At 58.5% G+C, this 56,623-nt stretch carries 53 protein-coding genes (2 of these 53 cut by a window edge); 27 read left to right on the plus strand and 26 right to left on the minus strand.

The genetic code is table 11. The features are described 5' to 3' along the window. From ARC85_RS05475 to slmA, 9 genes are all read left to right on the plus strand, one after another. Window positions 1-1,420, plus strand: the 3' portion of a protein-coding gene (locus tag ARC85_RS05475) for an LPS-assembly protein LptD (protein ID WP_286714521.1). The gene continues 914 nt to the left of window position 1, outside the view; 1,420 of the gene's 2,334 nt are visible here — the last part of the coding sequence; its start codon lies beyond the left edge, outside the window; the stop codon is at window positions 1,418-1,420. A 62-nt stretch (window positions 1,421-1,482) separates the two neighbouring features. Then, window positions 1,483-2,826: a peptidylprolyl isomerase gene (locus tag ARC85_RS05480; protein WP_153740209.1), complete on the plus strand. Its 1,344-nt coding sequence runs from the start codon at window positions 1,483-1,485 to the stop codon at window positions 2,824-2,826. Next, a complete protein-coding gene (gene pdxA, locus ARC85_RS05485; RefSeq protein ID WP_153740208.1) occupies window positions 2,823-3,833 on the plus strand; it encodes a 4-hydroxythreonine-4-phosphate dehydrogenase PdxA in 1,011 nt (336 codons plus the stop codon). Before ARC85_RS05480 ends, pdxA begins: the two co-directional genes overlap by 4 nt. Then, a complete protein-coding gene (gene rsmA, locus ARC85_RS05490; protein WP_153740207.1) occupies window positions 3,830-4,660 on the plus strand; it encodes a 16S rRNA (adenine(1518)-N(6)/adenine(1519)-N(6))-dimethyltransferase RsmA in 831 nt (276 codons plus the stop codon). The genes pdxA and rsmA overlap by 4 nt, the downstream gene beginning before the upstream one ends. After that, complete coding sequence (locus tag ARC85_RS05495) at window positions 4,653-5,456, plus strand: symmetrical bis(5'-nucleosyl)-tetraphosphatase (RefSeq protein ID WP_153740206.1); 804 nt, start codon at window positions 4,653-4,655, stop codon at window positions 5,454-5,456. Before rsmA ends, ARC85_RS05495 begins: the two co-directional genes overlap by 8 nt. Then, window positions 5,443-5,841, plus strand: coding sequence for a DUF423 domain-containing protein (locus ARC85_RS05500; protein WP_153740205.1), 399 nt, complete (start codon window positions 5,443-5,445; stop codon window positions 5,839-5,841). The genes ARC85_RS05495 and ARC85_RS05500 overlap by 14 nt, the downstream gene beginning before the upstream one ends. 17 nt (window positions 5,842-5,858) lie before the next feature. Continuing rightward, window positions 5,859-6,059, plus strand: a complete 201-nt coding sequence (thiS, locus tag ARC85_RS05505; protein WP_153740204.1) for a sulfur carrier protein ThiS — start codon at window positions 5,859-5,861, stop codon at window positions 6,057-6,059. A 59-nt stretch (window positions 6,060-6,118) separates the two neighbouring features. Beyond that, a complete protein-coding gene (locus ARC85_RS05510) occupies window positions 6,119-6,928 on the plus strand; it encodes a thiazole synthase (protein WP_011786914.1) in 810 nt (269 codons plus the stop codon). Window positions 6,929-6,997: 69 nt separating this feature from the next. Next, entirely contained in the window at window positions 6,998-7,585 is a 588-nt protein-coding gene (gene slmA / locus ARC85_RS05515) for a nucleoid occlusion factor SlmA (RefSeq protein ID WP_014422780.1), read from the plus strand. 411 nt (window positions 7,586-7,996) lie between these two features. Here slmA and ARC85_RS05520 read toward each other — a convergent pair whose 3' ends face one another. The 3 genes from ARC85_RS05520 to ARC85_RS05530 form a co-directional block, all read right to left on the minus strand. Beyond that, window positions 7,997-8,821, minus strand: a complete 825-nt coding sequence (locus ARC85_RS05520; protein ID WP_153740203.1) for an inositol monophosphatase family protein — start codon at window positions 8,819-8,821, stop codon at window positions 7,997-7,999. A 52-nt stretch (window positions 8,822-8,873) separates the two neighbouring features. Further along, on the minus strand, window positions 8,874-10,169 hold the full coding sequence (locus ARC85_RS05525) for a pyridoxal phosphate-dependent aminotransferase (protein ID WP_114433752.1): 1,296 nt from the start codon (window positions 10,167-10,169) through the stop codon (window positions 8,874-8,876). Window positions 10,170-10,293: 124 nt separating this feature from the next. Then, window positions 10,294-11,613, minus strand: coding sequence for a substrate-binding domain-containing protein (locus ARC85_RS05530; protein WP_286714479.1), 1,320 nt, complete (start codon window positions 11,611-11,613; stop codon window positions 10,294-10,296). A 206-nt stretch (window positions 11,614-11,819) separates the two neighbouring features. Between ARC85_RS05530 and ARC85_RS05535 the strand changes: the two genes are divergently transcribed. After that, entirely contained in the window at window positions 11,820-12,476 is a 657-nt protein-coding gene (locus tag ARC85_RS05535) for a response regulator transcription factor (RefSeq protein WP_286714480.1), read from the plus strand. Here ARC85_RS05535 and ARC85_RS05540 read toward each other — a convergent pair. From ARC85_RS05540 to ARC85_RS05555, 4 genes are all read right to left on the minus strand, one after another. Continuing rightward, window positions 12,409-13,791: a sensor histidine kinase gene (locus ARC85_RS05540; protein ID WP_206769444.1), complete on the minus strand. Its 1,383-nt coding sequence runs from the start codon at window positions 13,789-13,791 to the stop codon at window positions 12,409-12,411. The two genes, ARC85_RS05535 and ARC85_RS05540, sit on opposite strands and share 68 nt — an antisense overlap. Before the next feature lie 79 nt (window positions 13,792-13,870). Beyond that, window positions 13,871-14,953, minus strand: a complete 1,083-nt coding sequence (locus ARC85_RS05545; RefSeq protein ID WP_153740199.1) for a lipase secretion chaperone — start codon at window positions 14,951-14,953, stop codon at window positions 13,871-13,873. Between the two features lie 7 nt (window positions 14,954-14,960). Next, on the minus strand, window positions 14,961-15,887 hold the full coding sequence (locus ARC85_RS05550) for an esterase/lipase family protein (RefSeq protein WP_153740198.1): 927 nt from the start codon (window positions 15,885-15,887) through the stop codon (window positions 14,961-14,963). A gap of 111 nt (window positions 15,888-15,998) precedes the next feature. After that, the gene (locus ARC85_RS05555) at window positions 15,999-16,310 is read right to left on the minus strand and encodes a DUF3301 domain-containing protein (RefSeq protein ID WP_023009553.1); all 312 of its coding nucleotides are present in this window, start codon (window positions 16,308-16,310) and stop codon (window positions 15,999-16,001) included. Window positions 16,311-16,563: 253 nt separating this feature from the next. Between ARC85_RS05555 and ARC85_RS05560 the strand changes: the two genes are divergently transcribed. Continuing rightward, window positions 16,564-18,222: a putative bifunctional diguanylate cyclase/phosphodiesterase gene (locus ARC85_RS05560; protein ID WP_153740197.1), complete on the plus strand. Its 1,659-nt coding sequence runs from the start codon at window positions 16,564-16,566 to the stop codon at window positions 18,220-18,222. Between the two features lie 118 nt (window positions 18,223-18,340). After that, the gene (locus ARC85_RS05565; RefSeq protein WP_153740196.1) at window positions 18,341-19,306 is read left to right on the plus strand and encodes a helix-turn-helix domain-containing protein; all 966 of its coding nucleotides are present in this window, start codon (window positions 18,341-18,343) and stop codon (window positions 19,304-19,306) included. A 54-nt stretch (window positions 19,307-19,360) separates the two neighbouring features. On the opposite strand, the gene ARC85_RS05570 is transcribed toward ARC85_RS05565, so the two are convergent. Both ARC85_RS05570 and ARC85_RS05575 read right to left on the minus strand, forming a co-directional pair. Further along, window positions 19,361-22,450, minus strand: coding sequence for an efflux RND transporter permease subunit (locus ARC85_RS05570; protein WP_014422768.1), 3,090 nt, complete (start codon window positions 22,448-22,450; stop codon window positions 19,361-19,363). Further along, on the minus strand, window positions 22,450-23,547 hold the full coding sequence (locus ARC85_RS05575) for an efflux RND transporter periplasmic adaptor subunit (protein ID WP_022993128.1): 1,098 nt from the start codon (window positions 23,545-23,547) through the stop codon (window positions 22,450-22,452). The genes ARC85_RS05570 and ARC85_RS05575 overlap by 1 nt, the downstream gene beginning before the upstream one ends. A 285-nt stretch (window positions 23,548-23,832) precedes the next feature. Between ARC85_RS05575 and ARC85_RS05580 the strand changes: the two genes are divergently transcribed. After that, window positions 23,833-24,339 (plus strand): DnaJ domain-containing protein, encoded by a 507-nt coding sequence (locus ARC85_RS05580; protein WP_183577329.1) that lies wholly within the window; start codon window positions 23,833-23,835, stop codon window positions 24,337-24,339. On the opposite strand, the gene ARC85_RS05585 is transcribed toward ARC85_RS05580, so the two are convergent. Continuing rightward, window positions 24,340-25,134: a secretin N-terminal domain-containing protein gene (locus ARC85_RS05585; protein WP_286714481.1), complete on the minus strand. Its 795-nt coding sequence runs from the start codon at window positions 25,132-25,134 to the stop codon at window positions 24,340-24,342. Window positions 25,135-25,499: 365 nt separating this feature from the next. On the opposite strand from ARC85_RS05585, the gene ARC85_RS05590 reads away from it, so the two are divergent. Next, window positions 25,500-26,552 carry a 3-deoxy-7-phosphoheptulonate synthase gene (locus tag ARC85_RS05590; RefSeq protein WP_286714482.1) on the plus strand — a complete coding sequence of 351 codons (1,053 nt, stop codon included), beginning with the start codon at window positions 25,500-25,502 and terminating at the stop codon, window positions 26,550-26,552. Here ARC85_RS05590 and ARC85_RS05595 read toward each other — a convergent pair. Beyond that, a complete protein-coding gene (locus tag ARC85_RS05595; RefSeq protein WP_011786900.1) occupies window positions 26,497-27,168 on the minus strand; it encodes a LysE family translocator in 672 nt (223 codons plus the stop codon). The genes ARC85_RS05590 and ARC85_RS05595 overlap by 56 nt on opposite strands. Window positions 27,169-27,349: 181 nt before the next feature. On the opposite strand from ARC85_RS05595, the gene ARC85_RS05600 reads away from it, so the two are divergent. Then, window positions 27,350-28,789 carry a dihydrolipoyl dehydrogenase gene (locus ARC85_RS05600; protein ID WP_153740193.1) on the plus strand — a complete coding sequence of 480 codons (1,440 nt, stop codon included), beginning with the start codon at window positions 27,350-27,352 and terminating at the stop codon, window positions 28,787-28,789. 33 nt (window positions 28,790-28,822) lie between these two features. On the opposite strand, the gene ARC85_RS05605 is transcribed toward ARC85_RS05600, so the two are convergent. Continuing rightward, window positions 28,823-29,089, minus strand: coding sequence for a DUF2061 domain-containing protein (locus ARC85_RS05605; protein ID WP_153740192.1), 267 nt, complete (start codon window positions 29,087-29,089; stop codon window positions 28,823-28,825). A 227-nt stretch (window positions 29,090-29,316) separates the two neighbouring features. Between ARC85_RS05605 and ARC85_RS05610 the strand changes: the two genes are divergently transcribed. The 4 genes from ARC85_RS05610 (at window position 29,317) to ARC85_RS05625 (ending at window position 33,584) form a co-directional block, all read left to right on the plus strand. Then, window positions 29,317-29,790, plus strand: coding sequence for a Dps family protein (locus ARC85_RS05610; protein ID WP_014422762.1), 474 nt, complete (start codon window positions 29,317-29,319; stop codon window positions 29,788-29,790). A gap of 157 nt (window positions 29,791-29,947) precedes the next feature. Further along, window positions 29,948-31,816 (plus strand): choice-of-anchor I family protein, encoded by a 1,869-nt coding sequence (locus ARC85_RS05615; protein WP_153740191.1) that lies wholly within the window; start codon window positions 29,948-29,950, stop codon window positions 31,814-31,816. A 177-nt stretch (window positions 31,817-31,993) separates the two neighbouring features. Next, on the plus strand, window positions 31,994-32,620 hold the full coding sequence (locus ARC85_RS05620) for a YccT family protein (RefSeq protein ID WP_226374353.1): 627 nt from the start codon (window positions 31,994-31,996) through the stop codon (window positions 32,618-32,620). An 85-nt stretch (window positions 32,621-32,705) separates the two neighbouring features. After that, window positions 32,706-33,584 carry a porin gene (locus tag ARC85_RS05625; protein ID WP_286714483.1) on the plus strand — a complete coding sequence of 293 codons (879 nt, stop codon included), beginning with the start codon at window positions 32,706-32,708 and terminating at the stop codon, window positions 33,582-33,584. A gap of 93 nt (window positions 33,585-33,677) precedes the next feature. Here the strand turns inward: ARC85_RS05625 and ARC85_RS05630 are convergent, their stop codons facing one another. The 7 genes from ARC85_RS05630 to ARC85_RS05660 form a co-directional block, all read right to left on the minus strand. Then, on the minus strand, window positions 33,678-34,802 hold the full coding sequence (locus ARC85_RS05630; protein ID WP_153740492.1) for an NAD(P)/FAD-dependent oxidoreductase: 1,125 nt from the start codon (window positions 34,800-34,802) through the stop codon (window positions 33,678-33,680). Further along, complete coding sequence (locus tag ARC85_RS05635; protein ID WP_023009563.1) at window positions 34,802-36,118, minus strand: SAM-dependent methyltransferase; 1,317 nt, start codon at window positions 36,116-36,118, stop codon at window positions 34,802-34,804. The genes ARC85_RS05630 and ARC85_RS05635 overlap by 1 nt, the downstream gene beginning before the upstream one ends. A 194-nt stretch (window positions 36,119-36,312) precedes the next feature. Continuing rightward, entirely contained in the window at window positions 36,313-37,611 is a 1,299-nt protein-coding gene (locus ARC85_RS05640; RefSeq protein ID WP_011786891.1) for a TRAP transporter large permease, read from the minus strand. Next, entirely contained in the window at window positions 37,608-38,153 is a 546-nt protein-coding gene (locus tag ARC85_RS05645) for a TRAP transporter small permease subunit (protein WP_011786890.1), read from the minus strand. The genes ARC85_RS05640 and ARC85_RS05645 overlap by 4 nt, the downstream gene beginning before the upstream one ends. Before the next feature lie 104 nt (window positions 38,154-38,257). Then, entirely contained in the window at window positions 38,258-39,334 is a 1,077-nt protein-coding gene (locus ARC85_RS05650) for a TRAP transporter substrate-binding protein (RefSeq protein ID WP_011786889.1), read from the minus strand. A 139-nt stretch (window positions 39,335-39,473) separates the two neighbouring features. Continuing rightward, window positions 39,474-39,932: an ATPase gene (locus tag ARC85_RS05655; protein WP_153740493.1), complete on the minus strand. Its 459-nt coding sequence runs from the start codon at window positions 39,930-39,932 to the stop codon at window positions 39,474-39,476. Between the two features lie 52 nt (window positions 39,933-39,984). Beyond that, window positions 39,985-41,055, minus strand: coding sequence for an acyltransferase family protein (locus tag ARC85_RS05660; protein WP_286714484.1), 1,071 nt, complete (start codon window positions 41,053-41,055; stop codon window positions 39,985-39,987). 178 nt (window positions 41,056-41,233) lie between these two features. Here ARC85_RS05660 and ARC85_RS05665 point away from each other — a divergent pair, with 178 nt between their 5' ends. Then, window positions 41,234-42,301: a beta-N-acetylglucosaminidase domain-containing protein gene (locus ARC85_RS05665; protein ID WP_222179544.1), complete on the plus strand. Its 1,068-nt coding sequence runs from the start codon at window positions 41,234-41,236 to the stop codon at window positions 42,299-42,301. A 14-nt stretch (window positions 42,302-42,315) separates the two neighbouring features. Here ARC85_RS05665 and ARC85_RS05670 read toward each other — a convergent pair whose 3' ends face one another. From ARC85_RS05670 to ARC85_RS05680, 3 genes are all read right to left on the minus strand, one after another. Beyond that, window positions 42,316-43,026 (minus strand): SIMPL domain-containing protein, encoded by a 711-nt coding sequence (locus tag ARC85_RS05670; protein WP_153740495.1) that lies wholly within the window; start codon window positions 43,024-43,026, stop codon window positions 42,316-42,318. A 95-nt stretch (window positions 43,027-43,121) separates the two neighbouring features. Then, on the minus strand, window positions 43,122-44,054 hold the full coding sequence (locus ARC85_RS05675) for a ChaN family lipoprotein (RefSeq protein ID WP_153740496.1): 933 nt from the start codon (window positions 44,052-44,054) through the stop codon (window positions 43,122-43,124). 91 nt (window positions 44,055-44,145) lie between these two features. Next, window positions 44,146-44,328 (minus strand): ribbon-helix-helix protein, encoded by a 183-nt coding sequence (locus ARC85_RS05680; RefSeq protein ID WP_022993113.1) that lies wholly within the window; start codon window positions 44,326-44,328, stop codon window positions 44,146-44,148. 126 nt (window positions 44,329-44,454) lie between these two features. Between ARC85_RS05680 and dauA the strand changes: the two genes are divergently transcribed. Together dauA and ARC85_RS05690 are read left to right on the plus strand one after the other, a co-directional pair. Continuing rightward, complete coding sequence (gene dauA / locus ARC85_RS05685; protein WP_286714485.1) at window positions 44,455-46,191, plus strand: C4-dicarboxylic acid transporter DauA; 1,737 nt, start codon at window positions 44,455-44,457, stop codon at window positions 46,189-46,191. Between the two features lie 163 nt (window positions 46,192-46,354). After that, window positions 46,355-48,313: a CASTOR/POLLUX-related putative ion channel gene (locus ARC85_RS05690; protein WP_286714486.1), complete on the plus strand. Its 1,959-nt coding sequence runs from the start codon at window positions 46,355-46,357 to the stop codon at window positions 48,311-48,313. A 24-nt stretch (window positions 48,314-48,337) separates the two neighbouring features. Here ARC85_RS05690 and ARC85_RS05695 read toward each other — a convergent pair whose 3' ends face one another. Genes ARC85_RS05695 through ARC85_RS05705 form a run of 3 tightly spaced genes read right to left on the minus strand, consistent with a single transcriptional unit; the run spans window position 48,338 to window position 50,576 of the window. Continuing rightward, window positions 48,338-48,727, minus strand: coding sequence for a CBS domain-containing protein (locus ARC85_RS05695; RefSeq protein WP_011786880.1), 390 nt, complete (start codon window positions 48,725-48,727; stop codon window positions 48,338-48,340). Between the two features lie 14 nt (window positions 48,728-48,741). After that, a complete protein-coding gene (locus tag ARC85_RS05700) occupies window positions 48,742-49,092 on the minus strand; it encodes a P-II family nitrogen regulator (protein WP_286714487.1) in 351 nt (116 codons plus the stop codon). Then, complete coding sequence (locus ARC85_RS05705) at window positions 49,089-50,576, minus strand: DUF1538 domain-containing protein (protein ID WP_113879192.1); 1,488 nt, start codon at window positions 50,574-50,576, stop codon at window positions 49,089-49,091. Before ARC85_RS05705 ends, ARC85_RS05700 begins: the two co-directional genes overlap by 4 nt. Before the next feature lie 311 nt (window positions 50,577-50,887). Here ARC85_RS05705 and ARC85_RS05710 point away from each other — a divergent pair, with 311 nt between their 5' ends. The 5 genes from ARC85_RS05710 (at window position 50,888) to ARC85_RS05730 (ending at window position 55,575) form a co-directional block, all read left to right on the plus strand. Next, the gene (locus tag ARC85_RS05710; protein ID WP_286714488.1) at window positions 50,888-52,480 is read left to right on the plus strand and encodes an isocitrate lyase; all 1,593 of its coding nucleotides are present in this window, start codon (window positions 50,888-50,890) and stop codon (window positions 52,478-52,480) included. Window positions 52,481-52,864: 384 nt separating this feature from the next. Continuing rightward, a complete protein-coding gene (locus tag ARC85_RS05715) occupies window positions 52,865-53,914 on the plus strand; it encodes a hypothetical protein (protein WP_286714489.1) in 1,050 nt (349 codons plus the stop codon). A gap of 52 nt (window positions 53,915-53,966) precedes the next feature. Next, window positions 53,967-54,305, plus strand: coding sequence for a hypothetical protein (locus tag ARC85_RS05720; protein WP_011786875.1), 339 nt, complete (start codon window positions 53,967-53,969; stop codon window positions 54,303-54,305). 15 nt (window positions 54,306-54,320) lie between these two features. Next, a complete protein-coding gene (locus tag ARC85_RS05725) occupies window positions 54,321-55,106 on the plus strand; it encodes a C39 family peptidase (RefSeq protein ID WP_286714490.1) in 786 nt (261 codons plus the stop codon). Between the two features lie 4 nt (window positions 55,107-55,110). Next, complete coding sequence (locus tag ARC85_RS05730) at window positions 55,111-55,575, plus strand: hypothetical protein (protein ID WP_199454020.1); 465 nt, start codon at window positions 55,111-55,113, stop codon at window positions 55,573-55,575. 6 nt (window positions 55,576-55,581) lie between these two features. Here ARC85_RS05730 and ARC85_RS05735 read toward each other — a convergent pair whose 3' ends face one another. After that, window positions 55,582-56,623, minus strand: partial view of a transporter gene (locus ARC85_RS05735; protein ID WP_286714491.1) — the 3' portion only. 20 nt of this gene lie beyond the right edge of the window; the window shows 1,042 of its 1,062 coding nt (coding positions 21-1,062); the start codon falls outside the window, past its right edge; its stop codon occupies window positions 55,582-55,584.

A 56,623-nucleotide genomic window follows, 5' to 3' on the forward strand; every position in this document is an offset into this window, starting at 1 on the left:
CAATGATTCTGCTTTTCGGGATGAAAGTCCGGGTGAAAATGGCGAGCGCTGGGCCCTGGATTTCACCACCCGGGCGGCGTTTGGCGGAGGCTGGAGCGGCTACGGCGATTACTCGGTTATATCAGATGAGGACTACCTGAGCGATCTGAACCGCAGTCTCGAGATTGATCAGGCGACGCATCTTCAGCGACGGGGTGGCGTCCGTTACTACGGCGCCAATCAGTACTTTGAGGCCTACCTGAACGGCTACCAGACCATCCGCGACCGCATTGCCGATGTCAACAAACCCTATGCTCAGTTGCCGGAAGTGATCTACGGCGGCTCGCTGGAAGCCGGCTGGGTGGAGGCAAACCTGGAAAGCCAGTACACCTGGTTTTACCGGGACAATGAGACCCTTACCGGCCTGGACAAGGCCAACGGCCAGCGGTTACGGGCGATTCCCGAACTGGCGTTGCCCATGCGCGCGCTCTGGGGCTTCAGTCGTCCTTCGGTCAGCCTCGACTACACCCGCTATGAACTGGACGACTACACCCAGGGCGAGGCCAGTTTCGACCGCACCGTGCCGGTGTTCGAGTGGGACAATGGTCTGTATTTTGATCGTCGATCCAGCCTGTTTGACGTACCTTACAACCAGACCCTGGAGCCCCGGCTGTATTACGCCTGGGCCGATGCGGAGGCCGATCAGAACCACATCCCGGATTTTGATACCGGCATCCGCAGTTTCCGCTTTGATCAGCTGTTCCGGCGGGACCGGTTCACCGGCGGGGATCGGGTCGGTGACGCCAACCAGTTGACGGTGGCGCTCACCAGTCGTTTCAATGACCTCCTGACCGGGGCGGAGCGGGCCAGGGTGAGTGTTGGCCAGGTGCGCTATTTTCAAGATCGTGAAGTGGATCTGTTTGGCGAGGGCGCATCCGACCGGAGCCGCTCACCGCTGGCGGGCGAGTTGGTGCTGAACCCCATCGACAATCTGGAGCTTCGTTCTTCCCTGCTGTGGGATCACGAAACCCGGAAAACCGAAGAGGGCCGCAGCCAGCTGATTTTCCACTCCGAGGATTATCGTTACCTGGCGACACTCGGACATACCTACAGCCGGCCGGATGAGCTGGAACAAACCGACATAGGAACGGTCTTTCCGGTAACGGACCAGGTCAGTGCCATTGGTCGCTGGGTCTGGGATTCTCAGCTCGACCGAACCGTGGGCACCCTTGCCGGTCTGGAATATAACAACTGCTGCTGGAGTTTTCAGGTGGTGCACCAGAACTACCTGACTGATGACGAAGAACTGGACACCCGCTTGCTGTTCCGGATTGAACTGAAAGGTCTGGGCGGCAGTGGCGGTGCATCCGACAACATCGCGGACGCCATCTACGGCTACGACGAGCGCGAGCGCCGGAGGTTCGGAAACCCGCGCCGTTGAACGAACCTGAATCTGCAGGCCGACCCGGCTGCGATCACGATTTTACAAACCAAGAGGTGATTATGAAGGCGACTGTCCGCCACGGACTGACAATTCTGCTGACACTGGCCATGGTGGTGCTGTCAGTGACTGCTCAGGCCGAACGAAAACTGCTGGACCGTGTGGTTGCGATCGTGGATGACGAGGTGATCCTCCAGAGTGAGCTGGACGCCCGTATCAATACCATTGTCGGTCGCCTGAGTGCGCAGGGCACTGGTCTGCCGCCCCGGGAACTGCTTGAGCAGCGGGTACTGGACCAACTGATTCAGGAATCCCTGCAGCTGCAGATGGCCGACCAGATGGGCATGCGCATCAGCGACAACGAGCTGAACGAGACCCTGGCCAATATTGCCCGCAGCAACGGCATGACCCTGGCCGAATTCGAAGGCCAGCTGGCGGAAGAAGGGGTGACCTATCAGCAGGCCCGGGAGCAGATCCGCAATGAAATGCTGACCAGCCGGGTGCAGCAGCGTCGCGTAGGTAACCGGGTACGCGTTACCGACCGGGAAGTGGAAAACTATCTCCAGGCCCAGCAAGCCAACGGCAGTACCGATGCCGAATACCGTCTGGCCTATATCTTTATCGAAGTTGACGACCCGGCCAGCGAAGCGTCGGTGGATGAGGCCCGGGAGACAGCACAGGCCTTGCGCCAGCAGATTGCCAACGGTCGGGACTTCCGGGAAGTAGCAGTTGCCGAATCCGATGCCAGCAACGCCCTGGAAGGGGGCGACATGGGCTGGCGATCTGAAAGCCAGTTGCCCTCACTGGTCGCACCGGTGGTACCGGATCTGAAAGTTGGTGAGCCTTCGCAGGTGCTGGAAAACAACAGTGGTTTTCATCTGGTGATGGTGATGGACAAGCGCGGCGGTGAGCAGCAGCAATTCATCCAGCAGCACCGGGTCCGGCATATCCTGGTGCGGCCTTCCGAAGCGGTGACCGATGTGCAGGCGGAGCAGCGCATTCGCGAGATCTACCAGCAGTTGCAGGATGGCGCCGACTTTGCCGACCTGGCCCGTGAACGCTCGGACGATCCGGTCTCCGGCTCAGACGGCGGCAACCTGGGCTGGGTAAGCCCTGGCCAGATGGTGCCCGCTTTTGAAGAAGCCATGAACCAGGCGCAGGTGGGCGAATATTTCGGTCCTTTCCGTTCCCAGTTCGGCTGGCACATCCTGCAGGTGGAGGAGCGCCGGCGCCAGGACGTGACCGAGCAGAATCGCGAGTCCCAGGCTCGTCAGGCCATCTACATGCGGAAATTCGAGCTGGAATTGCAGAACTGGCTGCGTGAGATTCGGGACGAAGCCTTTGTTGAGTTCAAGGGTGAATATGCCGATATGAACCCGGAGAGCGAGGAAGCAAACCCGTCATGAGCACACCGGTGATCCTGGCACTCACTGCCGGCGAACCGGCCGGCATCGGCCCGGAACTGTGCCTGCAACTGGCAACCGGGAGCCGGGACGCCGGCCTGGTGGTGATTGCCAGCCGCGAACTGCTACGGGACAGGGCCAGCCAGCTTGGACTTCTGGTTGAGCTGCATGACTGGCAGCCGGGTGTAGTGGCAGATACCCGGGAGGGTCATTTATCGGTATGGCATGTCGAAGGTTGTGGCTCCACGATGGCCGGCCAGCTTGATAAGGGCAACAGTCAGTACGTACTGGACACCCTGACCATCGCCGCCCGGGGTTGCCTGAGTGGCGATTTCGACGGCATGGTGACTGCACCTGTGCACAAGGGCGTTATCAACGAAGCCGGCATTGCTTTCAGTGGCCACACCGAATTCCTGCAGGCGCTTTGTGGCGTAGAACGGGTGGTGATGATGCTGGCCACGGAAGAACTCCGGGTGGCATTGGTAACCACCCACTTACCCCTGAAAGACGTTTCTGCGGCTATTACACCGGACCGGCTGACTCAGGTGACGCGCATTCTGAATGCGGACCTGAAAGCCTTTTTTGGTATTGATCAGCCGCGCATTCTGGTGGCTGGCCTGAATCCCCACGCCGGTGAAGGGGGCCATCTGGGCCGGGAAGAAATCGAGGTGATTGAGCCGACCCTCGAACAGCTGCGGGCCGAGGGAATTCAACTGACCGGGCCGTTGCCGGCAGACACCCTGTTCACCCCGCACTGGCTCGACAATGCTGATGCGGTATTGGCCATGTATCACGACCAGGGCCTGCCGGTACTGAAATTCCAGGGCTTTGGCCGGGCCGTCAACATCACGCTGGGCTTGCCCATTGTCCGTACCTCGGTTGACCACGGCACTGCCCTGGATCTGGCTGGTACCGGCAAGGCCGATGCCGGCAGCCTGCATACCGCTATCCGTGTGGGCGAGCAGATGGCCCGCTGCCGTAAGGCCGCGCGGGCCGGAGAACTCTCATGAGCAATAAACACGGGCATCAGGCCCGTAAACGTTTTGGCCAGAACTTTCTGCATGATCCGGGCGTGATTGAACGCATCGTGCGTGCGATCAATCCCAAGCCGGAAGACTCGATTGTTGAAATCGGCCCCGGTCTGGGGGCTATTACCGAAGAAATCCTGGCCATCAATCCCCGTTTGCAGGTGGTGGAACTGGACCGGGACTTGATTCCGGTGCTGCGCACCAAGTTCTTCAACTACCCGGAATTCCGGATTCACGAGGCCGATGCCCTCAGTTTCGATTTCAGCCAGTTAGTGAGTGACCGGCCTTTGCGTATTGTCGGCAACCTGCCTTACAACATCTCCACCCCGCTGATCTTTCATCTGCTGTCCCAGAGCGGTGTGGTGCAGGACATGCACTTCATGTTGCAGAAGGAAGTGGTGCAGCGGCTGGCGGCGGTACCGGGCGACAACAATTACGGCCGCCTGGGTATCATGGCCCAGTATTTCTGCAAGGTGCAGCCGCTGTTCGAAGTAGGCCCTGGCGCCTTCCGCCCGGCGCCGAAAGTGGATTCCGCCATTGTCCGCCTGGTGCCCCACAAAGAACTGCCACACCCGGCGAAAGACCTGAAAACCCTGCAGGCCGTGGTACGCACCGCCTTCAATGCCCGCCGCAAAACCCTGCGCAAGGCGTTGGCGGCCCTGGTGAGCGTGGAGCAATTGCAGTCGATCGGCATCAACGACGGCCTGCGCCCGGAAAACCTGGGGCTGGCCGACTATGTCAGGATCGCGGATTTGCTGGCAGATACTGGTAAGCTGCAGGCAGAGGACAACGAGGTAAGTGATGACTGACTACGCCATCGGCGATATTCAGGGTTGCTACGATCGCCTGCGGGATGTGCTGGCGAAAGTCGATTTTTCGCCCTCCCGGGACCGGCTCTGGGTGGCCGGTGATCTGATCAACCGTGGGCCGTCGTCGCTGGAAACCTTGCGCTACATCGAAAGCTTGGGCGATGCCGCTGTGGTGGTACTGGGCAATCACGACCTGCACCTGCTGGCAGTCGCGCTTGGCGGCCACAGCCCGAAGCGCAAGGATACGTTGCATGACATTCTGGACGCGCCGGATCACGACCGGCTGATCCAGTGGCTGCGTCAGCAGTATCTGTGCGTGCACGATGCCGACCGAAACCTGGTGATGGCCCATGCTGGCCTGCCGCACATCTGGAGTGTGGAGCAGGCCGTGGCCTGTGCCCGGGAAGTGGAAGCCGTGATCCGGGGCGACCAGGCGGGCGAATATTTCAGCCAAATGTATGGCAATCAGCCCGAAGCCTGGTGTGGTACCCTCACCGGTATGGATCGCTGGCGAGTGATTACCAACTATTTTACCCGCATGCGCTTTATTGCCAGCGACGGCCGCCTGGAACTGGCCACCAAAGAGTCGGCCGATCGGGCGCCTGAGGGCTTTGCCCCCTGGTTTACCTATCCCCGTCAGGACGATGTGAAAGTGGTGTTCGGCCACTGGGCTGCCCTGGAAGGCAACACCGGCAGCGACCGGTTTATCGGGCTGGACACCGGCTGTGTATGGGGCGGCGCCCTGACCATGATGAATCTGGATACCGGAGAGAAAATTCACTGTGATTGCGGCTGACCCCAGAGCCCGGATTGTACGCTGGGCACTTGTCGCCGGCGCAGTCGCCGGCCTGCTGGCCGTTATGGCCGGCGCTTTCGGTGCTCATGGTCTGCGCCATGTGGTGTCTGAACGCGGCCTTGAGGTGTTCCAGACGGCTGTCAGCTACCAGGTGTACCATGCCCTGGCGCTGGTGGCCGGGAGCCTGATGCCGGCGCTGGGCCTGCCGCGAAAGCTGCTGACCCTGGCCTGTGGCTTCTGGCTTGCCGGTGTGCTGTTGTTCAGTGGCAGTCTCTACCTGCTGGTGCTGACAGGAATCCATTGGCTGGGCCCGGTGACACCGGTGGGCGGCGTCTGTTTTATGGTGGGCTGGGTGTTGCTGATGGTCGCAGCCCTGAAGAAGTAACGGAGGCAATGCTAACCATGTTGGTACAGGTGAATGGCGAGGCGATGGAACTCCCGAAAGGAGCGACCATTGCCGCCCTGATAGAACAACTCACCCTGACCGGGAAACGCCTGGCGGTGGAGGTAAACGAAGACATTGTGCCCCGCAGCCAGCACCCGCAGTTCACCCTGAGCGAGGGTGATCGGGTGGAAGTGGTCCATGCCATCGGTGGCGGTTGATACGTCACCAGAGCCAGGCTTTTCCCGCTCTTACTTTATCCAGATAACTCAGGCAGGTTATGACAGAGACACCAGAGATTCAGCTCCCCGAAGACAAACCCCTGGAAATCGCCGGCAAGGTGTACCAGTCCCGCTTGCTGGTGGGCACTGGCAAATATCACGATTTGATGGAAACCGGCCATGCCATCGAGGCCAGTGGTGCCGAGATCGTGACTGTGGCTGTACGCCGTACCAACCTGGGCCAGAACCCGGATGAACCCAATCTGCTGGACGTGATTTCCCCGGAAAGCTACACCATCCTGCCCAATACCGCCGGCTGCTACACCGCCAAAGATGCGGTCCGCACCTGCAAGCTGGCCCGGGAACTGCTGGACGGTCACGACCTGGTCAAACTGGAAGTGCTGGGCGAACATAAAACCCTGTACCCCAACATGCCGGAAACCCTGATCGCGGCTGAAGAGCTGATCAAGGATGGCTTCAAGGTGATGGTGTACTGCTCGGACGACCCGTTGCTGGCTATGCGTCTGGAAGAAATGGGCTGCGTGGCCATCATGCCTCTGGGTGCACCGATTGGATCGGGCCTGGGTATCCAGAACCGCTATAACATCCGGCTGATTGTCGAGAACGCCAAGGTGCCGGTGCTGGTGGATGCGGGTGTTGGTACGGCCTCGGACGCTACCATTGCCATGGAGCTGGGCTGTGACGGCGTGCTGATGAACACCGCTATCGCCCAGGCCAAAGACCCGATCAGAATGGCCAATGCCATGCGCCTGGCCATCGAATCCGGCCGTGAAGCCTACCTGGCCGGTCGTATGCCCAAGAAACTGTATGCCAGTGCCTCGTCACCGATCGACGGCACTTTTTTCTGAAAAGTCCCTCCCTTGCCGGGGAGGGCATATAAAACGAAAACCAGAATTTCAGAGCGCTGTAGTCCTGTCATGACCAACCAGAAACCCAGTCGCCGGGAGTCTATTCTCCAGGCGCTAGTCGAGCTGTTGCAAAGCGATCCCGGTGCCCGAATCACCACGGCTGGCCTGGCCAAAACCGTGGGCGTTACCGAAGCGGCCTTGTACCGGCATTTTCCCAGCAAGCGCAAAATGTTTGAGGCGCTGATCGAATTTGCCGAGGAGGCGGTTTTTTCCCGTTGCCAGGTGATTCTGCAGGAACAGGAGGATGTGCGCGTGCGCCTGCAGCAGCTGTCGCATCTGGTGCTGGTGTTTGCCGAGCGTAATCCGGGCCTGTGCTGTGTGCTGACTGGCGATGCGCTGATGGGGGAGGATGAATCCCTGAGAAAGCGGGCATCCCAGTTTTTCGAGCGGCTGGAAACCCAGATTCGCCAGGCCCTGAAAGAAGGTGAAATCCGTCAGGGCCTGCGGCCCAGAACCACGGCGGCCCGTGGTGCGGACTTTGTCATGGTGTTCGTGGAAGGCCGGATTCAGCGCTTTGTGCGCTCTTCGTTTTCGCGCTTGCCGACGAGTGATTTCGACGAGGCCTGGGGGCTGGTGTCTGAGGCGGTCTGGGGGTGAGCCGTGGAGTTTCGTTCACCTAGCCTTCCAGTGGACTGCCTGTTGTGACTGGGGTTTACCTTCGCAGAACCGCTACAAGCACATCCATGTGCGCTTCTCTCCGGTCATCCTTGGCCTCCGACATTCTGCGAAGGTAAACCCCAGTCACAACGATCGAACTTTGTTGGGATAGTCGAGTTATACCCCTCGATCTTTCTCTATGGATTTGTATTTCCTGATCAAACCAAGATTCGGTGCGTTATCGCTGATGTCAGAAAGGCATGGGCTGGGATCCCTTTCCCGAAATTTCGGAGGCCAAGGATGGCCGGAGAGAAGCGCACACGGATGTGCTCGTAGCGGTTTCGGGAAAGGGATCCCAGCCCATGCCTAACTCCAAAATATCAGGCTAGGTGTTGGCGATATTATCCAACCTTACTCGTATCCGGAAGCAGTCCGCAAAATTGAGCGCACTGGCGCCCACACGGCCGGCGCCGAGATGAGAATATCCCGTCCATAGAGATCCGCCGGATAGCCCTCCGGAACTTCCCCGAAATGGCCTACCGTAGCGCCAGCTTCTTTTGCGATCAGACGGGCGGCGGCGAAGTCCCAGGGGCTGACGTTTTCGTAGTAGATGTCCAGCCGGCCACAGGCCACCCAGCAGATGTCCAGAGCGGCTGAGCCGATCCGGCGCAGGTCTCGGCACTGGTGAATCATGGCGTCCAGGCGGCGTACCAGCGGTTCCAGGTTGTCCTTGGTGTACGGAAAACCGGTGGCGAACAGCGATTGCCTGGGGTCGGTCGCGCCGCTGTGGCGGATAGGCTGGTTGTTCAGGGTTGCGCCTTCGCTTTCGGTAGCCCGGAAGGTCTCGCCGGGAAACGGCGCGTGCACAACGCCCACCCGCACTTTGCCCTTCTCGGCGTAGGCAATGGACACCGCAACCTGCGGATGGCCGTAAGCGTAGTTCACCGTGCCGTCGATGGGATCGACTATCCACAATGGCGTTTCCAGCTCTTCCGCCTGGGACAGATCCGGCATGGTTTCCTCAGAGAGGATGCGGTGGTGGGGGAAGCGTTCGCGGATGGTGCCGGTGATGAATTCGTCGGCCATCACGTCGGCGTGGGTGACCAGTTCGGTCTGGTGTTTGTAGTCGGTGCGCAGGGTGTTTTCTTCCCGCTCGTGGCGGATCAATTCGCCGGCTTCGCGGGCCAGGGCTTCGGTGAAATCGGTGATTTCCTGGAGAGAAACTGAGTCAGACATGGCACCCCCGCGGTTTTTGAAACTGTGAGGGTGCCAGTCTAGCACGGCAGGTTTACAGGCTGTTCAGCCACTTCTCCATTTTATCCATGGCCAGCACCAGTTTTGGGCAGGCCTGCTGGACAAAGCTGTCATCCAGTTCCTGATCGGCGTAATCGCCACCGGCCAGGTTCAGGGCCGCGGTACCGTCGAAATCGACAAATGCCAAACGGGCGCCGAGGTGGTCCGGTACAAAGCCGAAATCACTGGAGGGCAGGATCGCGACGCCGGTATTCGCCAGCAGGGCGGTGCAGAAGGCCTGGGAAGTCTTGATGTCCTTGCGGGCCAATTGGTCGCGGAAACCGGAGAAGTCCGGGAACAGGTAGAACGCACCTTCGGGCTTCTGAACCACCGCGCCCATGTCGGTCAGACGGCGATGCATGTATTCACCCACCACTTTCAGCACCCGGCGGGACTGAACCAGGTATTCCTCAATATCCTCACCACCATTGAAAGCAGCAATGGCCGCATGCTGGATGGGGGCACTGGTGGCGGTGTAGGTTTCGCTGGCGATGATCGCCATGGCGTCCTGCAGTGGCCTCAGCTCGGGCGGGAAGATAAAGGTACCCAGGCGCCAGCCGCCGGCGCCGGCCCACTTGGACAGGCCGGTGCTGATGATGGTGCCTTCCGGGTAGTAGCGGGCAATGGACTTGTGCTTGCCCTCAAAGTGAACTTCTCCGTAGATCTCGTCTGAGAGCAGGATCAGCTTGTACTTGCGGGCCACGTTGGCGATGGCCAGCAGCTGATCGTCGGTGTAGGTGCATCCGGTCGGGTTGGACGGATAGTTGAGAATCAGGATACGCGGGCGTGACGGGTCGTCCCGGCAGATGATGTCCAGTTCCTCGGCGGTCAGCTGCCAATTGTTCTCGGCGTGGGTCGGCAGCCAGTGTACCGAACGGCCGATGATGCGGGCCTGGGGCGCATAAGACACCCAGCTCGGGCGCGGTATCAGCAGGTCGCCGTAGTAGGCCAGCTGCAGCATGAACAGCAGCTCTTTGGAGCCCGGGCCGATCAGCACGTCTTCCCAGGTACAGCGCATGCGCTCGCTGCGGTTGATGTAGCCGGCGATGGCTTCACGCAGGCCCTTCAGACCTTTGACCGGCAGATAATCTTTTTCGTGGGCGTGCTCCTTGAGGGCGTCGACCACGCGATCCGGTACCGGGAACGGCGACTGCCCCAGCCCCAGTTTGATGATGTCCTTGCCTTCGGAACGAAGCTGGTTACTGAGCTCGTTGATGCGCAGGGTGGCGGAGGGCTGGATGCCCCGTACGTTCAGGTTAATCGCGTAACGGTGGTCGTTTTTGATGTCCATTGTCCCGGTCTGTTGGTTGGAGGGTGACAACGGCAGTATAGGAAACCCAAACATATCTGTGACGGGGGTGCGGATAGGGGATTGCCGAAGTCTGCAGGCAGACTTTGGTCGAATCCCCGGCTGGTCAGGGGTTCTTGATCCAGACTTCTACCCGGCCATTGCGCTGGTTTCCCTTGCCGCCAACGGGCATATAGTGGCCATAACCTGTGTAGGCGACGTCCGCCACACCTGCCTGGCCCAGTGCCTTGCGCACCGACAACGCTCTCAGCTCGGAAATCATCTGGGCCCGAAGCTCGTGGCTCTGGGCATCAGCGAATCCGATGAGCAGCAGATCATCGGATTCGTGATTGTGCTGTTGCAGGTAATGCTTCACCCGTAGCAGATCCCGCTGGGCCTTGTTGTCGAGCTTGGTGCGGCCTTCGGCAAAGCGGAAATTGACGGTCAGGCGCTGGTAATTGCTGGTCAGTCGCCGGAAGCTCTCTGGTACGGAGGTGTCGAATTCCGGTTTTACCGCGATCGGATTCTGGGAAATAAACCCGGATTCGGCCACCAGGTTCTGGCCATCCTCATCCAGTGCATAGTCGATCAGGCCTTTGGCGAAAGTCGGTGTTCTATCTCCCATGGTATACATGAACAGTCGGCGGGAGAGTGGGTAGTCTTCGCTGGCAACCGTGAGCTGATTCGGTTTCAGGGCCGGGGCATTGCCTTCGGAAATCGCCAGCAGTTTGCTGTTGCGCACCGAGGCCAGGCCGGAGAAGCCGATACCACCGGGATCGCGGGACACGTCATCGGACAGCTGGTCGTTGGATTCGTAGCGTTTGGCGGATTCGTCCAGGCGGTAGCTTTTACCCAGAACCAGGGATTTAAAGGTATCCCAGGTGCCAGAACGATCATCCCGGGCGTAGAGCCGTATTGGCCGGTCCGGTCCGCCAAGTTCTGACCAGTTACGAATCTGGCCAGCGAAAATGCGCCCGAGCGTATCGATACTCATGGCATTGACAGGGTTGTTGGGGTGCACCAGTACGGCAAGGCCATCAATGGCGATGACATGTTCACTCTCCAGGGCCGTCAGATCGGCCTGCTGGCGCACCTGTTCCGCCTCGGCGGCTTTGACAGGCCGGGAGGACGCCCAGATCTGCGCCTGACCGCTGGCCAGGGTGCGGAAACCAGTACTGGAGCCATGGGCGGCCACCAGAACACTGACGGGGCCCTGTTCGGTCTCGGTCAGCAGAATCTGCTCGTTCTCGGTACCCGTGGCCCGACGACTGACCGACCCATTACCCTGCTGTGCCAGATAGCCGCTTACCAGCATGGGTGCCAGTGTGGCGCCGACGGTGTTGGAGCCGTGAATTTCCAGCTCATGGGCGTTGGCGCTGGCGCAGAGACTGGCGCTTGCAAGCAGTGCCAGCCAGTGGCCGGCGGTCTTCCTTGTGAAATCAGGCATCGTGTTGAAAACCTTTTCAGATCAGATGGTTGTGATGCCGGAAGGATGCTTCAGAAATATGACATTTATGTTTCAGGCAAGATCAGATGGCGCGAAAGGTTCAATACTTTTGTAAGAAAGTGTTAAGCAGGCCGCTGAGGCGCCGGGCTTGCTGGCTTATAGTGGGGTGTCCGCAGTAACAAAAACAAACACAGCGGGGCACTATTATGCATGTGACATCGCTCCGGCATGGCTCATCTTCGGCAGAACATCGAACCGCGGCCTTTGAAAAGGTTCTGCTGGTCGATGACCACGCCCTGTTTGCACAGGCGCTGGCGGGCCTTATCCGGCAGGAGGAACTGGCGCTCTCGGTGGTCACGGTGGGCACGCTGGAGGCCGCGGCCGATCAACTGGTGCATGGCACCGGGGTCGATCTGGTATTGCTTGACCTGGCACTTAACGGAGAAGCCGGACTTTCGCTGTTGCCGCGTCTGGCTGGCTTGCGGAACACCCCGCCGGTGGTGATTATCTCCAGCAGTGAGGACGAAAGCACCGTCAGGGCGGTGCGAACGGCCGGGGCAGCGGGGTTTCTGGCCAAATCGGCTGGCCGGGCGGCACTGGTTCGTATGATGCAATCGGTACGGCGGGGTCAGGGCTATTTCCCCGGGGGTATGCCGCCTCTGGTGTCGGAGACCCCGTTAACACCACGTCAGATCGAAGTGCTGACGCTCCTCGCCCAGGGGTTTCCCAACAAACGCATCTGCCAGAGCCTGGGCCTGACCGAGCACACGGTCAAAACCCACCTGAAAGCGATCTTTACCCAACTGGGGGTGCACAATCGGACTGAATGCGTGAACCGGGCCCGGGCCCTGGGCTGGTTGTAACAGCAATCGGCAGTGCCACCCAGAATACCGCTCCCCGGCCCGAAGATGATTCGGTTCCACATTGCCCGCCCATGAGCCGGGAGAATTCGCGCACGATGGTCAGGCCCAGCCCGAGCCCCGCCTGGTGGCTGGCACCGGCACGGATGTAGGGGTCGAAGACCTGTGTGTGCAGACTTTCCGGCAGCCCACGCCCGTCATCGCACACCCGGATGCGGGCCCAGTTCCCGGTGGTGACCGTGTTGACCTGAATGCGCTGGCCACCACTGTGGTCGGCGGCATTGATGACCAGGTTCTGCAATACTCGCAACAGCAAGCTGGGATCCGCGGTCAAGGCCAGCCCGGGCTCGGCCGGGGCAATGTCCAGGCGGATGTCGCGACGGGACAAGGTGTCTGACAGCAGATCTTCAAGCTCCTGCAACGTATGGTTCAGTTGCACAGGCTGGAGCTCCGGCTGAATCATGCCCTCGTTCAGTCGGGCGCTGTCGAACACCGTTCCCAGCAGATTACGGAGCTGGCCCACGGTATCACGAAGCTGATTCATCACCTCGGAGTGTTCGCGTTCAGGTTGCAGCGTTTCCAGCGTCAGGTCGATGACATTCAGGGGTTGGCGAAGATCATGGCTGGCCGCGGTAATCAGCTCGGTTTTCCGACGGCTTTCGTCCCTGGCGGACTGGTGTAACAGATCCAGTAACTGGCGGTCGAGAAAGTGGGCCCGGTGACGGTACTCGCTGATCCAGGCGCCCACCATACCGATGACATTCGCCGTCATCAGAAAAAACAGATTGGTGAGGGTGGCGGTGGCGGGGTTGCCGGCCCAGAGCTCGGCCAGCAGGTAGGCCCACACCAGAACAAAGGACGCCACCGATGCGGAGACAAACGGCAGTCCCATGGCAAAGTACCCGAACATCAGCATGAGTATCATGCCCTCATAAGGCAGGGGGTAGCTGTGCCAGCGGGCAGCCAGGATAATGGCAATGACGCTCAGGCCTCCGGCGATATAGGCAAACACATACAGGCGCTCGAAGCGGAGGTCGTTGGGGGTTTTCCGGTGGGCTAGCCAGAGAACCAGGGCGATGATCGGGCAGGTAATGGCCAGTCTTATTCCAGCCGTGAAACGGGCCAGCTCGGCTGGCAGGGTCATCAGGTCTACCAGGGCGTACACCAGAAAGAGCAGCAGACCAGCGATAGATGCCAGTCTCGCCCGTTGGCGGATTAACGCAGAACGCGCTTTGCGGTAGTCGGCTTCCAGTGCCGGCACAAAACGCAGGGTCTGGAAGCCTCTGGCCTGTTGCTGTTGGATTTGTTCGGCCGTCATGGTCGGGATATCCACGGAACACAAGCTCCGATTCTAGAACGCTCTGGCTCCGGATTTCGGGAGCCAGAGCACAGAGTGGTCAGCTTTGGTTCAGCATTCTGAGTCGGGCCCAGGTTCGGCTCTGTTCATCGGGGAAGTATTGCTCCAGCAGGGCATCCTTGTGTTTCTGACGATCTGCTCCGGCCAGGCCTTCCAGATCCTCGGCGTCAACAGCCTGTTCGAACTCGGAAAACTGCTGATCAAAACTTTCACGTTGTTTGAGGTAACTGACGACCCCTTCGGCACTTTCCGGGTCCATGCCCAGCTCCACCAGCTTCCGGCCGGCGGCTTCCGGTGATTCGGTATTCTCCAGGGCAGACAGTCGGGCCTGATGCTCGCGGGTTTCGCTCTGCAGTCGTTGCTCGGTTGCCTGAAGCGACTCCGGCAGCTGTTTGCGGTGCCATTCAATCAGCGCCTGTTTGCCTTGATCGGAAAGATCTTCCCGCTGCTGGATACTCATGGCCGCCAGGGTGTACTCGCTGTAGGCCTCTTCCTCGCCGAAAAACGCCTGATGTGCGTCCGGGCTGAAGGTCGAACGGCGCAGTTGTTTCAGGCTGCTCAGGGCATCGCCGAGGGCGGTTAGCTGGTAGCCAGGGTCGTGTTGTCGGCTCGGATCCAGTTCCGTCTGCATCAGCTGTAACGCAGCCTGCTTGTAAGCCAGGTATTGGTCGAGCAGTACCATGGCATCGCTGGCGGCCGGTTCCGGCAGATAGTTGCGGGCCAGGGACTGAATCTGTCCGATGGCGGCCTCCGGTGAGACTTCACCCACGGCGCTCAGGAAGTAATCGAAGAAGTCGCGAACGCCAAGGTCCAGAATCAACTCGCCGTTGCCGTCTGCCTTGAGGGCGCCGTCGATATCCGTGCCGGCCAGGGAGCGGGCAAAGTTCTGGTCGGGAAGGCTGGCGGGTGTCTGGTGTGGCGGTTCCTTATTGGAAGGAACCGGGGCCGATGCCTGGGTGACCGCCGGTGGCGTGACAGCAGGCGCACTGGCAAAGGTTTTTGCCGGGTCTGGCCTGGGTTTTGAATCCGGTGCCTGCCAGTACCAGAGGCCGCTGCTGGCCATAATGGCCAGCAGGGCAACGGGAAGCGGCCACCGCAGTTTCCGGGTGGACTGGTGCTTCATAACCACCTCACAGACCGCGGTTTTTCAGACGGTTGGCCTGGCTGCGGTAGAGTGAGACCGGGTTGGTCCAGAGAGAACGGGCGCCCAGCAGATGGTTGATGGCATCAACGTGGTTCATGTCGTAGTGGGTGCCGATGACATTGCCCATCATGGTGGCGCAGACGCCGACCAGACCATCATTGGGCTCGCTGCCAAAGGCCAGGGAGGTCACGCCCAGGAACGGATCGGTAATGTCGAACACGTTGGTCCATACGGCGCGTCCGGTCCAGGAGAAAAACTTGATCTTCTGGCCACTGATCCAGACATCTTCGCTGGTACCCGCGCAGGCATTACGATTAACCCCTTTCCAACCCAGGGCGTCGTTCAGGCTGGTGGTGCCCGGAGTGGTCAGGGTTTCCAGGGCGGCAATACCATCCTGGGAGTTGCTGGCTCCGGACAGGGCATTGATCAGTCCGCCCAGGGCGTTGGCAATGGCGTCGGCGCCCCCTTCAACATAGCTGCCGGGAGGGATGATGCCCCGGATAACGTCAGCAACTTTGGAGCCCTTGTTTACGCCGTCAATCGACGTGACCGAGGCAATCTTGTGGGGAATCAGAGCCGCTGCCACCCGGGAGGTGGGGGCACCCTGACTGTGCGCCACCAGATTGACCTTGCTGTGGCCCAGGCTGTTGACGTAATTGGCCAGTTGCTGGCCACGCTGTTCGCTGCTGTTCACGAAGGACACGCTGGCGGTATAGACCTTTGCGCCACTGCGTTCAAGGTTCCAGGGAATGGTGTGGAAGTAGTTGATCAGACCGCCAAGAGTGTTGAAGCCGGTTACACCGTGTACCAGCACAATCGGATGACGGGTCTGGGTGTAGCTGGCGTGGCTCAGTACCGAGAACACCAGCATGAGAATTCCGGCCACAAGCCGGATGGGCATGGCAAAACGCATAGATGACTCCTGTTGTTTTTGTTGGTTGTCGACATGCAACAGGGAGTATCACGGACGAACACAGGTGCCGGTAATCGCCCATTTGGGTGAGGCGGCTCCGGTGACAGTCGGTCAGAATCGGTGCGGTTCAAGTTCGGTGTGAATGATGCTCTGGCCAAGCATGATGATACGGCCGGTGTAACGCTCTTCGCCGGTGGTGGTGAAGTCGAACAGGAAACGCCGCCACACTCGCAGTTTTCCGTTCTGATCGCGCTTGAACCAGAGTCCGCGCAGATAAACGGCGTCGTCCAGCAGCATTACGTCCATGGATTTGCAGTACCGGTGAGCAGCCTGCAAGACAAAGTCTTTGATGGCTTTGGCCCGCCACCAGTACCAGATGGCGAAACCGGCGACAAACAGCCAGAAGAGGGTTGCTAGGGTCAAGGCACGGGGAATCCTGTGGGTGATTGCGACAGGGGTGGAGGCTCCACCCCGGCGAATCGCCAGACTACCCTATTGTGCCGGCTCAGGAAATTGCCGGGCCGGGGCTTTGGGCCCTCGTACAGTGGATCCTACGCTTCACCTTTGTCAAAAGCGAAGGGTGTTTGCAAAATATGGATAGGTTTGCGACGGTTTCTGCTTATGCTGGAACAAAGCGCCTGCTCGAAGCAGGCGGCGCACGGAAGGTATTTGGCGTATGCAGGCGTTGACAGAACAGGACTTCAAAGCCCTGGTGGATAATCATCCGCGAGCCATCATGCTTTCAACTCCGGACGCAGTCATTACCTATGTGAACCGGATGTTCCAGGCCGTGACCGGCTACCGCCCAGAAGAAGTCCTGGGCCGGGCACCGTCGGTGCTCAGTTCCGGACTGCACTCGCCGGAGTTCTATCAGGCCATGTGGGAAAGCCTGAATGAGAGCGGTCGATGGGAAGGCCTGATCTGGAACCGGCGCAAGAGCGGCGAGAACTATCCCCAGTGGCTGACCATCTACCCGGTGGACTATCAGGGCAAGCGCCTGTACGCCGGTGTGTTCATGGATGTGGGTGAGCTGGCTGCCAGCGAGGAACGACTGGCGACCCTGGCCTATTATGATCCCCTCACGGAACTGCCCAACCGTTCATTGTTCCAGGAATTCCTGAAGGCCCGGGTCAACCAGCGTAAAGACACCGCTGATCTGTTTGCGGTGCTTTATATCGACCTGGACTTTTTCAAGTCTGTGAACGACTTGCATGGCCACGATTGTGGCGACCGGGTGCTGCAACAGGCTGCGGCCTGTATCCAGGCCGTGGTTCGCAAGGGCGATGTGATTGCCCGGCTATCGGGGGATGAGTTTGCCGCCATCATCGAACTGGATACCGAAGATCAACTGAAAGCGGTGTGTGAGCGCATGACCCATGTGTTCCGGGCACCCGTGATGGTGGAGCACCGGGAATATTTTCTCTCCGCCTCGGTGGGCGCCGCTATCTATCCGAATCACGGCGAGACCGCGGGTGAATTGCTGCAGAATGCCGACCGGGCCATGTATACCGCGAAACTGGCCGGGCGGGCCTGCTACCGGATCTACAGTGCGAGCGAAATCCAGCATGGCCAGCAGCAACAACGGCTGTCCGAAGCCCTTGTGGCTTCCCTGAAGGTGGCGCCGGAGGAATTCTCGGTGGTGTACCAGCCCCAGTACGATCTCGCCACCGGCGCCATGGCCGGCATGGAAGCTCTGCTGCGCTGGCAGCACCCTGAGCTGGGGTCAGTATCACCGGGAGAGTTTGTCCCGGTGGCCGAGCAGCGCGGGCACATTCACGAACTGACCGAGCAACTGATCCGATGCATCCGTCGGGATCTGGAGGCTTGTGCTGTCGATCATGGCCGAGGTCGACGCCTGGCCATCAATATTTCTGCCCGACAGATTGCCGATGGCCGACTGGATGGATTGCTGGAGCCATTCTTCGAGCGGGTTCGGCAGGCGGGCTGGCAGCCGGAAATCGAGATTACTGAAACCCACCTGATGAACCTGTCACGCCGTTGCCTGGACAAACTCCGGGAATTTGGTGACAAGGGGGTGGTGGTTGCCATTGACGACTTTGGTACCGGATATTCCTCGCTGGCGTATCTGCATGCTTTACCTGTAAACGTGCTCAAGATTGATCAGCAGTTCGTCCAGCGGCTGGGGCAGGACGGCAGGGATTCACGGATTGTGTCAGCCATTCTGGCCATCGCCGAGGCGCTGAGTCTGGAGGTGGTAGCGGAGGGCATCGAGACCGAGATTCAGAAACGCAAGCTCCAGGAATTGAACTGTCACCGTGGCCAGGGCTACCTGATGGCCCGGCCGTCCCCCCTGGATGAGCTGCCACTGGATTGATAAGAATCAATTAACAGGCAAACTCCGTCCCGTTTCTTGCCGTTTTGCAAGATTTGGCTAGGGGTTTGCGGCACGCTGGCTTAAAACAGCAAGCTCACTCACTGCCTGTTCACGCTGTATGCGCAATCTCACTGCCAAACCGGATCTGGATGCCTACCTTCGACTCAATCGCGCTGCAGCCGGCGAATGGCAGGCGGCTATCCGTGAGTTGCTGGCCTGTGATGACGTTGGTCTCACTCTTGAGCGGCCGCAAACTGTTGCTGGGTCGCTGTCTTCCCTGAGTGTTGATCGTGGGGTCGTGTGTGCCCTGGATCTGGCCCAGGATGCCGAGGTGCATCTGTGCGGACTGCCTGGGACATTGCTGGTGGTGCCGGTATCGGGGCAGTGCGATGTATTGGTGAATGGCGATTGCGGACAGCCGGCTTTCCCGATGGCCGCCATCACCTCCAGCCAGGCAATTTCCGTGCGCGCCTGCGGGCAGTCCCGGCTGATTCTGTTAAACCCGGAACAATGGTGCGGCAGCGCCAGGCCAGGGCAGAGGGTGTTAGCCTGGATGGCGGAACGGGTGAATCACTTTCTGTTGCGCTCCAACTTCTTCCAGGATCACAACGATGCCTGCGCTGCGGCCGACAGCCTGTTTGACGAACTGGACAACATCGCCCGAGAGGGTGGTTGTGAACCCAACGAAACGCCCCCAGAGCTCGATCGCCGGCTTCTTCGGGTTATCGACAAAATCCGCATGGAGCCCGCCTGGGAGTTCGATTTGCAGGAGCTGGCAAACCATTCCGGGGTCAGCGAGCGCAATCTGTATTATCTGATGAAGCGGGAAACCGGAATGACCCCCTACCGTTTCTACCAGCGCTGTCGGTTGATCCGGGTACGGCGCAGGCTGGTGGATTGCCAGTGTGATGTGCCCCATATTTCCTGGTACGCCGCCGATGAGGGATTTTCACATCTGGGGCGGTTTGCTGCGCTGTACCGGGAACATTTCGGTGAGTTGCCCAGCGAGACCGTCCAGTGGCGCCGCCGTCTGCAGACGGGAGAGGCAGCGTTGGAAGCGCCGGACAGGATCGTTGCTTCCTGACAAAAAAAGCCCGACATGACGCCATGCCGGGCTTTTTTGTGTTGCTGTGCGGGGTTAGTGGTTGCCCGCCGGCACCTGTGATGACTCTTCGTCGTTGCCGTATTCATCGGCTGCCGAGCCATGGTGGTCACGGGCCAGCAAAATGTAGAACGCCGGCAGCACAAACACCGTGAACAGGGTACCAATGCCCAGACCAGCACTGATGGTCAGGCCGATAGCAAACCGGCTTTCCGCACCCGGGCCGATGGCAATCAGCAGAGGCACCATGGCGAAGATCAATGCCAGAGAGGTCATGATAATCGGGCGCAAGCGGATAGCCGCCGCCTCGATGACCGCATCGACCTTGTTCAAGCCCCGCTCTTTCTGCAACTGATTGGCGAATTCCACAATCAGGATGCCGTTCTTGGAGACCACCCCGATTAGCGTAATCAGCCCCACCTGTGTGTAGATGTTCATGGTGGCAAAGCCCAGTACGATGAACGCCATGGCCCCGGCTACCGACATGGGAACCGATACCAGAATGATGATCGGGTCGCGCCAGCTTTCAAACTGCGCGGCCAGGACCAGATAGATCACCAGCAATGACAGGAAGAAGGTCACCATCAGTGCGCTGCCCTGGGTGGCCAGCTGGCGGGTTTCCCCGGTGTAGTCGTAGCTGAAACCCTGAGGGAAGACGTCGCTGGCGGTTTGCTCCATAAACTCCATGGCGGTGCCTGCCGCCACGCCCGGCATCACCACGCCCTCCAGGGTCAGCGAGTTTTGCTGGTTGAACTGAGTGCGGTTCGACGGCTCCACTTCCTCGGTAAAGCTCACGACGCTGGACAGCGGCACCAGTTCGCCGTTGCCGGCACGGATGTAGTAGTCCTGCAGGGCTTCCTTGCTCGGGCGGAACTGGTCATCCACCTGTGGAATCACCTGGTATGAACGGCCTTCCATGTTGAAGCGGTTGATGTAGCCGCCACTGAGCATGCTGGCCAGGGACTGCCCAACATCCTGCATTGACAGGCCCAGATCGGCCACGCGATCACGATCAACATTAATGCGGGTAACCGGCTTGTCGAAGTTGATGGACTTCTTCAGGAACATGAAGTTACCGCTCTGCATGGCCTTGCCCAGCATTTCATCCGCCACCTGGTCCAGCTGTTCATAGCTGCCGCCGGTGGTGATGACAAACTGGAACGGCAGGCCGCCGCCGGAGCCGGGCAGGGACGGCCGGGGGAATACCGCGGTCTGCAGCCCGGTGACCTTTTTCAGTTCAGCATCCAGCTTGGGCTGAACCTCGAACTGGGTAATCTCCCGCTCGCTCCAGGGCGCCAGCTTGAAGCCACCGAAGACGGCGTTGGGGCTGGTGATGCCCAGAATCATGAAGTCTTCGCTGTAACCCGGCACCTCAGACATCCGGTTCTGCACTTCCTGACCGTGGTCGTACAGGTAGTCCAGGGTGGAGGTCTCGGGCCCCAGGCCTTGATAGAACAGGATGCCCTGGTCTTCGGTGGGGGCCAGTTCGTTCTGACTCATCATCAACATGAAGTAGATGGATCCAAGTACCACAAAGGCGAAGAACACCACGACGGACTTGGTTTGCATCAATGACGCCAGCGCTGCCTTGTAACCGTTTGCCAGACCGTTGAAGCTCTTTTCGACAACCTTTTCAAAGCGGCCCGGGTCGCCGTGGGGTTTGAGTACCTTGGCAGACAGCATGGGTGACAGGGTCAGTGCAACAATACCGGAAATGACCACGGTGCCGGCCAGGGTGAAGGCAAACTCGGTAAACAGTGAGCCTACGAGACCTCCCATAAAGCCGATGGGCGCATAAACCGCAACCAGGGTGGTGGTCATGGCGATGATTGGGGTCGCCATTTCCCGGGCACCGTTGATGGCAGCATCGAACCGGGATTCGCCCTGTTCAATATGCCGGTGCACGTTTTCCACCATGATGATGGCATCATCTACCACCAGGCCGATGGCCAGCACCATAGACAGGAGCGTCAGCAGGTTCAGGGAGAAGCCGAACATCAGCATGACAAAGGCGCCACCGATCAGGGACAGCGGAACCGCTACAGATGGCACCACTGAGGCTCGAACCGAACCCAGGCACAGGAAAACCACCACCAGTACGATGATCATGGCTTCCAGCAAGGTCTGGATAACCTCGTTGATGGAATCGTCGATAAAGTCGGAAGCGTCGTAGGCCAGGCGCACATTCAGGCCGCTGGGTAACTGACTCTCGATATCCGGCAGTTCTGCCTTGACCAGTTCAGCCACCGTCAGCGGGTTGGCTCCTGGTGCCAGCTCAATGGCCACATAGGTGGCTGGTTGGCCTTTGTACAGCGCCAGGCTGTCGTAGGTCTGGGAGCCCAGCTCCACCCGGGCAATGTCCTGCAGGCGGATCAGAGTGCCGTTTGACTGTTTAACCACCAGGTTCCGGAAGGCGTCCGGGTCGGCGATGTCGGTGTCGCTGGTCAGGCTGACCTCGGTGTACTTGCCGCGGGTCTTACCCACCGCGGCCTGATAGTTGTTGGCCCGCAATTTGGCAGCCACCTCGACCGGGGTCATATCCACGGCGGCGAGACGCTCCGGGTCCAGCCAGATACGCAGGGCAAACGTCCGGCCCAGCAGTTCAGCCTTGCCCACGCCGGCCAGCGCCTGCAGCTTGGGCTGCACCACCCGGGTCAGATAATCGGTAATCTGGGGGACATCCAGCTCGGTGCTGTAAAAGGCAATGTACATCAGTGCCGTGCTGTCGCCGGTTGTAGAGGTAATCACCGGGTCCTCGGCTTCCGCCGGTAACACGTTGCGCTGGCTGGCCACCTTGGCCTGGATCTCTGCCAGGGCATCGTTGGCGTCGTAGTTCAGGATCATCTTGGCCTGAATGGTCGATACGCTCTGGGAACTGGTGGACGTCAGGTAATCAATGCCGCTGGCTTCCGCAATGGCCTGCTGCAGCGGAGTCGTGATAAAGCCCTTGATCAGGTCCGAACTGGCGCCGGGGTAAGCCGTGGAGACGGTCACCGTGGTGCTTTCCAGCTCCGGATACTGCCGGATTTCCATCTCCATGGCGGCCCGCGCGCCGATCAACAGGATCAGCAGGCTGACCACCGTGGCGAGAACCGGCCGGTGGACAAAAATGTCGGTGAATTTCATTACTCAGACGCCTCCTGGCCGGACTCGTCCTGGATTTCAACACGCTGGCCCGCGCGCAGCCTCAGCAGGCCCTTGGCGACGACCGTTTCGCCTTCTTCCAGACCGGAAAGCACGGCTGAGCGGCCATCACGGACTTCGCCCGTGGTGACGGTGCGGCGGCTGACAATCAGTTCACCGTTGTCGTTTTCTTCAACCACATACACGAAATTGCCGTAGGTGTTGTAGGAAATGGCGGTGCGCGGCAGGGTAACCACTTCATTGTCCCGGGGCTGACCGGTCTGAATGGTGGCAAACATGCCGGGGCGCAGCAGGTTTTCTTCATTATCCAGGGTGGCGCGTATACGCACGGTACGGGTTTCCGGGTTTACCGAGGTGTTGATAGCGCTCACCTCACCCTCGAAGGACTGGTCCGGCACAGCAGCGACCGTCACGGATACCGGGTAGCCCTGATCCACGTCCGGCAGAAATTTCTCGGACAGGGTGTAGTCCACATAGATAGGGTTCAGCATGTTGATCTCGACGATCGGTGTGCCGGTGGCAACGTACTGACCCTGATCCACCATGCGGATACCCAGCTTGCCGTCGAAGGGCGCGCGAATCACCTTCTTGTTGAGCTGAGCTTCGGCCTCGTTGACACGGGCTCGGGCGGCATCGAAATTGGCCTTGGCCTCATCATACTGGGACTGAGACACGGCCCGCTTCGGCAGCAGATCCGAAACCCGCTTGAATTCCTGTTCTGCCAGTTGGGCTTCTGCCCGCCGTGTGCGCAGCGCTGCTTCGTCGATGGCGGCATCCAGGCGCACCAGAACATCGCCCTTGTTGACGGTATCGCCGGACTCAAAGCCAATGCTCTCAATCACACCGGGCACTTCGTTGGCCACTTCGATGCCGTTGATAGCAGTGATGCTGCCGACAGCCTTGATCGCCGGCTGCCAGTTTTCGGTAGTTGCTTTGGTCACAGAAATGATGGCTGGCGGCTGTGGCTGGGACATCATTTCTTTCATCTGGCCGAACTGGTAGAACTTGTAACCAAAGATTCCACCCAGCACGACGCCGAGAAAAAGGAGAACGATGACGAAACGGGAAGCAGTGCGCATAAGTCTGTTCCTGGGAGTGAATTTCCTGAATCTGATAAAGTCGCCCGGAAGGGAAGGCTGACAGCTGTCCTTGCAAATCAGGGCACGGGGACAATGTAATAGAGCATCAGTTCAATTTAACGAATAGGATGCTACAAAAGCTGTTTCTATTTGTCACCCGTTTGCATTCAACAAACAGTATAAATACTGCGGACAGGTTACGCTGGTGTGTCCGGGGTGGATTATAGTATCCGGGCGTATTTCGGACTCCCGCTTTTCGACAGCAGGAATACAGGACTAACATCGATGCAACTGATTCTCGGCCTGGCCCTGGCTGCCGCTGTATTTGTGATCCTGAAAAAATGGGGCGCGCTGTCGCCGGAAGGGCAGAAGGCGGCAATCTGGAAAGTCATTCTGGTGGCTGGCGGTGCGCTGTTGCTGTTCATGGTGCTGACGGGCCGGGTGCATGTGATCACGGCCGGTATTGCCGCTCTTATTCCCCTGTTGAGAAAGGTGCCGGCACTACTGCGTTATGCGCCGATGTTTCGCAAGGCCATGGGCGATTCATCCGGTAATGACTCGACGCGCCATGCAAATGCCGGGGGCGATCGGGCTGCCACCCGGGGGCCAATGAGCACGCAGGAAGCCTGCGATATTCTGGGAGTTAACCCCGGTTGCTCCCGTGAGGAGGTGACCGCTGCCCACCGCAAACTGATGTTGAAGGTGCACCCGGACCGCGGCGGCAACGATTACCTGGCCGCCAAGCTCAATGAGGCCCGAGATGTCTTGCTGGGCAAGCGTAATCAGGCCTGATCAGGGCAGAATTTCCACTTTGACGTCGATGGACAGGTTTTCTGCACGCTTGCCGTTCACACGGTAGGTGATGCCTTGCTGCTCCTGATTCATGGAGGTGCGAGTTCCTCCGAGGCTGACCCATTGGCCCGGCTCGACCCGCCGGATGGTCATCAGGGCTTCGGTTTCGTAGCCGGGCAGTGCGGCGGGGTCTTCCTCAAAGGACACGATACTCAGCTCTACCGCCTGGCTCGAGATGGCCTGGGGGCTTACGACAAAGCCGCTTCGGGTTTCGACCTGCTGCAGTATGGCGGCGGGGTTGCGCCCACCCTTAACGGCAAATGGCAAGGTTCGCACATTGCCGGAGGTAATGTGGGCTGACTGGCCATCCTGCACGATCAACTGACGTTCACGGGTTGAATTGGTGCTGATGGTGCGGCGTTCGACGCTGGCGCCGGCCGAGCCGTTCGAGAGGCTGACGCCGCCTCCGGATTGTTTGCCGCCGATGTCCTGACGGTAGCGTACGCTGATCCTCATCTGTACCGGCGGCACATCCATCGATTGCACCAGTGTTCCGATTTCGTCCAGCAGTGCGGGTTCGCCACGGACCACCAGTTGTTGTCCGCGTGCCGTCACCGTGACCGGCGACTGTTGGTAAAGTTCGCGAATCTGTAGCGCAATGTCGTCGGCCGTTCGGTTGTTCAGCTCATAGACCCTGGCTTCTGATTGTGCCCAAACGACGGTGGAAGCCGTTAACATCGCAAGAAACAGGGCAGTCATCAGCCAGAGAACGGAGCGGTGCTCGGTGTTTCGCATGCAGGCCTCCAGAGCCATGACGGCCATGCCCGCATTAAATAATCCGTTTTGCGGGTTGCCATCGTTAAAACCGTAGGTATATAGTGAAAAGCATGAAGACCTTACACGCAGCCTGTCAATTGAATGTTCTGAAAGCTTTCGGTGAAAAACTGAAGGCCGCAGGCTCTGCTGTGTATTTTTGGTGGTTTGGTTATGGCTTTTATTTTAGCCAGAGCCCGGGCCGCCCATAAGATCTTCATCGACCGAATACAACGAGGAAGGCAGCCCGGCAAGCAACCCAGGCTGCCACCGGACTCCGAAAAGCCCCGACTGGTAGCCCAGCCGGGGCTTTTTTGATTCTGACACAGGGAAACGGGAACACAGACATGAACATGCCGCTGAAATCTGAAACACTGGATGCGCAAGCCTCAAGCGCCTGCCAGCACCGCCAGGAAGCGAGACTGCCCACCGCCGCCGAGTTGCGCCAGCAGTTTCCTGCCGATGAGCAACAGGTGCGGGCCATTGCCGGTTACCGTGATCAGATCCGCGCCGTGCTGCACGGTCAGGACGACCGCACCCTGATCGTGATGGGCCCCTGCTCCATTCACGACGAGCAGGCTGCCCTGGATTACGCCACCCGCCTGAAAGCACTGTCAGACGAAGTCAGTGACTGTTTCCTGATTGTCATGCGCGCCTACCTGGAGAAACCCCGTACCACGGTGGGCTGGAAAGGCCTTCTGTACGATCCGGAACGCACCGGTCAGGGCAATCTGAAACAGGGTCTGGAGCGTTCCCGCAAGCTGTTGCTGGCGTTGTCCGAGCTCGGCCTGCCGCTCGCCACCGAAGCCCTGAGCCCGTTCATGATGGATTACCTGGGGGACCTGGTAAGCTGGACCGCGATCGGCGCCCGTACCACCGAATCCCAGATTCACCGGGAAATGGTCAGCGGCCTGCCCATGCCTACCGGGTTCAAGAACGGCACCGATGGTGGCATTACCGTGGCCAGCCACGCCATGAAGTCGGCCTCGCACCCGCACCACCACATGGGGATCTCCCATAGCGGCGCACCGGTGATGATTTCCACCGCCGGCAATCCGGATACTCATCTGGTTCTGCGCGGTGGCCGGGGTGTGACCAACTACGATGAACTGAGCATTGCCAAAGCGGTGGCAGAGCTGGAAAAAGCCGGCGTATCAACGGCGGTGATGGTGGACTGCAGCCATGATAACGCCTGCAAGCAGGCCGAGCGGCAGGTGGACATCGCCCGGGAAGTGATGGCGCAGAAGCGTAACGGCAATCGGCACATCAAGGGCCTGATGCTGGAAAGCTTCCTGGAATTCGGCCGCCAGGACGACGGCAAAGAGCTGGTCTACGGGTGCTCGATTACCGATCCATGCCTGGGCTGGGAACAGACGGAGACTCTGATCCGCTCACTGTAGACAGCAGCAGTTGCCCGGCCAGCAATACCAGAATGCCCCCCATGGTCCGGTCGAGCCAGTGTCCGAACCGGTTGAACCCCCGGCGGACACGGGGGTGGGTAAAGAACACCGCTACCATGGCAAACCACAGGCCGGTGGCCAGGGCCATATAGATGCCGTATCCGGCCTGCAGCAGAACCGGCGTGCCTGGATTGATGATGACGGAGAACAGGGACACGAAAAACAGGGTGGCCTTGGGATTGAGGGCGTTGGTTAAAAACCCGAGCCGGAACGCCGCCCAGCCAGTCTGGGCCTGCCCGCCGTTCGCTTGCACGTGAATGGCTCCGGGTTTGGCCCGCAGGCAGTGCCAGGCGATATAGAGCAGATACACGGCCCCAATCACTTTCAGCACGGTAAACAGCATTACCGATTGCTGGATGATCAGCCCGATACCCAGCAGCGAATAGCCCACATGCAGCAGAATGCCGATGCCAATGCCCATGGCGGTCAGCAGGGCATTGCGCCGGGCCTGGGTCAGTGCCTGGCGCAGCATGACTGCAAAATCCGGCCCGGGGCTGGCCACCGCCAAAAGGTGCACCAGGGCAACGGTCAGAAACTCCAGCCAGTAATTCTGCACATTCATTCTCCCGCGTGTTTGCAATTGTGCTTGGGTTGTTGCGCCTGCAGCCAGTAACCACAGGGATTTTTTCTGTGATTCCCCTGTCAGCGGATAATAAGCTTTCTATACTTTACCGAAAGGCTCCTTAAGTTTAATAGCCCAAACCACCTGAAATTTCAGTCAGTCTCCAGGAGGCAGGATGGACAAGCGAGAAGTGGATGTAGCGGTTATCGGTGCGGGTACGGCGGGAATGGTCGCCTATCAGCGCGCCCGCAGGGCCACCGACCGGATTGTGTTGATTGAGGGTGATCAATACGGCACCACCTGTGCCCGGGTAGGGTGCATGCCCAGCAAGTTGCTGATTGCCGCCGCGGAAAGGGCCCATCAGGTGAGGCAGGCGGAAGCGTTCGGTGTGCTTCCGGGCGATGTGCGCATTGATGGTCCGGCTGTGATGGCGCGAGTGCGTGAAGAGCGCGATCGCTTTGTGGCACCGGTGGTGCGGTCCATGGAATCGCTGCCGCAGGAACACCGGTTGATGGGGCATGCCCGATTTGTTGACAGTCATCGTCTTGTCGTGGGTGATCATACCGAGGTCACCGCGGGCCGGATTGTTATTGCCACCGGCTCCCGCCCCAACATCCCGGGCATTCTGAAAGAAGCGAAAGACCGACTGGTGGTCAACGATGACGTGTTCGACTGGCGGGATCTGCCGTCTTCGGTGGCGGTGTTCGGCCCGGGAGTGATTGGGGTCGAATTAGGTCAGGCATTGAGCCGGCTGGGCGTAAAGGTCCGCATGTTTGGCGTCAGCGGCGGCATTGGCGGTATTCAGGATGAGAAGGTGAGGGAGTATGCGCTGGACACCTTCCGTGAAGAGTTTGCCATCAGCCCGAAAGCCGATACCCGGCGTGTTGAACGCATCGAGGAGGGGGTTCGCATCAGCTGGAGCGAGGGCGGCAAGGAGCATCAGCAAACCTTTGATTATCTGTTGGCAGCCACCGGGCGGAGACCCAACATTGATCACCTGGATATCCAGAATGCCGGCATCGAACTGGATGAACGGGGCATGCCGGAGTTTGACCCCTTCACCCTGCGCTGCGGTGACAGCCATATCTTCATTGCCGGTGATGTGAACAACGACCGCCCCCTGCTGCACGAGGCGGCAGACGAAGGCCGGATTGCCGGCGACAATGCAGGGGCCTGGCCGGAAGTCCGAACCGGCCGCAGAAAAACTCCCATGGCGGTGGTGTTCACCGAGCCCCAGATTGCCTCGGTGGGGCTGAACATTCATCAGGTGGATGAGCGTTGCCAGGGCTGCTTTGCGGTTGGTGAGGTGTCGTTTGAGGATCAGGGTCGCAGCAAGGTTATTGGCAAGAATCGGGGGCTGCTCCGGGTCTACGGCGAGCACGGCAGCGGCCTGTTCATGGGGGCCCAGATGTTCGGGCCTGCTGCAGAGCACCTTGCCCACTTGCTGGCGTGGTGCGTGCAAAAGCGAATGACCGTGAGCGAAATGCTGGAGATGCCGTTCTACCATCCGGTGATTGAGGAGGGGCTGCGAACCGCAATAAAAGACCTGAGCAAGAAACTCCGGATAGGCCCTGAGCCAGGGGAGGGTTGCATGGATTGCGGGCCGGGTGTGTAGCTTTACCCTCCGTCTTTGACAGAGGGCAAGTCATTAAAGCGTGTTTTGCGCTAGATTCATGGCATTGGCGGTTGTATTCCGCTGATGCCGTGCCCATATCTTCTCATGGAAGAAGTAAGCAACGGTGTTAATGGCCGGTTCGACCATCGCGATCAGGCTGCCGATCAGAATGTCCCCGGTCAGCAGGAACGCGACGGTAAAAGCCACCGTAAAGTGGGTAATCGCGAAGGTGATCGTTTTCAGAAACGACGGGTCGCCCTTCGAGCTGTGATTGTGAACAAACAGTTTCAGGGTACTCATGGAATCAACTCCGCGTGATGAATGCCTATAACCCCATTTAAGGACAAACGAGAATTGTTTCCAAATAGAAAGTGACATTTTTCTCGATAGGGTTCAGCTATGATTTTAGGGTTGGTGGTATAAGTTTCTGCTATGAGCGATATTGAATACCCAAACTTTCGTTCTGACACTGAGCTGTCATACAGTAGCTGTTAGATGACACCCCAAAACGAATCAGGAGGTTCAACATGGGCAAGAATTTTATTGGTCTCGACACAGACAAAACCCAGAAGCTGGCAGATGCACTGAACGAACTGCTCTCCAACTACCAGATTTTCTACATGAATGTGCGTGGCTATCACTGGAACATCAAGGGTGACAATTTCTTTGAGCTGCATGCCAAATTTGAAGAACTCTACGATGACCTGCTGCTCAAGATTGATGAAATTGCCGAGCGGGTTCTCACCCTGGGCCATCGTCCTGCACACGCCTACAGCACCTACATTGAAAAGTCCGAAGTGCCGGAGCGCAAGGACGTATCTGATGGCAAAGAAGCGGTGGGTAACATCGTCGAGAGTTTCGGTAAGCTCATCGCCAAGCAGCGTGGCCTGCTGAACCTGGCCGGTGAAGCAGAAGATGAAGGTACCGTGGCACTGATGAGTGACTATATCTCTCAGCAGGAAAAAACGGTATGGATGTACCGGAGCTACCTGGGCCAGTAAGTTCCGGCTGATGCTCCGACTTTTCCCCGGCCCGGCATCGGGCCGGGGAGTTGTCACAGAAACGTCACTGCACTGTCACTTTCCTTTCCCGCGTTCGTCACGTCTGTCGCCTAGCCTTCTTTGCTCTTGCATCATTAAATAAGCAAAGGAGCCCGCTGTGCCCAAGACATCGCACCCATTTCAACTGTCATTGCTCGTTCTCGCTGTGAGCGCCGTGCTGGTATCCGGCTGTAATTCCTCGGACAACGATGATGATCTGGCGCCGGAAGCTCAGGTCACTGGCCTGACGCTCGAATTCGCCGGTCGATACAGCACCGGACAGTTTGATGAGTCTGCTGCGGAAATCACGGCGTTTGACCCTGCCAGTCGCAGGGCGTTTGTGGTTAATGCCTTGTCCGGGGCTGTGGATGTGCTGGATATGAGCGACCCGGTCAATCCAGCCAAAATCGACACGCTGACAGTTGCTGACATTGCCGCTGATGCGGTGGTTAACAGTGTGGCGGTGGCAAACGGGCTCGTTGCGGTTGCTGTTGAATCGAATCCGAAAACTGACCCCGGTTATGTTGCGGTATTTGGAGCTGCAGACCTGCAGCTGCGTGACAGTATCCAGGTAGGTGCGCAGCCGGATATGGTGACCTTTACGCCGGATGGGCAATATGTCCTGGCAGCAAACGAAGGCGAGCCAAGCGATGACTACCAGATCGATCCGGAAGGGTCGATCAATGTGGTTGATGTTTCCAATCCGGGGAATCTCACGGTACGGACAGCCGATTTTCTGGCCTTCAACAGCCAGGATGGCGCCCTGAAGGCATCGGGTGTTCGCATATACGGCCCGGGGGCCACCGTAGCCCAGGATCTGGAACCGGAATATATCACCGTCAGTGCCGACAGCCGCACTGCCTGGGTCTCTTTGCAGGAAAACAACGCCCTGGCGAAGCTGGATATCGGCGCGGCAACGGTCACCGGTATTTTACCCCTGGGGTTCAAGGATTACGGTGTTGAGGGGCAGGGTATTGATGCCTCGGACGATGACGGCGTCATCAATATCCAGAGATGGCCGGGTGTGGCGGGTATCTACCATCCCGATGCCATCGACAGTTACCAGGCAAATGGTGAAACCTTTATCGTGACGGCCAATGAGGGTGATGCCAGGGCCTGGGGTGAAGATGACGCCGACTACTGGAATGGCGATAGTTCCAGGGGTTTTGTCGAAGAGTTGCGGGTGAAACACCTGGTACATCCGGATGGTTTTGCCCGCCGGATTGGTGACGACATGCCACCGCAACTGACTGCGCTGGCCGAAGGTGCGCTGTTGAATCCATCCGTCTTCGATTACTGCGGTGCCACAGCCGGTGCAGCCAATGACTGTCGCGATGATGACCAGTTGGGAAGACTCAACATCAGTTGGGTGCAGGGTTACCGGGTTGATGAAAATGGTGCTCCTGTCATGTTCAACGCGTCGGGTGCAGAAGACCCGGACGGCACGCTTCTGATGTACGACCAGCTGTACTCCTACGGCACGCGTTCTCTGGCGATCTGGAATGAGGACGGTGAGCTGGTATGGGACTCCGGCGATGCGATCGAGCAGTTCCTGGCCAGTGAGGACTGTCGTCTGGGTACGGCTCGTTCTATTCCCTGCTCAGACCACTTCAACTCCGCCCATGACGAGGGCATGGCGTTCGATTCCCGGTCGGACGCCAAAGGTCCGGAACCTGAAGCCGTGACTGTGGCGACGTTCGGCAATAAAACCTTTGCTTTTCTGGGCCTTGAGCGCATGGGCGGTATTCTGGTCTACGACGTAACGGACCCTGCCAGTCCGGTTCAGGTGGATTACCTGAATACCCGTGACGACTGGACCACTGTCGACACGGCTTCAGTACTCGAAACCGCAGGGGATCTGGGCGTGGAGAGCATCACTGTGGTGGCCGCCGATGACTCACCTACTGGTGAGCCGTTACTCATCACCGGTAACGAAGTCAGCGGCACCACGGCGATCTACCGTGTGAAACTCGAACTGACTGATTAATTCAGTTTCCGGAATAAAAAAGCCCCGTCTTCATGGCGGGGCTTTTTTGTGTCCGGGCCAAAAAAGTGTCCACAGGATCGTGTCATATAACCGAAACATATTATTAACAGTCCGTTAATAAATTCCCGCCATAGTGTCGTCTCAAGATTGCTGCCAACCACCGATTGGAAATAAAGCGTGACGAGACTTGCCTGGACGACCTGTTTACTTGCCGCCTTGATGCCGTTGCCGGCTCTGGCAGAGGTTCAGCTCACTTTGGGGGCCTGTGTGAACGTGCAGGCTGTTCAGGATAGCGAGCAGACCGCCGGCTCTGGCCAGTCACTGACTCTTGCTGATGGTACCCAGCAGTTGGTGGTGGAGTGCACCACCGAAATTGGTCGTGAAGAAGTGCTGGAAACCAGCGACGCCTTCGTTGTCCGTTTCGAGGCTGCTGATACCGCACTGGCCCTGAGCGCTCCGGAAATCGAGTCGCGGAATCAAATGGACGCTTTCAATCAACAGGGTAACTGGCAGTTGACTGATCGCCAGGGCCGTGAGGTGGCGTTTACCGCCGATGTGCTCGAGAAAGAGGGCTTTCAGCTGGTGCGGGACTATGCCCGTGAGCTGGCGGCCTATAACCGTTCCGGCGCCAAAGCGGCAGTAGCTGCTCCGGGGCTGATAACCAACCAGGACGGGTTGTTGCTGGATTCGCACGTCGATCCGGATCAGGAAATGGTCAGCAGGATGCTGCGCTACTGGTATCTGAAAGCTGACGAACAAACTCGAAAAGAGTGGGACAGCTGGGTTGATTCCAGCAACCAATAAACACCAAACCAAACTGAACGTGGAGTTCCAAAAATGAAGAAGCTTCTTCTGGCTGTTGCTGTGTCTACTGTTGCCGCAGCATTCTGTGAATGCTGCGACTGTTTACGAGAAAGATGGTTTTACCTACAAACTGAACGGTGACTTCCAGATTCAGTTCCGTCAGGCCACTGGCTTTGATGAGCGTGCCGAGGTTGAGTACGACGATATGGAGCTGAAAAACTACGTAGCCTACGATCTGGGCAATGACCTGACTGCGTTTGGTCGTCTGGATGTGGGTTACAAAAAAGCGGCGGAAGGCAGTCAGGACGCCAGCAACCTGGAAGAGGCTTATGTCGGTCTGAAGTACGGCGTTGCCTCCTTCTCTTTCGGTAAGCAGGACTTCGCCGGTGACGAATTCGGTATTGAAGAAGCCTACGAAGTCGAGACCATTGATGAAGACCGGTTTGATGGCGTAGAAACAGCGGGTGACGATACGATTCGTGTCGACATCGAGCTGGAAAACGTCTATATCGCCGCTTCTCACGAAATGGATGCTGCGGATCAGGACGGTGAATACTACGATCTCTTCGTTGCTACTGAACTGGCAGCGGCTTACCAGCAGTCCCGAGCGGCTGGCGCGGCTGAATCTGCGGACACCTGGGGTGTGAGCGCTTCCTACGATTTCGGCTTCATGAACCTGGCCGCTGATTACAGCTCCACCGACGAAGACGACTTCGAAACCACCCAGTACAACCTGGCGGCTGTGTTTGCTGTTGCTGCCACCACCGACGTCGCACTCGGTATGGGCAACAAGGAAGAAGATGACGCGGACGACATTACCGAATGGTACGCCAACGTAACCTACAAGTTCCCGGCTGCCAAGAACGTCAGCGTGTTCGCCGAAATCGCCCAGAGCGACCTTGAAGATGCGTCTGGCGACGACGCCGACATGGGCTTCCTGGCCGGTATGCGCGTGAAGTTCTAAGCTCGCTCGTTACATGCGCCAGCCTGGTATCGAGCTACAGGTCAGTGCAGACGTGAAATCAAGGCCGGGCCTCAGCGCCCGGCCTTGGTGTATCTAAACCGCGACCTCCAGTGGCGGCACCTCCTGATGCAAGAACCACTTCTCCGTGACCACCTTGCGGGTAAACCAGTGTGAGCGCATCAAGGTGCTGGCGATGGGCTGTTTCAGCCAGTCCGGCACCTCAAAGCCGGGCTCCTGGTCCGTGGCCCGGGTTCCGAAGCGTTCGGCAATGCGTTCACCATAGCTTTGCAGCGAGAGCGCGGAATAATCCGTGGCGGCCTTGATAACATTGGCCGCCATCAGTGCCGATTCGATGGCGGGACGAATGCCCTCGCCACTCTGGGTATAGGCCAGGCCGGCCGCATCGCCAATCAGCAACACGCCGTCATCCACCAGTGGTCGGTTGGCATGGGCATACAGCAGATAGGCGTGACCTTTGAAGCGGCCTGGCAGGTCTGAAGGAATGCGGCCCGACTGTTTCATTTCCTCGACAAAAGCTTCCAGATGATCAGATAACCGGTGGTTGTCCTCACGGCCCAGGCCGATGTTCAGATAGCTGCCTTTCCGGAAAACCCAGGCGTAGCCCTTGAGATCCCGGCAGAACCAGAGCTCTGGCGTGTCGCCGCGGGCTTCGCAGGCGCGGGCCTGCTCTGGCGTCATCTCGAACTCAACTTCCTTGGCGGCCACCACGGTTTCATGCTTGCCCGGGCCGTCGCCCAACAGCCGTGCCACCGGGCAGAAATGGCCCCCGGCACCCACCAGCAGCGGCGCCTGCCATTGATCGTTGATCACCCAGTTGCCGTTGTTCCGGTTGATGGACTTTACCGCGGTTGCCAGTTGCTTTTCACACTCGGCACGGTCCAGCAGGTAGTCGTCGAATTCGCAGCGACGAATACCGTAGCTGACAATATCCCCGTGGTCGTTCTCCACCGCACTTTGCCCCATCATGCCGATCCGGAACCGGCGAATGGGTTGCAGTGTCCGGCCGACGGAATACTTCCCCGGATCAATGTCCAGGCTGGCCATCACTGCCGGCGTAACCCAGCCGGCGCAGGTCTTGTCCCGGGGGAAGGCTTGCTTGTCGATGATCAGTACCCGTTTGCCGGAGTCCTCCAGAGCCCGGGCCAGGGTTGAGCCGGCAGGGCCGGCCCCCACGATAATGATGTCGTAGTATTCCATCAGACCCCCTCTGGCGTGGCTGGAAACGTGTAGAGTTCCTGCCGGCTCTGGGGCAGCTGGTTATTGTCGCCGTGGGTGAACACCACCTGGAACAACTGCAAAGAACCGGCCCGGAACGCGGCGATGGAACCGGCCAGATACAGTCGCCAGGCCCGGGTGAAATGTTCGTCGTACATCTCGGTGACCTGGTCCTGGTTGGCGGTGAAATTGTCCATCCAGTGGGTCAGGGTCTGAGCGTAATGCAGCCGCAGGTTTTCCACATCCAGTACCGAGAAATCGCTGTGCTCGCAGATTTCCATGAACTCGCCAATGCTGGGCGGATAGGCGCCGGGGAAAATCCGCTTCTCGATCCAGGCGTTCATCAGCATGGGCCGGTTGCGGCCGATGCTGTGGAGCAAGGCAATACCATTCGGCTTCAGGGAGCGTTTGATCAGTTCCGACAGAGCGGGGTAATTGTCCTTGCCCACGTGTTCGAGCATGCCAATAGAAACGAACGCGTCATACTGGCCCTCAATATTGCGGTAGTCGTCTTCGACATAGGTAACCAGGTTGTCCAGGCCTTGTCGCTCTGCTTCAGCCCGGGCGTAGGCCAGCTGTTCCCGTGAGATATTGTAGGAATGCACCTTCACTCCGTAATGACGGGCCATATATCGGGCCAGCCCGCCCCACCCGCAGCCGGCTTCGACCACGGTCATGCCCGGTTTCAGCCGAAGTTTGCGGCAAACGTGTTCCAGTTTGGCCAGTTGCGCCTGTTCCAGGGTGTTGTCGGCCTGCTCGTAATAGGCGCAGGTGTACTGCATTTCGGCCTCATCCAGCCACAGTTGGTAAAACGCGTTGCCCAGGTCGTAGTGGTGGTGAATGTTCTCCTTGGCCTCGGAGATGCCGGTGGCACGCGGGTTGTGGTTGCGCCACAGGGCGTCCAGCCAGCGTGGCCATTTCTGGCGGGCGGCATGGACGGCCCGGTACAGGCTCTCCATCAGATCTGGAAGATCGCCGTCGATTTCCAGTCGACCGGCGGCATACAGGTCACCAAAGGCCAGATTGGGGTTGGCCACCAGGGAGTAGAGAGCCTTGTGGTCGGTCAGGTGCAGGGTGAAGCGGGCGTCCTGAACTTCCGGTTCTATGACATCGCCGTTCCAGAGCCGGAAACGAATGGGGGGAGAGCCGGCCATACGCATCAGTTTATGGATCAGCCAGCGTTCATAACTGTGGGGTTCGCGATCGGATTGACCGCGCTCCAGGGGCAGGCTGAGGACGTGTGCCCGGTGTTCCTCCTTGTCCGGTAACTCCGGTTTATGAGCGGTACTCTGTGCCATGGAATGCTCTCTCCTCTGATTCGTTATGGTCCGTGCAATCCCGAAAACTGAACTGAGAGTCGCGGCTTTTTGACTCAGTATAGAAAATGATCAGGTTTTGTCAGGTCGGCGGACTGAAGACTGAGGGGCAGAGCGGGTGGATGGGCGGAGCCGGCATTGGCCGGCTCCGCCAGAGTTGCAGGGTTATTCGGGGGTCAGTAGGTGGCGCTCATGCCGAACCATTCCGGGAAGATGACGATCAGCGCCAGCACCAGAATCTGGATCAGAATGAACGGAATAATACCCTTGTAGATATCCGTGGTTCGGACTTCCGGTGGTGCCACCCCTTTGAGGTAGAACAGCGAAAACCCGAATGGTGGTGTCAGGAAGCTGGTTTGCAGGTTCATGGCAATCAGGATGGCGAACCAGAGCATGTTGATGCCCATGGCCTCGGCCACCGGTGCCAGAATGGGCACGATGATGAAGGAAATCTCCACGAAATCGATGAAGAAGCCCAGCACCAGAATGACCACCATGGCCAGGATAATGAAGCCCCATTGTTCGCCGGGCAGCATCATCAGCCACTCCTCCAGCAGATAATCGCCGCCGGTATAGCTGAACACCATGGAGAAGGCAGTCGCGCCGATCAGGATTGCGAACACCATGGCGGTCACGCTGACGGTGTCTTTGGCGGCATCCCAGACCATCTTGAACGAGAACTGGCGGTAGATGATGGCCAGAACCACGGCGCCAACGCCACCCAGTGCCGAGGATTCCGTGGGAGTGGCGATGCCGGTGAAGATGGAGCCCAGCACAATCACGATCAACGCCAGTGGCGGAATAATCGCAAGCAGGGCATCCCGGATTTCCTTGCCCCGGCTGACCGATTCATCCTGGGCCGGCATGGCCGGTGCGGTTTCCGGCTTGAAACGGGTCAGGATCAGAATGTAGACAATGTACAGGCCAATCAGTACCACGCCGGGCATGACCGCAGCCTTGAACAGATCGCCCACGGGCAGGCCAAGGACGTCACCCAGAATGATCAGGATGATCGATGGCGGCACAATCTGGCCCAGGGTGCCCGAGGCGCAGATGGTACCGGTGGCCAGGCGCTTGTCGTACTTGTGCGCGAGCATGACCGGAAGCGAAATCAGGCCCATGGCAACCACGCTGGCGCCGACAACGCCGGTGGAGGCAGCCAGCAGAGCACCGACAAGAATGGTGGAAATAGCAAGGCCGCCGGGCAACCCGCCAAACAGCCGTCCCATGGAGGTCAGCAACTGTTCAGCCAGTCTGGTGCGCTGCAGTACCACACCCATGAAGATGAACAGAGGCACTGCCATCAACACGGTGTTCTGCATCACGCTCATGATCCGGAAGGGCATGAAGGCAAACAGATCCATGCCTTCGGCGTAGATACCGAAAAACAGTGCGACGCCGCCGAAGGTGAAGGCTACCGGGAAACCGAACATCAGCATGACCAGCGCCACGCCGAACATAATCATACCGATCATGCCAGACCTCCTGCGCTGTGCTCGCCTTCGTACCGCTTGTCACCGGCCATCACACGGATGGCGTAGGTCACCATGTTCAAGCCGGCCGTTCCCATAAAGAAAGCGCTGACCGGAATCACGGATTTGATCACCCAGCGGTGCGGTAAGCCGCCGGGGTCGCCGCTGCCTTCGCCCATCTGGTAGGCATCCATGGCGTAGCTGTAGCCATAGGTGGCAATCAGGTAGGCGAACGGAATAACAAAAAGAACGGCGCCAATCAGGTTAATCCAGGCTTTGCGCTTCTGGCTCCAGTTGGTATAGAAAACGTCCACACGTACATGACCATCAGTGCGCAGGGCATAGGGAATGCCAAGCAGGAAGACGACTGAATAAAGGTGCCATTCCATTTCCTGCATGGCGATGGACACATCGTTGAAAGCATAGCGTGCGACGACGTCATAGAAGACGTTGGCAGCCATCAGGATCATGGCCACACAGGCGATCCAGCCGCAAAGTTTGGAGAGCCAGGCCAGGCTCTCGTCCAGTCGGATAATCCAGCGCATCGAACTTCTTCCTCCGCATCGCGGAATTTCTGAATGTTGGAAATGAAAAAGCCGGGATCACTTGGAAGAGCGATCCCGGCTCTGATTCGTCATAAACGAATAGTTTACTCGACTTCGGCCATGGTGTTGAGGTAAGCCCGCTCCGAAATGTCGGTGTAAGCGCGGCTCTGCTCAAGATAATTGTGCTGGGATTCAATGATCTTCGCAGCCATCTCACTTTCTGCCGCGGCTTCTTTCAACAGCTTCTCGTTGGCCTCGTACATGGCCTGGAAAATGTCATCCGGGAAACGCTTGATCTGTACGTTCGGATACTCTTCCTTGATGTTTGCCCAGGCTTCGGCGTTGGCGTGCTGGGAGTGAACCAGCATGTCATAGGAAGCGGTGCGCATGGCTACCCGCATGATTTCCTGAAGGTCTGCCGGCAGGCGATCCCAAACGCGCTTGTTGATCAGGAACTGCAGCTCGGTTGCCGGTTCGTGCCAGCCGGTGTAGTAGTAGTCAGCAATCTGCTGGAAACCAAGACGCAAATCCAGCGCCGGGCCTACCCACTCAACGGCATCAATCGTATTACGCTCCAGAGCGGTGTAGAGCTCGCCCGGGGCGATGTTAGTGGGGTTAACACCCACTTCTGCGAAGACTTCGCCGGCAAAGCCGGGAATACGCATTTTCAGACCCTTGAGGTCATCCAGGGATTTGATTTCCTTGCGGAACCAGCCGCCCATCTGTACGCCGGTGTTGCCGCCAGGGAACGACAGCATGTTGTGGGGCTCATACACTTCCTGCATCAGCTCCATACCGCCACCGTGGTAGAACCACGCATACTGTTCCATGGCATTCATGCCAAATGGCATGCTGGTGAAGAACAGGGTTTCCGGCACCTTGCCCTTCCAGTAATAGGAGGCGGAGTGGCCCATGTCGTACTGACCGGCCTTGACCATGTCGAATACGCCCAGTGGGGCCTTGTGCTTGTTGGCTGAGTCGATGCGGACGGTCAGTCGGCCATCAGACATCTTGTTAACGGTTTCAGCGAAGCGTTTGGTGGTGTCACCAAAAATGGGGAAGTTCGGGCCCCAGGTTTCTGCCAGTCGCAGGGTGAACTTGTCTTGGGCAAGCGCCTGGGTGGCGGCAAAGGTAGTTGCCACAGCCAGCACAGCCGCGGAAAGAACAGAACGGATCTTCATTGCTCTTCTAACCTCTTGTCATTGTTGTAGTAGAGCCCGGCCCCTCGTGGGGTCCGGAACTCAAGAGTGTAGTTCAGATTAGCAACTATGGCGGGTGGGCTGCAGCAAAAAATTGCCGGACTACGACATTGGTCTAACGTTAAACGTCGTTCATTCGACCGATCTGGCTGGCCAGGCGCATGGCCTCATGCTCCTCCAGGGATTTCAGATCCTCCAGCAGGGATTTGGCCTCGGGAATCTCGGCTTTGCCGATGAGGGCGTCGTACAGGTCCATCACCTGGTCGTGGAAATCAAAGATCTCCCGGGCAATACCGTCAAAATCCAGATCGTTATAGCGGGTATCGCAGGTGCGGTTCTTCTCGATGGGTTTATGCACGCCATAATCGTACAGGCGGGTGGTCATGGCTTTCGGGTCGGCCTGTTTCTCGTACTCGGCAACAGCCTGTTCCAGCAGTGCCTCGTGGGAACTGATGTAATCGAGCAAGGCGCTAGCGCGTTCGTTCTGATTTTTCTGGGCGGATTCGTGCAGGCACCGGGCCAGGTGGGCGTGGAGCTGGCGTGTCCAGTCAATCAGGTCTGCGAAGGTTTTGATTTCCATGGCGTCTTACTCTTGTCAGGCAATGGGTTTCAGGTTTTTTGTTGTGTTCAGTCTAGTCAAGATTTTCCGCTTTTTTCGGCACCGGGGCGTTGATCAACGTCAGACCGGTATCCGGTACGGCACGTTTCCGCCACTGCCGGAACCAGCGCAGAGCGGGTTTTTCGATACCGTAATGCAGGGCTGCCGCCAGACCAATGGCAACGGCCAGTGCCATCATCACACCAAGTTGGCCGGGTAGTCCGGCTTTGTAAGCCAGATCAATCACGCCATAACCAATGTTCTGGTGCACCAGGTACAGGGTGTATGAAATGCTGCCCAGCCAGAGCAGTCCCGGCCGGGCCAGAACGTTGAGGTAGCCGGCGACAGCCAGCCCGAAAACGCCATAACAGCCGAGCACAAAGAGGTTGAACGGTGCCTTGTAAGCGAGCAGACAGTGGCTGATGGTTAGTGTCAATAGCGCAAGATCCGCGACCGGCAAGCGGTTGTGGCGGTGCCAGCGGTAGATCAGCATGCCGCTGATAAACAGGGGCGCGTAGCGGGTAAACAACAGGTCCTTGATCAGGAATTCCAGCCCGTCGGGAATGGCCTTCCACCAGATCACCGCCGCGTAGCTGGCCAGAGTCCAGGCCCAGAGCATTGGCTGCATGCGCTGCCAGCTTCCCAGCCCGTAGAACAGCAAGGCAATCCAGACGTAGAACGTGGCTTCAATCACCAGGCTCCAGTAGGCGCCATCGACATGGGGATAGCCCAGGTATTCGTGCAGCAGGGTGATGTTCAGTAGTGCCGAGCCCGGGCTCACCATGCGGTCAGCTGGCCCCATCAGTTGAACGGCAACCCAGGTCAATACAATGCCGGCCCAGAGTGCCGGCAGCAGGCGGAAGGCCCGGGCCAGTCCGAACCAGCTGGCGCTGCGGGTGCGCTCCAGGGTCATGAAGATGACAAAGCCGCTGAGGATGAAGAACAGGTGAACCCCGTAGCGCCCGAAACCGAGGGTGTCCGGCGTGCTGAAACTGTGGCCGTAGAGTTTGTCGTAGTAGGGGAGGTAGTGGAACAGCACCACACCCAGGGCCGCGATGCCTCGAAGCGCGTCCAGTGCGGACAGTCGGTCTTGACCATTTGGCATGAAAGCTGTGCTCCTGAAAACTCAACATTTTACCGGATCGTTTATTCTAGGCAGGTTGTGACAGTAGCGGCTAGGATCTAATCATACGGTATGCTTGCTGAGAGCTGACGATCCCGTCATCAAGGCAGCTGGTCCGGTATAGTATTCGCTTGGGTGGCAGACAGGGAGCGACAGGTTTATGACGGTGGAACTGGGAATTATTGAAGGATTTTACGGGCCTCTGTGGACCTGGTCCGAACGGCGCCAACTGGTCAATGCCCTGCTTGCCCATGGTTACGGCTTCTATCTGTATGCCCCCAAGGCCGACCCTTACCTGCGTCGTCGCTGGCAGGAACCGCATCCTCCGGAGCAGGCTGAGGCACTGGCGGACTTTGCCAGATTCTGCCGTCGTGAAGGTGTGCGCTTTGGTATCGGGCTGAGCCCGTTCGAGATCTTCAATAACTTCGATGAGGCGGCCCGGGAGGCCCTGGCGAAGAAACTGAAAATGCTGGATCGCCTTGGTATTCAGGAGCTGGCCATTCTGTTTGATGATATGCACCCGGACACCCCGGACCTGGCCCGCACCCAGGCACAGATTGTGGACTGGGTAAAAGCCAATACCAGTGCCGGCAAACTTAGCGTATGCCCCACCTACTACTCCGATGACCCGGTGCTGGACCGGGTGTTCGGGCAGCGGCCGGCGGACTATCTGGAAACCCTGGGGGCGGAACTGGACCGTGAAGTGAGAATTTTCTGGACCGGGGAAGAGGTCTGTTCCCGTGAAGTTTCTCCGGGCCATCTCAAACGTGTCAGCAAGTTGCTGGGGCGCAAGCCACTGCTCTGGGATAATTACCCGGTGAATGATGGCGACCGCATGTCCCGGCACCTGCATCTGCGTGGTTTCACCGGCCGCCCTGCTGGCAATGCCGCCTACCTTGCCGGTCATGCCATCAATCCGGCACTGCAACCGGTGCTGACGGCCATCCCGGCGATCACGCTGGCGGAATGTTATCGCCAGGGCCCGGATTATCAGTATGGCCAGGCGTTTTTGCACGCGGCGCGGGAAGTGCTGGGGCTGGAGCTGGCGGGGCAGCTGCACAAGGATCTACTGACCCTGCAGGACGCCGGGCTGGCACGAATCAGCGATGAGAAAAAGCAGGCATTGATTCACACCTACGACGCCTTTGATCACCCCGCGGCCCACGAGATCCTGCGCTGGCTGGCCGGAGACTATCAGGTGACCGACGAAATGGTGGCCACCCAGTAGGCACCTGTTTTCTGTTACTCCAGATAGTAATCGAAGGTGGATACCACCCGCACGGTTTTCACCGGCTGTTGTTGCTCCGACACGCCCGGTGCCTGATCCCTTGCCAGAATCTGGAACACACCCTGATTGGCCCGGCGCAGGCTGCCAAGTTTGGCCTCGGCATCCCGAGCGAACTGTTGGGCGGATTCACGGGCCGCCGTGGTGGCCTCGGCGATCATGGCCGGTTTGATATCGTTCAGGCCGTTGAACAGGTAAGTGGGGCCGCTCGGGCCGTAGTCTGAGGACAACACTACGCCGGAATCCACCAGCTCGCTGACGTTCTGTGCCGCCTGTCGGATGCGATCGATATCGGTGCTGCGCACCATCAGGGTCTGATTGATGATGTACTGTTGCTCGCTGTTATTGCCGGCGTATGGATTGGCGCGAGTGTCGGTCACGTCCAGACGTTGGAGCTCAACCGCTGACTGGTCAATGGCCTGCAGTTTCAGGAACGCCATGATGGCTTCCCGGCTGCTTCGGGCTTTGTTCTGTGCTTCGTCCAGCGTGCTACCGGTGGCAACAAAGCGGATGGGCCAGAGCGCCAGGTCTGCCTGCACTTCCCGTTCGGCCATGCCCTTGACCGTTACGTAGCGATCGGCCGTGCGCAGCCCCATCAAGCCCTGGCTCAACAGGGAAGCAGCAACAATGGCGCACAGGCCGATAATCAGGGCAGAGACAACTTTCATGGCTTACTCCTTGCGGTTCGGAAAACGTCCTGATGTCTGCGCAGGTTAACGGGAACCGGGGCTGCTGGGAAGGCGCGCCTTACGCGCCACTTTGGTCACTCGCAGCGGGTGTCTGAATGGCGGCTGAAGCGTTTCTGCATGGCGCTGCGCTGGCGTTCCGCATCCCGGTATTCCGGAGGCAGGGGCAGAATAAAGTAAAGGTAGTCACCCTTGTGACGGTTTGCTGCCACCGGCATCGCCTGTTCCGGGGGCGACCATTCAACCGGTGAGAGCACTGCAATGCTCAGCTCTGGTGCCCGTTGCTCAAGGACCGCAACGGTACCGAGCCGCTGTTCGCTGTGGAAGGTGCCGGTGGTGTGCAAAACCTGATGTCCGGGGTGTTCATTCAGTGCAGTCAGTATCCGCTCGGCCATGGTGTTGTCCCGCAACAGCTGGGCCTGATAGGTGCTCAGCAGGCGCCCGGCCAGTTCTGTCTGTTCTGCACCGTGGCTGCCGGCAATGGCGTCGACGAATTTGTCACGGTAGTCCGGGGTATCCAGGAAGGCCTGTGCGGGCAGGGCGGCGCGTTGCGCGTCTGGCAGGCGTTGAAGATAGTCCATCCCCTCACGGCCGACACAGCGCACGATATCCGCCGGGGCGTTAGCCGCGACAACCGGCAGCTGGTGTTCTCGGGCAAATTCCACCAGGGGCCGGTAGGAGGCTTTGTAGTTCTCCCAGGCGTCCGCGTCTTCGATCATTTCCGTTTCACCGGTTTGTCCGGCCAGGTAGGCGTCAAGGGCGTCCTGGTGGTTCAGGTTGAACTGCTCCATGGACAGGATCTGCCGGGGGTTGTGCCGGTACAGCGCCTGTTGAAGGCGGGCCTGTAAAAGGTGCGAGGCATGGTGGCCGTGGTATTCCCCCGTCACCACCACATCGGTGTTTGCCAGTTGCCGGGCCAGCTCTGCGACCGTGAGGATATCACCGGTGTCGGCGTCGACGATCACGGCATCGTACTGGCTGACGGGTGCAGGCCGGTTTTCTGTGCGCATGACCGTGCACCCTGTGAAGGCGAAAACGGTTACAAGCGTCAGGACAAGGCGGGTGGCGTAAGCTTTCATATCCGATTGTACGTTGCCGGAGTCAGTCGGTTTTCTGGGCGCTGCTCTCGCGCCAGTCTGGCCCGAGCCGCTCTTCCACATATTCACGAATGAACTGACGAACCTTCTGGGAGGGAGTCACGTCCTCCTGCTTGCAAAGGGCCTCGAAAATTTTCTTCTTTTCAGGGTCAATCAACAGGGTCAGCCGGGCAGTTCGGTTTTCCATGGTGTTTCTGGTTCTCAACAGGTTCAGCGAAGATGGTTACAGATGGCATGTTAATCATATTAACATTGAGTGTACAGATGATGAGCATATAATGTAACCAAATGCCTGGCCTGAGAGAGTCTGTTCATGCCCCATCGCGCCCATCTCTTTTCTCTTCGTACCGCTCACGCCGTTCGCGAGGCCTGCGTTGATGAACCCTACAGCAGCGGGCGCTTTTTCAAGGACCTGATGGCTGGCGCCACGGTTGGCATCATTGCCATTCCGCTGGCGATGGCGCTGGCGATTGCCTCCGGGGTTGCGCCGCAGTATGGCCTTTATACCGCTATCATAGCCGGTTTTCTGATTGCCCTGTTTGGCGGCAGCCGCTACAGCATTTCCGGACCAACGGCCGCTTTTGTCGTGATTCTCTATCCGATCGCCCAGAGCTATGGCCTGGGTGGCTTGCTGCTGGCTACGCTGATGTCCGGTGTGTTGCTGGTGATTATGGCGGTGATGCGCCTGGGCCGCTTTATTGAGTATATCCCCGAATCCGTCACTCTGGGATTCACCGGTGGCATTGCCGTGGTGATTGCCACCTTGCAGGTAAAAGACTTCTTCGGGCTCTCCATTGACGCTATGCCAGAGCATTACTGGGACAAGCTGGCGGTCCTGGGTCAGCAACTGCCGGCGCTGGATGGACTGAGTACGCTGGTGGCGGTGGTTACCCTGGCGGTGATGCTGCTCTGGCCAAGGCTGAGAACCCCGGTGCCGCCTCATCTGCCAGCAGTGATTGTTGGCAGTCTTCTGGCATTGTGGTTGAACGCTGGTGGCGCGGCGATTGAGACCGTGGGGTCACGCTTCAGCTACCTGCTTCCCGATGGCAGTACCGGCGCCGGCATACCGCCGTTTTTACCGGAATTCGCCTGGCCCTGGCAGCAGGCCGGGGCCGACGGACGCCCCCTCGGCCTGTCCTGGGACCTGTTCCGGGAGCTGATTCCGGCCGCCTTCGCCATCGCCATGCTGGGGGCCATCGAATCCCTGCTCTGTGCCGTGGTGCTGGATGGCATGACCGGTAAACGCCACAGTGCCAACAGCGAGCTGATGGGGCAGGGCATTGGCAATATTGTGGTGCCGTTCTTTGGCGGTATCACGGCCACCGCCGCTATTGCCCGGTCGGCCGCCAATTACCGGGCCGGCGCTGAATCGCCGGTGGCTGCGATGATTCATGCGCTGGTGGTGCTGCTGGCGCTGGTCTCCCTGGCCGGCATTCTTGCCTATCTGCCCATGCCGGCCATGGCCGCGTTGCTGGTGATGGTGGCCTGGAACATGAGTGAGGCGCCGAAAGCCGTGCACCTGCTGAGAACCGCGCCTCGCAGCGACATCCTGGTTTTCCTGACCTGCTTCGGCCTGACCGTGGCCCTGGACATGGTAATTGCCATCACCACCGGGGTGTTACTGGCCGCTGTGCTGTTCATGCGTGAAATGGCACAAATGACCAGGGTGACTGACATTACCGGCAACAAACGGGTGCAGCAGGTTGGAGTGCCGGAGGGCTGGCAGGTGTTCAAGATCAATGGTCCGCTTTTTTTCGCGGCCGCTGACCGCATCTTCGGCGAGCTGGCAGACTTGTCCCAGCAGGCTAAGGGCCTGGTGTTGTACATGGACGGAGTGACCATCCTCGACGCTGGCGGCCTGGCGGCGCTGAATAAACTGATCGCCAGTTGCCGGAAAACCGGTACCCGCCTTGTATTTGCTGACTTGCAGTTCCAGCCATTGAGAACCCTGGCCCGGGCCGGCGTAAAACCGGAGCCCGGCGTGAGCTATTTCTACCCGACTCTGGAGGCGGCGCTGGCTGAGTTGTCAGAGATGGACTGGCAGACCTAAAAAAAAACAGGCAGTTGGCATAACACGCCAGTGATCAACACAAGAACGCCTGAAGGCCGCATCATGTCAGGGGTCACCTTCCGGGACTGTTTGAACTATCCTAGGCGACAGAATCAGAAACCGGCAAACCGTTTGCCGCGGGAACGACGCTATAAGGGACCGAATGCTGCCATTTCGAATTGTTGATCGGATCAAGTTCATCGTGGAGCGCCAGCTGGTCAAGGGGGCTGGCTTTCAGTTGCTGGTGGTCGGTTGCTTTATTGCGCTGATCTCGCTGATTGGCGGTCTGCTGGTGGTGCTGCCCCAGGCCGGCGAGTTTGAAAGTCCCGGGCACGCCATCTGGTGGGCGTTTTTGCGCTTGACCGATCCGGGTTACCTGGGAGATGACGTGGGCACCTGGCAACGCATTGTCTCCACCCTGCTGACGATAATGGGCTACGTGGTGTTCATGGGTACCCTGGTGGCCATTCTCACCCGTTGGCTGATTGCCAAGATGGAAGATCTGGAGCGTGGCCTCACCCCGGTGACGTTGAAGAACCATATCGTCGTGCTGGGCTGGACCGCCCAGACGCCGCCGCTGGTAGCGGAGTTATTTGGTTCGTCTGGGCGTATGGCCCGGTTTCTGGAGAAGCATGACGCCCAGAAACTGCGGCTGGTTCTTTTGGCGGAAGAGGCCAGTGTCGAGCATTTGCACGAACTGATCAGGGAGCCTGGTATTGGCCGGCGAGCCCGGGAAGTGATTCTGCGCAGCGGCTCTGCCATTCAGCCGGAAGCGTTGCATCGGGTTGCCTGTCTGGATGCGGCGGCGGTGATTGTGCCCAGCCAGGTGCACGAGGGCGGCTCGCTGATAACCTCCGATGTTGAAACCGTGAAGGCGCTGTTGTCCATCGCCGCCCAGGCCAGGCACTACAACGCCCGGCTGCCCTTTGTGGTGGCTGAAATTCAGGACATGCGTAAACTGCCCGTTATCGAGCGGGCCTACCCCGGGGCCGTGGAAGTGGTGGCCGGTGATGCCACCATCAGCAGGTTGATGGTTCAGAACGTCATCCACCCGAACCTTTCCGAGGTCTACAACGAGTTGCTGACCGCCGGTGAAGGCAACGAGATTTTCGTGCGTGGGGGAGAAACCGCTGAAGGCCTGACCTTGGCAGAGCTGGCAAGCCAGCGGCCCAATGCGATTGTCCTGGGTTTGTTGCATCCAAACCCGAGCGGGGGCTGGCAGGTCAATCTGTTGGCAGATTCCGGCACGGTCATCCGCAACGAAGACCGGGTTGTGCTTCTGGCCCGGGATTACCAGCATACCGTGGCCGTGCCAAAGGCAGCGACGTTGCCGAAGCTGGAGCGAAGACAAAATCAGGCCCTGCCAGAGCCGGTTCCAGGTGTCCACCGGGTGCTGGTACTGGGCTGGAACCGCAGGGTGCCGACCATGGCGGCCGAGTTTGCCAGCTATGGCAGTCGGGTTTTTGAACTCGATCTGGTGTCGGCGATTCCGTTGGATGACCGGAATCGGGAAATGCAGCGTTACGGCGTTGACCTGTCGAAAGTAAACGGTCGCCTGCTGGAAGCCGACTACATGGTGGAAGAGGACCTTCGACGCCTTGATCCAGCCGGATACGACACAGTGATGTTGCTCAGCAGTGATCGAGTTGGCTCCGGAGAGGAAGCCGATGCCCGTGCCATGGTGGGCTATCTCCAGTTGGAAGATGTTCTGTCGGCCGCCCCCAGGCGACCGCAGATTATTATGGAACTGAGTGACCCGGACAACCGCCATCTGTTGTACGGCCACAAGAGCGAGATGCTGATCAGCCCGATGATCCTCAGTCATGTACTGGCTCAGGTGGCCCTGCGGCGAGAACTGCGGGTGGTGCTGGATGAACTGTTCACGGAGGGTGGGGCAGAAATCCAGTTCCGGAACCCCCACGACTACCCGTTGCCGGCCAGCGCGGATTTCCAGGTGCTGGAAAAGATTGTGGCGGAGCGCGGGGAAATTGCCCTGGGTGTTTATCGGGCCGGAGCGGATGAACGCGGGCGCCATTTGCAGATGAATCCGCCCCGGAGCCAGTACCTGGATCTGCGCGATGGCGATCAGCTGTTGGTGCTTTGCCTGGGGTCGGAAAACTGAGTCGGCGCCCCGGGGCCGGTGTTTCTAGTCGACGGTATCCAATAGTGCCTGCATGATGTCGTCCATGACCACGAACCCGGAAATGTCGTTGTCACACAGCACCAGCAGGCGCTTGACCCTGTATTCGGTCATCAGTCTGGCCGCGTATTTCAGAGCCAGGTTCTCACCTACGCTGATCACCGGTTTGGCACACACATCGTAGACGTTCAGCAAATCGATGTCGCCGTCCTCCGAGATAACTGACTTGAGAATATTGGTATAGGTAATCAGGCCCCAGGCATCGTGCTCATTCTGGCGTTCGACCACCAGGGATTTGACATTGTGGCGCTTCATCAGGGAAAGCGCCTCGCGAATGGTGGCGAAGGGCGAAATCCTGATGATGTCGGTCACCATCACGTCTTTGACCAGTTTCATTATCTGCGCTCCGTTTACAGAGAGTCTTTCACGTGTTGTTCAAATTTCTCCACCTGGGCCATGTCGATGCCGCCCAGGTGTTCCAGTGGTACGGTAAAGATCATACCCTGGGAATCTTTGCCATCCGGCATGATGACTTTCTGGATGGCTTTCAGCACATCAAGCGACAGCCCCTTCTCCAGGACCATCAGCAGCACGCTCTGGCTGCCGTCGTAGGTCAGGCCGAAGAACGTTTTTTTCGCGGTATTGCTGATGCCCCGGCCGGACATCACAGTGATTCCTCCGGCACCGCAATCCCGGGCAGCATCAATACACTCCTGCTCCAGGTCTTCAGGAACGATGGCCACCAGTGCCGAGAATTTCATGGTGTCTCCTTACGTGGTTCTGCAAGATACTGGGATGCGATGGCGTAGGCCATCACCGTTACGATAGGAAAGATTGAAGCAAAGGCAATCAGCCCGAAGCCGTCGATGAGAATGCTGCGTCCGTCGATACTGCTGGCCAGGCCAATGCCCAGGGCGGTAACCAGAGGGACGGTTACTTCCGACGTGGTGACCCCACCCAGATCATAGGCCAGCGCGATGATGTAGCGGGGCGCAATCAGGGTCAGGCCGACGACCAGAATATAGCCGCCCATGATGTAGTAGTGAATGGAGTCGCCGGTGATGATCCGGTGAACGCCGATAGTGATGCCGACGGCTACCCCGACCGCCACCAGTATGCGAATGACATTGCCGTTCAGGGTTCCCCCGGCGGCTTCTTCCGCCTGTCTGCCGATGGCGATCAGCGCCGGTTCCGCCATGGTCGTGGCAAAGCCGATCATCAGTGCAAAGAGGTATACGTAAAGATAGTTGTCTCTGGCCGTCAGTTGTTCGGCCATGCTGGTACCAATCGGAAACAACCCCATCTTGAGACCGATCACAAAGGCATAAAGCCCCAGAATCACCAAGGTAAAACCAAAGATGACCTTGCGTGGATTGGGAAGTTTGCGGCGCAGTACCAGATACTGAAAGAAGAGCACCGTAATGATGATGGGCAGAACATCCCGAATCATGGTGACCAGGTCCAGCAGTGCGCCGACCACGCCGGAAGGCTTGGTTTCTCCGACATCTGGTGAGAGCGGGACACCCTCGGCTTCGGCAGAACCTGAGTACACCAACATGCCGTAAACCTGCACGGTAACCATCGGTACCATCACCGCCAGTGCGACCAGTCCGAAACCGTCAATCAGCGGGTTCCGGCCTCGGATCGACGCAGCCAGACCTATGCCCAACGCGGCAATCAGCGGCACGGTCACAACATTGGTGGTGACACCGCCGGAATCGTAGGCCAGACCGACGATTTCTTCGGGTGCAAACCAGGTGACGATCACCACGATGATGTAGCCGACAATCATGAACCAGTGTATCGGGTAGCCGAAAATGGTCCGGAAAACGCCGAGGGCCACCACGCAACCCACGGATAGTGCTACCAGTACCCGGAGTGTCAGGCTGTCGATTCGCCCCCCGCTGATGGTTTGTGCCTGCTCGGCCACGGCAATCAGGGCTGGCTCGGCAATTACCGCAGAGAAGCCCATGGCAAAGCCGAAGGCCAGGAGAATGACCAGGGAACCGCGCCGGGCAAACTGATTCGACAGGCTCTTTCCGAGCGGGAAGATGCTAAGCTCGAGCCCTTGCAGAAACAGGGCAACACCGATGGCAACCACAAACAGGCCGGCAACCATGCTGAACAGGTTCTCTGGCACCTGCTGGAGAATGGCGATCTGAAAGAACGCCACCACGATCACAATGGGAAGCAGGTTCTTCAGTGCGTGCAGGAGTGAATGATTGAAGGCGCGGACGTAGAACACAGAATGCCCCTGTAGCCCGTGGGTGAGGGAGGTTGGTGATCTGGGTCAAGTGCCTGAATCATAGCACGCTGTAGTCTGTCCGAAATGACCCGCCTCAATAATAGGCCTTCAGCCTGTCAACAGGGATCCTGTGTATTCATTTAAAAAATGCCGAAAATACACCATATAAATTTCAATTATAAATTCGAAAGCACTAAAGTTACGCCCAACGTCACCACCAGCCCGGTTCACCTGGCCGGTGGCTGGCTCCGGAAGCTGCCGGCAGCAGCGTTCCGAACCTTTTGAACACAAACGTAGAAAGGATAGAGATCATGCCTTACGCACAAGACGTCGACCAAATCGCTTCCATTCTGAAGCAGAACCCGACCTGGAACGCCATCAACCCGAAGCACGCGGCCCGCATGCGCGCCCAGAACAAGTTCAAGACTGGTCTGGACATCGCCAAGTACACCGCCAAGATCATGCGTGAAGACATGGCTGCTTACGATGCCGATTCTTCCAAGTACACTCAGTCTCTGGGTTGCTGGCACGGTTTCATCGGCCAGCAGAAGATGATCTCCATCAAGAAGCACTTCGGTACCACCAAGCGTCGTTACCTGTACCTGTCTGGCTGGATGGTTGCCGCCCTGCGTTCCGAGTTCGGCCCGCTGCCTGACCAGTCCATGCACGAGAAGACTGCGGTTTCTGGCCTGATCGAAGAGCTGTACACCTTCCTGCGTCAGGCCGATGCCTGGGAACTGAACCACCTGTTCCGCGCTCTGGATGAGGCCGAGAAAGCTGGTGACACCGCTAAGGCCAAGGAAATCGAGCAGCAGATCGACAACCACGAAACCCACGTTGTGCCCATCATTGCGGACATCGACGCTGGTTTCGGTAACGCCGAAGCCACCTACCTGCTGGCCAAGCAGATGATCGAAGCCGGTGCTTGCTGTATCCAGATCGAAAACCAGGTTTCTGACGAGAAGCAGTGTGGTCACCAGGACGGTAAAGTAACCGTTCCGCACGCTGACTTCCTGTCCAAGATCAACGCGGTTCGCCTGGCGTTCCTGGAACTGGGTGTGGATGACGGTGTGATCGTTGCCCGTACTGACTCCCTGGGTGCTGGCCTGACCAAGCAGATCGCGGTAACCAACGAGCCGGGTGACCTGGGCGACCAGTACAACAGCTTCCTGGACGGCGAGTACATCGACGACGCTTCCCAGATCGAGAACGGCGACGTTGTGATCAAGTCCAACGGCAAGCTGCTGAAGCCGAAGCGTCTGGCCTCTGGCCTGTTCTGCTTCAAGCCGGGTTCTGGCGAAGACCGTGTTGTTCTGGACTGCATCACCAGCCTGCAGAACGGCGCTGACATGCTGTGGATCGAAACCGAGAAGCCGCACGTTGGCCAGATCGCTGGCATGGTTAACCGCATCAAGGAAGTGGTGCCCGACGCCAAGCTGGTTTACAACAACAGCCCGTCCTTCAACTGGACTCTGAACTTCCGTCAGCAGGTATTCGACGCATGGAAGGAAGAAGGCAAGGACGTTTCTGCCTACGACCGCGCCAATCTGATGAGCGCCGAGTACGACAACACCGAGCTGGGTCAGCTGGCCGACGAGTGGTGCCGTAACTTCCAGCGTGATGCGTCCCGTGAAGCCGGTGTATTCCACCACCTGATCACTCTGCCGACGTACCACACTGCGGCTCTGTCTACCGACAACCTGGCCAAAGGCTACTTCGGTGACGAAGGCATGCTGGCTTACGTTGCTGGCGTACAGCGTCAGGAAATCCGTCAGGGTATCGCTACTGTGAAGCACCAGGACATGGCCGGTTCCAACATCGGTGATGACCACAAAGAGTTCTTCGCTGGTGAAGCGGCTCTGAAGGCCGGTGGTAAAGACAACACCATGAACCAGTTCGGTTAATCGACCGGTTCAGATTGTCCGGCAGGCACCCGCAGGTGCCTGCCAGCTACCAGAAACCCCGCATGGCTCGCGCCCTGCGGGGTTTTGTTTTTTAACACTGGCGGATTTTTCCAGGTTGCTGATATTGGGGGACAAAAGCGAAATGGCTGATATGTAGCCACCGTTTGCTGTTTCACCAGCGCAACAGTTCGTCAATTCACGGTTGTTTTCTGGCGCCTTTGAAATTCAAATTTCCCAATAGTTTTCAATGTCCTGAGCAATTTTCTTGGCTTCTGGCACGGGAATCGCTCTTGTCTCCGGGCGGGTCTGGACCTTGGCTTACCCGAATGCTGGCGGGTTGGGTTGGACCCCTTTAAGCCAATACCATCAAAAGGACATGACATCATGAATACCAAGAAAAATCTGCTAGCCGCTGCCATCGCCATGAGCATGGGTATTTCCGGATTTGCACTGGCTGACCAGGGTGGGGACGGTGACCCCAACAACAATGCCAATGACAATTCCGCTGCCAATACCAACTATTCCGGTAACGCGGATTCTGGCAACGACAACTCCACCAACAACTCCGATAACTCGGACAGCTCCGATAACTCCAACAATTCAGACAACAGCACCGATGTGGCGGACTCTTTCAAGATCGCCGACAGCGGAAACAACATGTCTGATAACTCGAATAATTCGGACAACTCCAATAACTCCGATAATTCGAACAACTCGGATAATTCCGATAATTCGGACAGCAGCACCAACGTGAACGACGCCTTCAAGATTGCCGACAGCGGCAATACCGATGCGTCTGACAACTCCGATAATTCGGATAACTCGGATAATTCCGACAATTCGGACAACAGCACCAGTGTCAACGATGCCTTCAAGATTGCCGATAGCGGCAATACTGATGCATCAGACAACTCCGATAACTCGGATAACTCTGACAACAGCACCAACGTTAGCGACTCTTTCAAGGTCGCTGATAGTGGCAATGACATGTCAGACAACTCGGATAACTCCGATAATTCGGACAACTCAGATAACTCTGACAACTCCGATAACAGCACCAACGTGAACGATTCGTTCAAGATCGCGGACAGTGGCAACAGTGACAGTTCTGACAACTCCACCAATGCCACCGATTCCTACAATAGCGACAGCAGTGACAACTCAGACAACAGCACCACCACGCTGAATCTGTCGTTGGAAGTGTTCATGAATGATGCAGAGCTTAACGGCTCGGTCTCTGGCACCAATGTCACCTATGGCAGCGCCAACGGTGAAGGTTCCTATGTGGATACCCGCACTGGTAACGAGATCAGTGGTGGCTCCGCCAACTTCACCGGGGTCGGGGCATTTGCCCAGAATGCCGGCGTTGGCAGCGTAACCCAGGCCAATGTAAGCGTAATGTCCAACCTGAGTACCGGTGGTGGCAGCAACTGAGACAGGTCGGGCTGCCCGGTCAGGGCAGCCCGGTTTAGTCGGGAGATGTGTCATGGCCAGATTCATCAACAGGATGCTGATGGCTGCGCTGGTGTCGGTGGCGTCCGCAAGCTGGGCCGGGGATTGGCCTGATGCGGAGCCAATGAGTGCCGATCAGTTGGAGGCTGCCAGCGGGCGACAGGGAATTCCGCTCCAGTGGCAACTCAATGAATCAGAACAGAACGCTCTGGTGTCTGGCAACGTGTTGTCTGGCCCGGTCAAGACGGGAGACAACCGTATCAGTGATCAGGCCTTCGGCAACATGAGCGGCATTGCCACCGTCATCCAGAACACCGGCAACCAGGTGGTCATTCAGGACAGCACGCAAATCAATATTCTCATCAACCATTGAGGAGGGGCGGCCGCCATGGCTACCAATCGCATCGGGAACAGTCAGGGACGCAGCCGTCAGGCGCTGTCGGCAACTCCCGTAGCGCCGTGGTGTGGCGGCCTTTCCCGCCGGCCGTTTTTAAGGTGTTGCCTGGCCGGTGCGCTGGCCGGAACGTTGTCAACACTCAGTCATGCCGGCACCGTGCTGGTTCCCGGGCCTGCCGGGGACGTTCCGGTGTCTGTCACCAGCTTTCAGAATCAGCGATTCTCGGCCGTGTTCCAGCAGGAATACGATTTCAGCTGTGGCTCGGCGGCACTGGCATCGCTGTTGTCCTTTCACTACGGCGATGAGGTCAGTGAGCAGGAAGTGTTTGAAGGTATGTGGACTCTGGCGGATCAGGATAAAGTGCGCCAGCAGGGCTTCTCCATGCTGGATATGAAGCGTTATCTGGAGTCCGAAGGATATCTGGCCGATGGATTCCGCATGCCGCTGGCCGGTCTCAGGGATCAGGTTCGCGTGCCGGTGATTGCCCTGGTAACGCTGGGAGGTTATCGGCATTTTGTGGTGATCAAGGGCATCAGTGATCAGGAAGTGCTGGTGGGCGATCCGGCCCGGGGGCTTAAAGCCTACAGTTGGGCAGAATTTCAGGAGCATTGGGATGGCTCCGCCTTCGTGATACGCAGCCATCTGGATATGGGGCGAGCCAGTTTTCTGGATCGGGACGACTGGCCGGGCCTGGCCCGGGCACCTCTATTCAAGGGGCTTGGCTCACCGGCATTGGGACATACCCTGCCATACTGGCCCAGTACACAGGAGTGGTAAGACCATGGTTAAAGGATGGGCTGTTCTGATTACTCTGAGTCTGCTAGCCGGGCCGGTTCATGCCGAGCTGAGACTACCTGTTACCAGCCTGGCGGATACCGAGCTGGATCAGCTCCGGGGCGGCTTTGTGATGAACAATCTGGAGATCTCCATTGGCCTTGAGCAGGTACTGGCCGTGAACGGTCAGACCCTGGTTGTTAATCGCCTGACCATTCCGAATTTGAACGATCCCATGGCCGCAGACAGACTCAGCACCCAGTTGGCATCCATTCAGGGAGCCTGGGAGAGCGGAGCAGGGCAACTGGCGCTTGATACCGCCGTGGCCGGCTCGGGCGGCTGGATGACGGTCATCCAGAACAGCCTGAACGGAACCACCATCCAGAACATCCGGCAACTGAATATTGAACTGAACAACCTCGGTGGCGCCTACCGGTTGCCACGGGATTTCAGTCTGCCTATGTTGCCGTGATCAGTTTCAGAGATTGATCGGCAGCTTGAGGGTGATCTCACTGTTCGGTGCGTTGTCGGTGACTCCCACCGCCACCGTCAGGCTCATGGTGGTTGAGGACGAAAGCCGGTGCGACAGCCCAAAAGACAGTGAACCCACCTGAATTCGGTCGAAGTTGGACGAGAACAGGTCGTTGCTATGTTCAAAGGTGGTTTTGCGAATCACCGAGTGATCGTAGCCCAGGCTGAACGAAGTGCGTTCATTAAACGCAAAGCCCATTCCGAAGCCGAATCGCACCACATCGCCAGGGTCGACGGTGCCGCCGTTTTCAAAGCCCTGCTCTTCCTTGATGGTCCAGGCGTAGCTCAGGTTTCCGAACAGAACCGCCGGGTCGCTCGGGTAGATAAAGGAAAGTCCCGGTTCCACCGCCCAGAAGCCTGAACCGGTGGGGCGGTTGGCCAGCTCTACCCCGATGGGGTTGCCGCTGCTGTCGGTAATGATTCGCTGGTCGACATCGTAGGGGCCTTCGCCGGTGGGCGCCCGGGCCCGGAAAGTACCGATCAGATAAGGCCAGCCATCGAGGCCATCGTTGAGCTGGTAACGTATCGATAACTCGGCATCACCGATGCCATCACCGGACGATTCCCGCACGGTATCGACTGGCGTTCCCTGAAACACTTCCCGTTCCCGAAGGTCTTCCCGAATGCTCAGGTAGGGCAATCGCAGGCTGCCTTCCAGCCGGCTGGTGAAACCGTATTTCAGGGATAACGCGCTGACGAAAATATCGCGCTGGATCTCGGAGATGTTGATCAAGCCCACCAACAGAGCCGGAATGACTGTGTACCCCTCAACCGCCACGCGGGTTGCGTTGCTGTGGGCGTGGGAAAACGATGGCTCGATGGTAAATCGCCCGGGCCGGGTGACGATACCCCGGTCTGCGGTAATGGAGGCAATCGTGGTTGCGCTGTCCTGGGCCGCCGCTTCCCGCTGCTCGGTGGTGCCGGCGGTGCGTTCATCCGGAGCAGGCGGTTCGGCCAGGGCAAGCGGAGTAAGGCATAGGCTGAAGCTG

The organism is Marinobacter sp. tcs-11 (assembly GCF_002049515.1).
GTDB classification, from domain to species: domain Bacteria; phylum Pseudomonadota; class Gammaproteobacteria; order Pseudomonadales; family Oleiphilaceae; genus Marinobacter; species Marinobacter nauticus.

Bases quoted from the DNA above. Each gene is read 5' to 3' on its own strand.
- ARC85_RS05480 (WP_153740209.1), top strand. From the start codon at position 1,483: ATGAAGGCGACTGTCCGCCACGGACTGACAATTCTGCTGACACTGGCC.
- pdxA (WP_153740208.1), top strand. From the start codon at position 2,823: ATGAGCACACCGGTGATCCTGGCACTCACTGCCGGCGAACCGGCCGGC.
- rsmA (WP_153740207.1), top strand. From the start codon at position 3,830: ATGAGCAATAAACACGGGCATCAGGCCCGTAAACGTTTTGGCCAGAAC.
- ARC85_RS05495 (WP_153740206.1), top strand. From the start codon at position 4,653: ATGACTGACTACGCCATCGGCGATATTCAGGGTTGCTACGATCGCCTG.
- thiS (WP_153740204.1), top strand. From the start codon at position 5,859: ATGTTGGTACAGGTGAATGGCGAGGCGATGGAACTCCCGAAAGGAGCG.
- ARC85_RS05510 (WP_011786914.1), top strand. From the start codon at position 6,119: ATGACAGAGACACCAGAGATTCAGCTCCCCGAAGACAAACCCCTGGAA.
- slmA (WP_014422780.1), top strand. From the start codon at position 6,998: ATGACCAACCAGAAACCCAGTCGCCGGGAGTCTATTCTCCAGGCGCTA.
- ARC85_RS05520 (WP_153740203.1), bottom strand. From the start codon at position 8,821: ATGTCTGACTCAGTTTCTCTCCAGGAAATCACCGATTTCACCGAAGCC.
- ARC85_RS05525 (WP_114433752.1), bottom strand. From the start codon at position 10,169: ATGGACATCAAAAACGACCACCGTTACGCGATTAACCTGAACGTACGG.
- ARC85_RS05530 (WP_286714479.1), bottom strand. From the start codon at position 11,613: ATGCCTGATTTCACAAGGAAGACCGCCGGCCACTGGCTGGCACTGCTT.
- ARC85_RS05535 (WP_286714480.1), top strand. From the start codon at position 11,820: ATGCATGTGACATCGCTCCGGCATGGCTCATCTTCGGCAGAACATCGA.
- ARC85_RS05540 (WP_206769444.1), bottom strand. From the start codon at position 13,791: ATGACGGCCGAACAAATCCAACAGCAACAGGCCAGAGGCTTCCAGACC.
- ARC85_RS05545 (WP_153740199.1), bottom strand. From the start codon at position 14,953: ATGAAGCACCAGTCCACCCGGAAACTGCGGTGGCCGCTTCCCGTTGCC.
- ARC85_RS05550 (WP_153740198.1), bottom strand. From the start codon at position 15,887: ATGCGTTTTGCCATGCCCATCCGGCTTGTGGCCGGAATTCTCATGCTG.
- ARC85_RS05560 (WP_153740197.1), top strand. From the start codon at position 16,564: ATGCAGGCGTTGACAGAACAGGACTTCAAAGCCCTGGTGGATAATCAT.
- ARC85_RS05565 (WP_153740196.1), top strand. From the start codon at position 18,341: ATGCGCAATCTCACTGCCAAACCGGATCTGGATGCCTACCTTCGACTC.
- ARC85_RS05570 (WP_014422768.1), bottom strand. From the start codon at position 22,450: ATGAAATTCACCGACATTTTTGTCCACCGGCCGGTTCTCGCCACGGTG.
- ARC85_RS05575 (WP_022993128.1), bottom strand. From the start codon at position 23,547: ATGCGCACTGCTTCCCGTTTCGTCATCGTTCTCCTTTTTCTCGGCGTC.
- ARC85_RS05580 (WP_183577329.1), top strand. From the start codon at position 23,833: ATGCAACTGATTCTCGGCCTGGCCCTGGCTGCCGCTGTATTTGTGATC.
- ARC85_RS05585 (WP_286714481.1), bottom strand. From the start codon at position 25,134: ATGCGAAACACCGAGCACCGCTCCGTTCTCTGGCTGATGACTGCCCTG.
- ARC85_RS05590 (WP_286714482.1), top strand. From the start codon at position 25,500: ATGAACATGCCGCTGAAATCTGAAACACTGGATGCGCAAGCCTCAAGC.
- ARC85_RS05600 (WP_153740193.1), top strand. From the start codon at position 27,350: ATGGACAAGCGAGAAGTGGATGTAGCGGTTATCGGTGCGGGTACGGCG.
- ARC85_RS05605 (WP_153740192.1), bottom strand. From the start codon at position 29,089: ATGAGTACCCTGAAACTGTTTGTTCACAATCACAGCTCGAAGGGCGAC.
- ARC85_RS05610 (WP_014422762.1), top strand. From the start codon at position 29,317: ATGGGCAAGAATTTTATTGGTCTCGACACAGACAAAACCCAGAAGCTG.
- ARC85_RS05630 (WP_153740492.1), bottom strand. From the start codon at position 34,802: ATGGAATACTACGACATCATTATCGTGGGGGCCGGCCCTGCCGGCTCA.
- ARC85_RS05635 (WP_023009563.1), bottom strand. From the start codon at position 36,118: ATGGCACAGAGTACCGCTCATAAACCGGAGTTACCGGACAAGGAGGAA.
- ARC85_RS05640 (WP_011786891.1), bottom strand. From the start codon at position 37,611: ATGATCGGTATGATTATGTTCGGCGTGGCGCTGGTCATGCTGATGTTC.
- ARC85_RS05645 (WP_011786890.1), bottom strand. From the start codon at position 38,153: ATGCGCTGGATTATCCGACTGGACGAGAGCCTGGCCTGGCTCTCCAAA.
- ARC85_RS05650 (WP_011786889.1), bottom strand. From the start codon at position 39,334: ATGAAGATCCGTTCTGTTCTTTCCGCGGCTGTGCTGGCTGTGGCAACT.
- ARC85_RS05655 (WP_153740493.1), bottom strand. From the start codon at position 39,932: ATGGAAATCAAAACCTTCGCAGACCTGATTGACTGGACACGCCAGCTC.
- ARC85_RS05660 (WP_286714484.1), bottom strand. From the start codon at position 41,055: ATGCCAAATGGTCAAGACCGACTGTCCGCACTGGACGCGCTTCGAGGC.
- ARC85_RS05665 (WP_222179544.1), top strand. From the start codon at position 41,234: ATGACGGTGGAACTGGGAATTATTGAAGGATTTTACGGGCCTCTGTGG.
- ARC85_RS05670 (WP_153740495.1), bottom strand. From the start codon at position 43,026: ATGAAAGTTGTCTCTGCCCTGATTATCGGCCTGTGCGCCATTGTTGCT.
- ARC85_RS05675 (WP_153740496.1), bottom strand. From the start codon at position 44,054: ATGCGCACAGAAAACCGGCCTGCACCCGTCAGCCAGTACGATGCCGTG.
- ARC85_RS05680 (WP_022993113.1), bottom strand. From the start codon at position 44,328: ATGGAAAACCGAACTGCCCGGCTGACCCTGTTGATTGACCCTGAAAAG.
- dauA (WP_286714485.1), top strand. From the start codon at position 44,455: ATGCCCCATCGCGCCCATCTCTTTTCTCTTCGTACCGCTCACGCCGTT.
- ARC85_RS05690 (WP_286714486.1), top strand. From the start codon at position 46,355: ATGCTGCCATTTCGAATTGTTGATCGGATCAAGTTCATCGTGGAGCGC.
- ARC85_RS05695 (WP_011786880.1), bottom strand. From the start codon at position 48,727: ATGAAACTGGTCAAAGACGTGATGGTGACCGACATCATCAGGATTTCG.
- ARC85_RS05700 (WP_286714487.1), bottom strand. From the start codon at position 49,092: ATGAAATTCTCGGCACTGGTGGCCATCGTTCCTGAAGACCTGGAGCAG.
- ARC85_RS05710 (WP_286714488.1), top strand. From the start codon at position 50,888: ATGCCTTACGCACAAGACGTCGACCAAATCGCTTCCATTCTGAAGCAG.
- ARC85_RS05715 (WP_286714489.1), top strand. From the start codon at position 52,865: ATGAATACCAAGAAAAATCTGCTAGCCGCTGCCATCGCCATGAGCATG.
- ARC85_RS05720 (WP_011786875.1), top strand. From the start codon at position 53,967: ATGGCCAGATTCATCAACAGGATGCTGATGGCTGCGCTGGTGTCGGTG.
- ARC85_RS05725 (WP_286714490.1), top strand. From the start codon at position 54,321: ATGGCTACCAATCGCATCGGGAACAGTCAGGGACGCAGCCGTCAGGCG.
- ARC85_RS05730 (WP_199454020.1), top strand. From the start codon at position 55,111: ATGGTTAAAGGATGGGCTGTTCTGATTACTCTGAGTCTGCTAGCCGGG.